The sequence below is a fragment of the Raineyella fluvialis genome (assembly GCF_009646095.1).
GTDB lineage: Bacteria > Actinomycetota > Actinomycetes > Propionibacteriales > Propionibacteriaceae > Raineyella > Raineyella fluvialis.
Map to the genome: position 1 here is coordinate 1,364,773 of NZ_CP045725.1, position 57,671 is coordinate 1,422,443.

Genomic DNA, 57,671 nt, shown 5'->3' on the forward strand with positions numbered 1-57,671 from the left:
CCATGCCGCTCCCCGCACCGCCTCCAGCCCCTGCTGAGCCGGTCCCGTCGCCCCAGCAGGCATCCGCGCCGACGCCGATGGAGCCCGTCGAAGCCCCCGCCCCGCCCCAGCCGGTCCCGCCCCCGCCGGCCCCGACCCCGGCGCCGACGGAGGGCCGGGCCGACCACGACGCCCGAGCCGTCCTCGGTGGTATCGGCGCCCTGCTCGCCACGGGGATCGTCGCGGGCCTTGCCGGACGCCGTCGGCTGCAGCTCGTCCAGCGCCCCGTCGGTCAGATCCCGGAGCCACCGGCAGCCGGGACCGAGCGACTGCGTGCGGCCCTGCTGGTGTCGACGGTGCCCGACCGGGTCGAGGTGGTGGGCTGGGCCATTCACATGGTCGCCCGCCACGCCGAACGGGTCGGCGCTATCGGCGCCCTGGACTGGCTCCGCGTCGAGGAGGAGGTGGTGGAGTTCGCCTGGGCGGTCGAGCCGCCCCCGCCGGACCCGCCGGCTCCGTTCTCGGTCGACGGGCAGTCCTGGTCGCTCTCCTGGGCCGATGTCCTCGCGGACCGTGCCGCTTCCGTCGGAGAGGAGGCGCTGCAGCCGTGGCCGACGCTGGTCACGCTCGGGACCGGCGAGGGCGGGACCTATCTCATCGATCTCGAGCGCTGGGGCCGGCTCAGCGTCCAGGCAGACAGCGGGGAACGGGCGGGGGAGATCCTGACGTCGTACGTCCTCGACCTGGCGACGGGTCCCTGGTCCGGTGGCGCGCGGGTCGTCGTGGTGGGCGACGACGGGGGACTCGTCGACACCAGCGGCGCGGAGCACGTCAGCCGCGTGGACGACCTCGAGGACATCCTGGCCGACTGGGAACGGACGACCGCCACCCAGCAGGTCCTGGCCGGGGTCGCCGACGCACCCGTGCCCGTGCTGCGCCTCGACCCCGACGTCGCCGAAGCGTGGGCCCCGAGGGTGCTCGTCCTCCTCGCGGACATCACCCCGGCGGAACGCCGACGACTCAGCGACCGCTTCTCCCGGGCTCATCGAGGCCCGATCGTGCTCATCTCCGAGCATCCCGATGGCGACGCCACCCTGTTGGTCGACGAGTCACCGCTGCGCGCGAGGCTCGAACCCGCCGGGCTCGACCTCATCCCGCAGCGGGTCTCTCGCCCTGTCAGGGATGAGGTGATCGAGCTGCACCGCGTCACCGCACCGGACGCCTTGGTCCCCGCCGCCTGGGCGGGCGGCCCCACGGACATCACCATCACCCCGCTCATCCCGGCCGTCGACGAGGAGCCCGCGATGTCAGAGGTCGCGATGTCAGAGGACCCGAGGCTCCTGCTGCTGGGGCCGATCGAACTGGAGGGGGCCCGCGGCACCCCGCCGAGCCGCGCTCCTCGCCAATGCCTCGAGTACTGCGCCTGGCTGTTGGAACACCCCAACGCGACCTCGGTGGAGATGGCACGCGCCCTGATGGTCGCCGAGGGGACGCGGCGCTCCAACATGAGCCGCCTGCGGGGCTGGCTCGGCACCTCGCCCGACGGCAAGCCGTACCTGCCTGAGGCCTATTCGGGGCGGATCCGGCTGCACCCGGCGATCCGATCGGACTGGCAGGAGGTCCAGGTGTTCCTGGGGCGTGGACTGGAGCAGACCAGTGATGCCACGCTGGCCGCGATCCTCGACCTGGTCCGGGGTGCGCCGCTCGCCGATGCCCCGCCAGGGGCCTGGGGCTGGGCGGAGGAACTGCGGATCGAGTCCTCCTGCGCCATCCGCGACGTGGCGTACGAGCTCGCGGGCCGCGCCCTCGAGACGCGGGACCACGACCTGGCCAAATGGTCGATCGGCCGAGGGCTGGTGGCGGCGCCCGCCGACGAGCTGCTGCTCCGGCGGCTGCTCGTCACCGAGCACCGCTCCGGGAACACCATGGCGGTCGAGCGATTGGTCTACACGCTGAACAAGCAGGCTCGCACCCTCGGTATCGACCTGCTGCCCGAGACCGTCTCGACGATGCAGGAGGTCCTCGAGGGTGGGATCCGGGTGCGCTGGTCGGGCGGTCCCCGCCGGGCAGCGGTCTGAGGCAGCGGTCGAAGAGTGTTCCATAGGACCGCCCTATGACGCTGCCGCCCTACCGGGCCGGGCGCCCGGCACCGCGTTTGAGTGTGACGGAGGTTACATCGGGTCCCCGACATCAACGCGTACGGCGCGGTTGCGTTATTGAACTGTTATCTGGGGCGGCAAGATTGCCATCGCTACCCCCTTACGGGTACCCCCGTGAATGGTTAGGGTGACGCTGATCTCACGCCCCTGTGAGCCGTTTCACCCCAGGAGCGATAACATGCCCAGCCCCACCCGCTACAGAGAAGTAGAGAAGTCGGCTGAGTTCGTCGAACTACGGAAGAAGTTCCGCAGCTTCGCGTTCCCGATGACCATCGCCTTTCTCGTCTGGTACTTCGCGTACGTCCTGCTCTCGGTGTACGCCGTCGACTGGATGAGCACCCGAGTCTTCGGCAACATCACCACCGGTCTGCTGATCTCCTTCCTGCAGTTCGTCACCACGTTCCTCATCACCTGGCTCTACATCCGCCACGCGAACCGGTCGCTGGACCCGTTGTCCGCGCAGCTCAAGAACGGCCTGGAAGCCGACGTCGAAGGGACCCTCAAGTGATTCCTCCTCTCGCCACGCTGGGCAATCCGGCCGTCAATATCGGGATCTTCGTCGCCTTCGTCGTCGCCACGATGACCGTGGTCATCATGGTGACCCGGGGCGGCCTGAAGAAGTCGAGTGACTTCTACACCGGCGGCGCGGCCTTCTCCGGCCGCCAGAACGGCATCGCCATCGCCGGCGACTACCTGTCCGCCGCGTCCTTCCTGGGCATCGTCGGCTCGGTCGCCTTCTACGGCTACGACGGCCTGCTCTACTCGGTCGGCTTCTTCGTGGCCTGGCTGGTCGCCCTGCTGCTCGTCGCCGAGCCGCTGCGCAACACCGGCCGCTACACGATGGCCGACGTCATCTCGTTCCGCGTCCAGGACCGGCCGGTCCGGATGGCGGCGGCGATCTCGACCCTGCTGGTGTCCTTCTTCTACCTGCTGGCCCAGATGGCGGGTGCCGGTGGCCTGGTGGCCCTGCTGCTCGGCATCAGCAACCCGGTCGGACAGAACCTCGTCATCGTCATCGTGGGCCTGCTGATGGTGGCGTACGTCCTCATCGGCGGCATGAAGGGCACCACCTGGGTGCAGATGATCAAGGCGATCCTGCTGATCATCGGCGTCCTCGTGATGTCGGTGTGGGTGATGTCCCGCGTCGGGTTCAACCTGTCCACACTGATCCAGCAGTCCATCGACCACGTCAACACGGTCAAGCCGGGCACCGGCGACCACCTGCTGCAGCCGATGGGCAAGTACGGCACCAACAAGCTGGGGTTCATCTCGCTCTCGATCGCCCTGGTGCTCGGTGCCTCCGGTCTGCCGCACGTGCTGATGCGCTTCTACACCGTGCCGACGGCCAAGGAGGCCCGCAAGTCGGTGACCTGGGCCATCGTGCTGATCGGCGCCTTCTACCTGCTGACCATGGTCCTCGGCTACGGCGCCGCGTGGCTGGTCGGCGCGGAGAAGATCAAGGCGATGCCGGGTGGCGCCAACGCCGCTGCCCCGGCGCTGGCCTACGAGCTCGGCGGCACGATCCTGATGGCGATCATCTCCGGCGTGGCGTTCGCGACCATCCTCGCGGTCGTCGCCGGCCTCACCATCACCGCCTCGGCGTCGTTCGCCCACGACATCTACAACTCGGTGATCAAGAAGGGCACGGCCGAGCCGCAGCAGGAGCTCCGCGTCGCCCGGATCGCGTCGATCACCATCGGCCTGATCTCGATCGTTGGCGGTGTGATCGCCAACGGCCAGAACATCGCCTTCCTGGTGTCGCTCGCCTTCGCCCTGGCGGCCTCCGCCAACCTGCCGTCGATCCTCTTCACCCTCTACTGGCGTCGCTTCAACACCCGCGGCGCGCTGTGGAGCATCTACGGCGGTCTGATCTCGGCGATGGTGCTGATCATCTTCTCCCCGGCTGTCTCGGGCAACGCGGCGGCGATGTTCCCGCACGCCAACTTCGCCTGGTTCCCGCTGGACAACCCGGCTCTGGTGTCGGTCCCGATCGGCTTCATCCTCGGTTGGATCGGGTCCATCACGTCGGATGAGCACGACGAGGACAAGGCCATCGAGATGGAGGTCCGCTCCCTCACCGGTGCCGGTGCCGGTGGTGCGATCGACCACTGAGTGGTCCGCACCGGTCAACGGAGATCGGTGCCCTCGTGACAGCCCGTCGGGTCCCCCCGGCGGGCTGTCGCAATCTTGGGGACGCCTCGTGGGAGCAACCCGGTGAGACCGGTCACACTCCTGAACACACGCTGTGAGGCTGTGGACGTAGGGTAACCTTTCGATTAACATCGCCTCAGGTGCGCAGAAATGCGTCCCTCCCCGGCCGTCGCACGCTGACATCATCCCCCCCGTACGCCAGCGATGCGACTGACCCAGTGGCCGACCACCTCGGTGGTCGGCCACTGTTGGCTCCGGCCCCGATACCGCCCACCCGTACGCTGGGGGCGTGACTCCCGCTGCCCTTCTCATGGTGGTCGTCGGCCTCGTCGTGACCGCCGTCACCATTCTGGCGATCGTACGATCCCGCCGCTCCGGACTCGACGAGATCTATGAGGGGGTCACCCCCGGACAGCTCCCTGCGCGCGGCCAGCAGGCGCTCACCCGCCGGGTCGCGGACACCGAGTACACCCGTACGGTCGCGGTGCAGTTCACCCCGCCGAAGGGGCTGCGGCCCGGGCTGGTCGGCACCATCTACGACGGAGTGGCCGAGAGCCGCGACGTCACCGCCACCATCGTCGACCTGGCCGTCCGCGGCTACGTGCGGATCAGGGCGGTCGAGCCCGAGGGGGAGCCGGTCGGCCGTGCGGAGAAGGCTCGTCCGGACAAGGCCCGCCGGGACAAGGCTCGCCCGGACTGGGAGGTCGTCGCCCTCGACCCCCCGGCTGACGACGAACTCTCGGTGATGGAGGCCCACCTGCTCAACGGCCTGTTCGCGTACGGGCCGTCGGTGCGGATCTCGCAACTCACCGGGGATTTCGGCCAGGTGATGCGGGAGGCGGTGCAGGCCCTCTACACGGAGGTCGTCCATCGCGGCTGGTACCGGCGCCACCCGCGCGCCAAGAACGGGCTCAGCGGTGCCGGACTGTGGGGCCTGGCCATCGGTGGTGCCGTCGTGATGGTCGTGGTCGGGGTGGGCCCGGCGTCGTCGGTGCTCTGCTCACGCTGCTGTCGGCGGGAGCCTGGGCACGCTGGGGCCGCGTACGCCCCGGACGGACCGCGGAGGGCACGGCCGTCCGGATCCAGGCGCTGGCCTTCGAGGAGTACCTGCGCACCGCCGAGGCGGACCAGATCCGTTTCGAGGAGGCCGGCGACATCTTCTCCCGCTACCTGCCGTACGCCATCGTCTTCGGCGTGGCCGACCACTGGGCCAAGGTGTTCGGCGAGGTCGCCGCGAAGGCACAGCTCGCCGGCTACGACCAGCTGGACTTCGGCCTCGACTGGATCGACATGGTGATCCTCGCCGACCTGCTCGACGTCCCTGAGCTCGCCTTCCTGGTCGGCGAAGGACTGGCCGAACTGGTCGGCGGCCTCGACGTCTCCGGCGTCGCCGACGCCGTCGGTGGTGGCCTGGAGGCGTTCACCGATGGCGTGTCCAGCTTCGTCGACTCCACCGGCGGCCTCGACAGCCTCGGTGACGGCTGCGACGGGTGTGACTTCGACTTCAGCTAGTCGCGTTGGTCGCCGGCGGGCTGGCCGGCTCCTCGATGCCCGCCACGTGCAGGGCCGTACGGATCCGGCTGAGCGCCTCGCGCTGGAAGCCCCACTGCTGGTTGGCGAGGGTGTCCGCGGTCGCCCGCAGCTTCGTCTGCACGGCGTCCATGCTGTCGACGCCCAGCACCACCGGATCGGCGATGAGCACCAGCTGCCACTCCTCCTCGGCCGCCATGTCCTCCAGCACCTGCTTCATGATGTCGATCGCGGCACTCGGGTCGGCGCCCGGCGCGATCGGCACGTCGATGATGGCGGTCGAGGTGCCCTGGGAGGAGTTGCCCAGCTGGTTGATGTCACCGTTGCGGACGTACCAGACGACCCCCGAGAACGCCCGTAGCCGGGTCACCCGCAGGCCGACCTCCTCCACCCGGCCGGAGATCTTGTCGTTGATCAGGACCCAGTCGCCGACACCGAACTGGTCCTCCGACACCATGAAGATGCCCGAGAGGTAGTCCTTGACCAGCGACTGCGCGCCGAAACCGATGGCCACGCCGCCGATGCTCGCGCTGGCCAGCAGCGGCGCCATCGGCACCCCCAGCACGTTCATGATCGTCATCACGACGACGATGACCAGCACGATGTCGAGGACGTTGCGCAGCAGGCTCGCGGTGGTGTTGGCGCGGGCGGCGTAACGCTCGTCGGACATGTCCGCGGCCCGGCGCAGGATCTCGGTGGCGCGCAGCCGCTTGCCGCTGGCGTCCTTGATCATCATCCGGGTGATCCGCCGGATCGTCCGGGCCAGCAGGCCGCGGACCACCAGGGCGACCAGCAGGGTGACGAGGATGACGATCGAGTTGTTGATCCATGCTTCGGTGACTTGCTGGGACACGGGCCAGGTCACTGGGAGGGCTCCGATCTGGTTGGTCGGTCGGTTCACGAAGGGGCGGCGTTGCCGCCTTCGATCCTGCCACGAGTCACTGACCGTCCCCCTCAGGCTCCGATCAGCCCAGAGAACCCCAGGCCTCCCGCAGGGCCGCGGCCGCCTGCCGGGGGACGGGCGGCCACAGATGGCCGAGACCACGCTGATGCCGTCCACGCCGGTCGCGCGGACCCGCGGGACCCGCTCGAGGCTGATCCCGCCGATCGCGACGCTGGGCCACGGGCTGGTCGCGGCGATCGTTGCCGTACGATCCGTGCCGCCCGCCTCGGCGGCATCCGGCTTCGTCGCGGTGTCCCAGACCGGGCCGATCCCCACGTAGTCGAGCAGGTCCTCGCCCAGGGCCCGGGCCACCTCGAGATGGCCGACCGACTGCACCGACAGCCCGAGGAGCCGGTGCGGGCCGAGGACGGCACGCGCCTGGTCGATCGGCAGGTCGCCCTGCCCGACATGTGCGCCCTCGGCACCGATCGCCTCGACCAGGTGCACCCTGTCGTTGACGATCAGCGGCACGCGTCCGGCCAGCGCCTCGTGCAGGGTGCGCCCGATCCGGACGAACTCGTCGTCGTCCGCGTCGGTGTCCCGCAGCTGCACCAGGGTCACGCCGCCGTCGACGGCCTCCCGTACGGTCCGGACGAGGCCGTACGAGGCGGTCATCACCGGGTCGGTGACGAGGTAGAGCCGGTAGTCGGGGCGGGGGCGGGCGGTGCTCATCGCTCCTCCAGCCGCACCCGGGACGCGACCTGCTCGGGAGTGATGGCGCCGAGGGCGTCGAGAAGTCCGACGGCGAAGGAACCGGTGCCTGTCTTCGGGGCCTCCTCGGCGGCGAGGCAGAGCAGGGTCGTCGCCGCGGCGGCCGCCACCAGCTTGTCGGGCGTGACGGCCGCGAAGCCGGCCATCAACGCGCCCAGCGAGCAGCCGACGCCGGTGACCCTCGTCATCAGCTCGTGCCCGTTGCTCAGCGCCACGGTCCGGGTGCCGTCGGTGAGGTAGTCCGTCGGGCCGCTGACCGCGACGACCGCCCCCGTGTCGGCGGCCAGCCGGCGCGCGGACTCCAGAGCGTCGTCAGAGGAGTGCGACGAGTCCACCCCTTGCCGCCGGCGCCGCCGAGCAGCCCGAGGATCTCCGAGGCGTTGCCCCGCACGATGGTCGGGCGGTGCTCCAGCAGCTCGATCGCCACGCCCGTCCGCCACCCGATGCCACCGGCGGCGACCGGGTCGAGCACCCACGGCACGCCGTGCTCGTGGGCGGACGCCGCCGCCAGGCGCATCGCTTCGACGGTGTGCTGCTGCGGGGTGCCGACGTTGACCAGCACACCGCTCGCGATGGCGGCGAACTCCGCCGCCTCCTGCGGGTTGTCGACCATCGCGGGGGCCCCGCCGGAGGCCAGCACGACGTTGGCGGTGAAGTTCGTCACCACGACGTTCGTCAGGCAGTGGACCAGCGGCGCCGCAGCACGGTACTGCTCGAGCGAGGTGGCGAGTGCGGAGGGGAGGGCCGACGAGGTCTGCATGTCCCACAACATATGTCAGCGACATCTGCGTCAATCTGTGGGGATCGGTAGACCCGGCCATAGAGTGACAGCGTGGACCCGATCCAGAACCCGTACGCCCCCGGGGCCGGCCAGCGACCGCCCGCCCTGACCGGCCGGGACGACGAGTTGGCGGCCTTCGACGTCGTCCTCGCCCGGGTGGCGAAGGGGCGGCCCGAGCGCTCGATGGTGCTCACCGGCCTGCGCGGTGTCGGCAAGACCGTGCTGCTCAACACGTTGCGTTCCTCGGCGGTCCGCGCCGGCTGGGGCACGGGCAAGCTCGAGGCACGGCCCGGCCAGTCGCTGCGCCGCCCACTGGGTGCCGCGCTGCACATGGCCGTCCGGGAACTGGGCCACCCGTCCCAGACGGAAACCGTCCTCGGCACCGTACGGTCGTTCGTCGAGGCCGACGCCAAGCCGGGGACGAAGCTGCGGGACCGCTGGAACCCTGGCATCGCGGTCCCCCGACCCGTGGGCGCGCCGACTCCGGCGACATCGAGATCGACCTGGTCGAGATGCTCACCGACCTGGGCGGCCTGGCCCTGGACGTCGGGGCAGGCGTCGCGCTCTACATCGACGAGATGCAGGACCTCGAGCCGGAGGACGTCTCGGCGGTGTGCGCGGCCTGCCACGAACTCAGCCAGCAGGGGCTGCCGGTGATCGTCGTCGGTGCCGGGCTGCCGCACCTGCCGGCGGTGCTGTCGGCCTCGAAGTCGTACTCCGAGCGGCTCTTCCGCTACGTCCGGATCGACCGGCTGTCCCGGGAGGCCGCCGATGCCGCCCTCGCCGAGCCGGCCGGGGACGAGGGCGCCGCCTACGATCCGGAGGCCCTGGCGGCGCTCTACCGCTCCACCGGCGGCTACCCCTACTTCATCCAGGCGTACGGGAAGGCGGTCTGGGATGCGGCGACCGCCTCGCCGATCAGCGCCGAGGACGTCGCCGTCGCCGTCCCCCAGGCCGAATCCGAGCTCGCCGTCGGATTCTTCGGGTCCCGCTACGAACGCGCCACCCCGGCCGAGCGCGAGTACCTCCGGGCGATGGCCGAGGTCGGCGGGGAGGACCCGGTCGGCACCGCCGAGGTCGCCGCCCACCTCGACCGCAAGCCCCAGAGCCTTTCTCCGGCCCGGGACTCGTTGATGAAGAAGGGTCTCGTCTACTCCGGCGAGCGGGGCAAGGTGCAGTTCACCGTGCCGCACTTCGGCCGGTACCTGCGCGGCACACCCGCCGCGGAGTAGGGCATCCGGCCGTACCGGGCGCGCCGCCCGGGAAATGTCAGAGGCCGGTCCTAGCGTTCTGGCATGCGCATCCTGCACACCGCTGACTGGCACCTCGGGCGGACGCTGCACGGCGAGAGCCTGCAGTCCGCCCAGGAGGCGTTCGCCGACCACCTCGTCGAGGTGGTGGAGGCCGAGCGGATCGACGCCGTCCTCGTCGCGGGGGACGTCTACGACCGGGCCATCCCGCCGGTCGAGGCCGTCGAGCTGCTCGGTGACACCCTGGCACGGCTGACCGCGCGGACCCGGGTGGTGCTGACGTCCGGCAACCACGACTCGGCGATCCGGCTCGGCTTCGGGTCGGGGATGTATCGCGACCGGTTGAGCGTCCGCACCCGCGTGGCGGAGGTCGGTGCGCCGGTCACCGTGCCCGACGCGGACGGCCATGACGGCCTGGTGGTCTACCCGGTGCCTTACCTCGACCCGGACGGCACCCGCCAGGAGCTGGGCGCCGTCGACCGTACCCACGCGGCGGTCGTCGGGGCGGCGATGGGACGGATCGCCGAGGACCGCGCCCGGTTCGATCCGGCGGTGCCGGTGGTCGTGCTAGCCCACGAGTTCGTCGGGACGGGGGAGACCTCGGACTCCGAGCGCGACATTCGCGTCGGCGGGATCGACTCGGTGCCGTCGGCGGTGTTCCGCGACGTCGACCCGTCCTACGTCGCGCTCGGCCACCTGCACCGTGCCCAGCGCACCGGCGACCCCGAGCGCGACCCGCTGATCCGCTACGCCGGCTCCCCGCTGGCCTTCTCGTTCTCCGAGGCCGACCACGTGAAGTCCAGCGTGGTCGTCGACTTCGACGGGATGGTGCCGGCGGTGCGGACGATCGCCACGCCGGTGCCGCGCCGCCTGGTGCGGGTCCGCGGCACGCTGGCGGAGTTGGAGTCGTCCGCCTGGGACGGCGACCGCGACGCCTGGGCCGAGGTCGTCGTCACCGACCCGGTGCGTACGCCCGACATGATGGCCCGGGCCCGGGCCTGTTTCCCGCACCTGCTGACCTTCGCCCACCTGCCCGCCGACCGGGTCACGGACGGCCCCTCGCGGGTGACCGCTGCGGTGGATCCCCTCGAGGTGCTCACCGAGTTCGTCGCGGACGCCGGCGGCCGGGACGCCACCGAGGACGAGGAGCAGGTCCTCCGCGAGACGTACGAAGAGGTCCAGAAGGCGATGGCGGTCGCCTGATGCAACTCCACCGGCTGACGTTGCGCGGCATCGGTCCCTTCCCGGACGAGTGTGTGATCGATCTCGACGCCCTGGGGGTCGGGGGGCTGTTCCTGATCGAGGGGCCGACGGGGTCGGGCAAGTCGACGCTGCTCGATGCGATCACCTTCGCCCTCTACGGCAGCCTGGCCAATCCCGAGGCGAGTGACGAGCGGCTGCACTCCGCCCACGCGGGGCCGGAGGTGGAGCCGTACGTCGACCTGGTCTTCTCCACCGCGGCCGGCGACTACCGGATCTGGCGCCAGCCGCGTTACGAACGCCCGAAGCAGCGCGGCACCGGCACCACCACCCAGAACCAGCAGGTCCGGCTGTGGCGGCTGAGCCCGGGCGACCTCGAGGCGGTCCTGGCCGGCGGTCAGGCGGGGCGGCTGCTCTCCACCCGGGCCCAGGAGGTCGGCGCCGAGATCCCCGCGCTGACCGGACTGACCCGCGACCAGTTCACCCAGACCGTCCTGCTGCCCCAGGGCAAGTTCGCGACCTTCCTGCGGGCCCGGCCCGACGATCGGCGAGCGGTGCTGCAGCAGGTGTTCGGCACCGATGTGTACGACCGGGTGCAGAAGCGACTGATCGAGGGTGCCCGCGACCTGCGCAGGTCGCTCGACCGGGTCCGCCAGGACATCGGCAAGGCGGTTGCCGTCTACGGCAGCACGGTCAGCGCCGAGCCGCAGATCGTTGCCGCTCTGGAGGTGGCCGCCGTCGAGGGGCGCCCTGAGCTTGCCGCGACCCTGGACGCCGACGCCGCCCGGTTCTCCGCCGAGGTGGCCCGTACGACCGCCGTGGTGCGGGCCGCCGAGGCGGAGGAGACGAAGGCCCGCAGCGGCCTGGAACGTGCCGAGAAACTCGCTGAGGCCCTGCGACGCCGGGCCGACCTGCTGGCCAGGGACGCCGACCTCACCGCTCGCGCCGACGCCGTCGCCGCCCTCCGTGAACGGCTCGCCCTGTCCCGGGCGGCCGCCGCGGTCGTCCCGCTCGTCGTCCCGGCGGAACGGTCCCGCGCCGCCCTCGCCGACGCCCTGGCCACGGCCGAGCGGGTCGCGGTGAGGGTGGAGGGTGGCGTCGGCACGGACGAGGAACTGCTCCGGGGCGCCGATGAGGACGAGGCCACGTCCGCCGACTGCAGCCGAGCCGTCGGCGAACTGGAGGTCTGGGCCAGGACCGAGGCCGGCCTGCCGGCCCGCCGTGAGGACCTGGCCAACCGACGACGGGCACTCGACGAACAACAGCAGCGGTTGGCCGGTCAGCGGGACGAACTCGACGCCCGTCCTGCCGACGACCGGGAGCTGGAGGAGACCCTCGCCCGGCTACGTCAGGACGCCGGCGACGCCGAGGCGGCGGCCGCCGACACCCGCCGGGCCCGGGTTGCCCGCGAAGCCGCGGCGGAGGCCCAGCTCCTCGAGGGAAAGGTCGAGGAGGCCGCCCGGCAGGCCCGCCTCCTCCTCGACGTCCAGCGTGCGGCGGGGGAGAGGGCCCTCCAGCGCCAGCTCGACCGCTTCGCCGGCATGGCCGGCGAGATGGCCGCCGAGCTGCGTGCCGATGAACCCTGCCTCGTCTGCGGGTCGACCACCCACCCCGCCCCCGCGGCACTGGAGGCCACGCATGTCTCCGCCGAGGACGTCCGGGCCGCCGAGGAGGACCGCGACCGGGCGGTTGCGGCGGTGAACGCCCACCAGCAGGCCGTCACCGGCCTCACCTCAAGGCTCGCGGCGCGTCGGGCGGAGGCCGGGGGGCTCGACCTGACCGCCGCGACCGAGGCGCTGCGCGTTGCGGAGCAGCACGAGCGGCAGGTCAGGGCCCGGCTCGCCGACCTCACGGCCCGGGAAACAGCCCTGCGGAAGTTCCGGGAGCGCACCGAGCAGCTCACCGCGGCCGTGACCCGCGACGAACTCGCCCAGGACCGCGCGGAGCAGTCCTGGGCACGCGAAAGGGACACCGTCGACGCCGACACGGCTCGCTGCGCCGAGCTACGGGGCGACCAGGCGTCCGTCGAGGTGCGGGTCCAGACCCTCCGGACGCTCGCCCGCGCCGCCCAGCAGCGGGCCACCGCCGCCCGTGCTGTCATCCGGGCCCGCGCCGAGGAGCGGGACGCTCGGACCCGCCTGGAGGATGCCCTCGCGGAGTCACCGTTCCGCGACCCGCCAGCGGCGCGAGCCGCCCGCCTCGACCGGGAGGCGGAGGAGCGGGCCGACGCCCAGGTCCGGGCGTACGACAAGGAGCGGGACACCGTCGACGCGGGACTGGCCGAGCTCGCCGGGCTCACCGGCGACGAGGACCCGCGGCTGGACGAGTGCCGCCTGGCCGACCAGGAGGCCCGGCTCGCCGCCCGGGCTGCCACGTCGGCGGCGGACGCCGCCGCGACACTGGCCGCCGATGTGGCCCGCGCCCGGGCCGGCATCGAGGAGGCAAGGGCGGCGTACGCCCGGGAGGCGGCCCAGGGCGCGGCCCTGTTGCGGGTCTCCGACCTTGCCCAGGCCGGGTCGCAGTCACGGATCCGGACCGAACTGGCCACGTGGGTGCTGGTCCGACGCTTCGAGGAGGTCATCGCCGCCGCGAACGACCGGCTGCAGGTGATGTCCGACGGCCGCTACCTGCTCGAACGGGTCGACGACGAGGCCGGACAGCGCTCGACCAAGCTCGGCCTGGGCCTGCAGGTCGTCGACCAGCTCACCGACCGGCCGCGCTCGCCGGGTACCCTCTCCGGTGGCGAGACGTTCTACGTCTCGCTCGCCCTCGCCCTGGGCCTGGCCGACATCGTCCGGGCGGAAGCGGGCGGCGTGGACCTCGACACGCTGTTCATCGACGAGGGCTTCGGCTCCCTCGACCCGTCCGCCTTGGAGAACGTGATGATCGTCCTCGACGGGCTGCGCGCCGGGGGACGTACGGTCGGAGTCATCAGTCACGTCGCGGACATGAAGGACCGCATCCCCGAGCGGATCAGCGTCCGACGGCGTGCCGACGGGTCCTCCACCCTCGCGGTCACGGCCTGAGCCATGCTGCCTAGGATCATCCGGTGAGCACCACGACAGCCCCCGCGCGCCTCGTCGACCCGGTCGACGCCGTCCCCCCGCTCCCCAAACTGACGGTCCTGGGCGTCCAGCATGTGCTGGCCTTCTACGCCGGGGCCGTCATCGTCCCGCTCGTCATCTCGCAGGGCCTCGGGCTCTCCCGGCAGGACACCATCCACCTGATCAACGCCGACCTCCTCACCTGCGGCATCGCGTCGATCATCCAGTCGGCCGGGTTGGGCAAGCGCATCGGCGTCCGCCTCCCGCTGCTCCAGGGCGTGACCTTCACCGCCGTCTCGCCGATCATCGCCATCGGCCTGGCGTCCGGGGGCGGCACCCACGGCCTCGCCGCGGTCTACGGGTCGATCATCATCGCCGGCCTGGTGACGTTCTTCGGCGCGCCGTGGTTCGCCAAGCTGCTGAAGTTCTTCCCGCCGGTCGTCACCGGCACCCTGCTGACCGTAATGGGTACGACGCTGATCGGTGTCGCCGCCGGCGACATCGTCCGCTGGGGACAGACCGACAAGGCGCTGATGGTGCCGGGCCTGGTCTACGCCTTCGGCACCCTCGCGGTGATCGTCCTCGTCCAACGGGTCTTCAAGGGCTTCATGGCCACCATCTCGGTGCTCATCGGCCTGATGCTCGGCACAGCCGTCGCGGCCGCCCTCGGGCACACCGACTTCTCCGGGGTGACCACCGCCGCGCCGATCGGACTCACCGCTCCCTTCTTCTTCGGCTGGCCGGCCTTCTCCCTCACCGGGGTCATCTCGATGATCATCGTGATGGCCATCACCGCGGTCGAGACGACGGGCGACGTGTTCGCCACCGGAGAGGTCGTCGGCAAGCGGATCACCCCGCACCACATCGCCTCGGCGCTGCGCGCGGACGGCCTGTCCACGACGCTGGGCGGCATCCTCAACTCCTTCCCGTACACCTGCTTCGCGCAGAACGTCGGCCTGGTCCGGCTCACCCGGGTGAAGTCGCGGTGGGTCGTCACCGCCGCGGGGGTGATCATGATCGTGCTCGGGCTGTTGCCGAAGGCCGGCGCGATCGTCGCGGCCATCCCGGCCCCGGTGCTCGGCGGCGCCTCGCTGGCGATGTTCGCCAATGTCGCCGTCGTCGGCATCCAGACCCTGGGCAAGGTCGACATGCACGACAACCGCAACGCGGTGATCGTCTCCACCGCCATCGGCCTGGCCATGCTGGTGACCCTGCAACCGACGATCGCCGCCGCGGTGCCGTCCTGGCTGCAGATCATCTTCGGCTCCGGCGTCACCCTCGGCTCGATCGTCGCGATCCTGCTCAACCTGCTGTTCTTCCACGTCGGGCGGCGTAGGGGGCCCGACGTCGCGGTCTCCCACGGCAAGCCGGTGCGCCTCGACGAGGTCAACGCCATGTCGAAGGACGAGTTCGTCGCGGCTTTCGGCGGCCTCTTCCCGGTCACCTGGCCGGTCGCCCGGGCCTGGGAGGACCGTCCGTTCGCCAGCACCGAGGAGCTGCGCGAGGCCTTCCAGCAGGTCGTCCTGTCCTCGTCGGCCGACGAACAGCGCGCCCTGGTCGACAGCTACTACGACATCTCCGAACTCGTCCTCACCGATCCGGCGACCGCGACCGAGGACGTCGCGGCCCTGCAGGAGACCGGCTCGCTGGCCATCGACCGGCTCGACGACCGGGATCGTACGGAGATCGCGGCCCTCAGCCCGGCCTACCGGGACAAGCACGGCATGCCCTGGGTCGTCTCGCTGGCCAACCTGGCCAGCCGTGACCAGCTCGTCGGGGACGGGTGGCACCGGGTGGCCAGTTCTCCCTCGCGGGAGTTGGTCACCGCGATCACCGAAGTCGGCCACATCGCCGACGCCCGGTTCGACGCCCTGGTGGCGGACGCCAACCCGATCCGCTCGGCCTGGGCACGCAAATTCGAGCAGTTGAGCTGACACAGACCAGGAGGACGATGATGCGGTTCGCGGTGATCGGGGCGGGAGGCCTCGGGGGTTTCTTCGGTGGTCTGCTCGCCAACGGCGGGCACGAGGTCCACTTCGTGGTCCGGGGTCGTACGTTGGCGGCCCTCCTCGACACCGGGTTGAGTATCACCGGCGGGTTCCGGGCCCACCTCGACCGGGTCGAGGCGACCGACGATGCGCGCACGATCGGGCACGTCGACGTCGTACTGGTCACGGTGAAGGCCGGCCAATTACCCGACATCGCCACGCAGTTGCCGCCGCTGGTGGGACCGCAGACCATCGTGCTGACCATGCAGAACGGCGTCGAGGCGCCCGACACCGTCGCCGAGGTCGTCGGGCGCGAGCACGTCGTGCCCTGTGTCGTGCGGATCTTCACCCAACTGGAAGAGCCGGGCCGGATCAGCCACCACGGCGGCGCCGGGTCGGTCACCTTCGGAGCCTGGGACAACGTCGAGACCCCACTGATCGAGGCCACCCGGGCCGCCTTCGAGGGCGTCGGGATCTCCGCCCCCGAACCGCCCGACATCTGGGTCGACCTGTGGACCAAGGCGATGTTCATCATCCCGACCGGCGCCCTCGGAACGCTGAGCGGCCAGCCGATGGGTGAGGTGCGCACCGCCCTGCGCGACGAGTTGAGCGCCTGCATCGCCGAGATCGAGGCGATCGCCAGGGCCCGCGGTGTCCGGCTGCCACCCGACGCGGTGGAACGTACGCTCGCCTTCGTCGACGAGCAGCCCGCCGATGCCACCACCTCCCTGCAACGCGACCTGATGCACGGGCGGGCATCCGAACTGGACAGCCAGGCGGGCGCCGTGGTCCGGCTGGGCCGGCAGGTGGGCGTCCCCACCCCACGGCACGACCTGATGTACGCGGTGCTGTCGCTGCGGGAGCGCGCGGCCCGGGGCTGAGCCGGACATCAAACACCGGCTGTACCTGGAGGTATGGACGCTGTACCTAGAGGTATGTACACTCGAAGCCGTGGACTCCAGGGAACGCCTGATCGTCGCGATGAGCGATCTGATGTGGGAGAAGGGCTATGCCGCCACCAGCCCCCGTGAGGTCCGCGACCGCTCCGGCGTCGGCCAGGGCAGCATGTACCACCACTTCCCCAGCAAGCGCGAACTCGCGCTCGCGGCGCTGGAGCGCAACTGCCAGGACCTGCTGCCCGGCTCCATCGACCCACTCAGCGCCCCCGGTGATCCGCTCGAGAAGCTCGCCGGGCACATGTCCACGCCGCGCGATGCGCTCAAGGGCTGCAAGGTCGGCCGGATGACCCAGGACCCCCTGGTCGCCACCGATCCCGGGCTGCTCGCCCCCGTCACCGACGCCTTCGAGAAGGTGCACACCGCCCTGGTCGCCGTCATCCGGGAGGCGATCGACGCGGGCGAGCTCCCGGCAGCCCTGGATCCCGATCGGATCGCCTCGCTGTTGCAGGCCACCATCCAGGGCGGCTACGTCCTCGCCATCGCCCGTCAGGACCGGGCGCCCTACGACGAGGCCGTCGCCGGAGTCGTCGACCTGCTCCGCGCCGCCGCCCCGCCTCCCGCTGCCGCGCCCGCCTCGGCCCCCACTACTTCAACCCCAACCCACAGAAAGGTACGGCCATGACCGTACGCATCGGTATCAACGGATTCGGTCGGATCGGGCGCAGCTACCTGCGTGCCGCCCTCGCCAACAACGCGGACGTCGAGGTGGTCGCCGTGAACGACCTCACCGACGCCCGCACCCTCGCCACCCTGCTCGAGTGGGACTCCGTCAGCGGACACCTGGACGGCGTCGGCGTGGACGGCGGTGACCTCCGGGTCGGCGACGCCACGGTGAAGGTCTTCTCCCAGGCAGATCCCGCCACCATCCCCTGGCGGGAGGTGGGCGCCGACGTGGTGATCGAGTCGACCGGCCGGTTCACCGACGGGGCCAAGGCCGTGGCCCACCTGCAGGGTGGCGCCCGGAAGGTGATCGTGTCGGCCCCGGCCAAGGGTGACGTCCCGACCTTCGTGCTCGGCGTGAACGACGACACCCTCGACGTGGGCGCCAGCGACGTCTTCTCCAACGGCTCGTGCACGACGAACTCCCTCGCGCCGCTCGCCAAGGTCCTCAACGACACCTTCGGCATCGAGAGCGGTCTGATGACCACCGTGCACGCCTACACCGGTGACCAGCGCCTGCACGACGCCCCGCACTCCGACCTGCGCCGGGCCAGGGCCGCCGCCGTGTCGACCATCCCGACCTCGTCCGGGGCCGCGAAGGCGATCGGCAAGGTCATCCCGGAACTGGACGGGCGGCTGACCGGATTCGCCCTGCGGGTGCCGGTGCCGGTCGGCTCGATCACCGACCTCACCGTCGTCCTCCAGCGGGAGGCCTCCGTCGAGGAGGTCAACGCCGCCTTCCGGGAGGCCGCCGGCAGTGATCGACTGCGGCACGTGTTGCAGTACTCCGAGGCTCCGCTGGTGTCGGTCGACATCGTCGGCAACCCGCATTCGTCGATCTTCGACGCGCCACTGACCCAAGCCGTCGGCCGTCAGGTCAAGGTGCTCGGCTGGTACGACAACGAGTGGGGCTTCTCCAACCGGCTGGTCGAGTTCTCCGAACGGATCGGGCAGGCCCTCTGACCCACCCGAACAGTTCTCAGAAGGCCAGGTGCGTCATCCAGGGCAGGATCGGCGTCATCAGCCCGGTCGACATCCAGAACATGCCGAAGTTCATGGCGAAGCCGGCCAGCGCCGCGAGGCGATAGGTCGGCGACGCCACGGCCCGCTGCTCGTGGCACATCATGGCCGCGGTTCCATAGGGCTGCCCGATGGTCAATTCCTGGGTCGATGTCCCCGGAATCGCGGTCATGATGAGGGCGTCGCCGGTCTCCTCTGCAGCGGCGGGCGAGGCCGGCGCGGCTGACACGGCCGGCGAGATCGGCGCGTGCCCGGCCGCGTCCTGGGCAGTCTGGGCGTCATGGGCCTTGACCCAGGCGGGACGGACGACGTCGACCAGGTCGCGTCCGGCGGCGAACAGCAGATAGGCCATGAACGGGATCCCCACCAGGCCCACGGTCCACACCGAGCCGCCCGGCTTCGAGGCCTCCATCAGCCACGGCTTCATGGCCGCGCCCATGTGGGGCATCTTGAGGTTCATCCCGACCAGGTGCCAGGCCATTGCGCCGAACATCGCCGCGTGACCGGCGTAATGCCAGCGGGCCCCCGCCGGGTCACCGCGAGCCCAGCGAACCACGCGGTCGACAACACGAAGACGGCCAGCACCACGGGGGGAGTGAGCAGGTGCACCAGGGGCATCCAGGTGACCGGGGCGACCATCAGCAGCATCACCACCGACATCACCAGGTGCAGCACGTTCGACACGCGCTGGGTGCGGTCCTGGGGACGAGTGAGCTCGTACATCGACCACGCGGTGCACCACGCGAAGAAGACGAGCAGGACGACGAACTTCACCGGTGTGTTGGCGAGCGTGAACACGACGGACCTCCTGGGGAGACGACTGACGAGACGCGGTGGTCATCGGGTCGAGTCGTGTAGGAGGAGACACGGCAACGCTGGGACGACGCTCCGGGAGCCACTGTAGGACGGCGCCGAGCCCGCGATACCCCCGGTGAGTAGCGGAAATGGAACGCTCGCGACGCCGGCCCGTCAGCCGAAGTGGTAGATGATCAGGTCCTCGAACCGGGTCACCTCGATCACCACCGCCGTCCCGGCCGCTCCGGCCCGGACCGCCATCTCACCGACGCGCCAGGTCCGGCTCAATCGTCCCCGCGAGTCGCAGGAGCAGCCCCACGGCTCCCCGTACGCGGCATCGAGCAGGCGGAGCAGTTGCAGCGTGTAGTCGCGGACCGCGGGCTCCGCACGCCAGGCGTCGAGCACGGTGATGTCGATGGTCCCCGAGCGCACCCTGACCCGCCAGCCGGCGCCGGCGCGCAGCTCGGGGACGCCGTACCGGGTGGGCGTGGCCACCAACTCGTGGTGCTCGACGAAGTTGCGGATCCCGGCGTCCAGCACCTCGGCGACGAGGCTGGCCGCCTCCTCCGGCGACACGTACGCCGCGACGTACGTTCCCCCGGGCCGGGCCGGCTGGGGGCGCGCCTCGACCGGCGCGGTCAACGGGAGCAGGTCGATGACCGTGGCGGGTTCGAGGGCCTCGGCCTCCTCGGCCCCGGCCGCCACCTCGCCGCCCGGTGTGGGGAGCAGAGTGAACGGGGTACGGGTCGGCGCGACGCCGATCACGAGCTCGTCGGGGCGACGGTCGGCGTACGTCGTCGCCCAGATCCGCCCGATGACCTTGGCGGCCCGGCGCGACTGGTCGGCGTCGAGGGCGACTTCGACCCCGTCGACGTTGACCGTCAGGCGGTTCGGCTCGGCCCGAGCGGTGAGCCGGCGCCCCTCGAGGGAGCCGGAGAGCACCACCGGTTCGCCGAACCAGGCCGGGGGATCGTGGCCAGGTCGGAGGGCAACAGTGCCAACAGGAACCCCAGCTCGGTTGCCACGTCCGACCAGCGCGGCAACAGGAACGGCCCGGGGGCCCAGGAGCAGGGTGGAGCCTGACCGGTGGAGATCGACCACAGGTGGGGCGGTGACAGGTCGGGGGTGGCCGAGACGAAGGCGACGTGCTCCCGGGCACTGACCTCCGGGTCGTACGGGAACGCCCGGCACCCGACCTCCCACTGGTCGAAGAACCGGTCGACCCCGACCTCGATCATGATGCCGTTGAGCTCCCAGCGGAACCTTGCCTGGGGTCCGTGGATCTCGTACGGCGGGGACCCGAGCGCGTCGGCGATGGCCAGCAACGCGGCGTGGGCATCGCTGGGTCGGGGCAGCAGACGGCCCGTCAGGGCGAGGACAGCGGCCTCGACGCCCTGGAGCAACTCGTCGATCCGCATCCCTCACCCCCTGGGTCTAAGGTCGCTGCATGAAGATCTCCCGACGCTCCGACATCGATGCCTTCGAGGTGATGACCATTCAACAGAAGGTTGCCACGATGCAGGCGGCGGGTCAGGAGGTTCTGCTGCTCAGCGTCGGGGAACCCTGCCAGGGCGCCGCCCGATCGGTCCGGGAGACGCTGGCCCGGGTGGCGACGGATGGAACGGATCTGGGGTACACGCCGGGCTTCGGGATCGCGCCGCTGCGCGCGGCCATCGCGCGTCACTACGCCGATTGGTACGGGCTCGAGGTCGATCCGTCCCGGGTCTGCGTGACGGTCGGATCCTCCGGGGCGTTCCTGCTGTCCTTCCTCGCCTGCTTCGACGTCGGGGACCGGGTCGCCGTGGGCCGGCCGACGTACCCCGCCTACACCAACGACCTGCGGGCCCTCGGCTGCGAGGTGGTCGAACTGGACTGCGGTCCGGCGGAACGCTTCCAGCCCACCCCGGAACTCCTGGCGGCTGCGCACGCCGAGTCGCCGCTGACCGGCGTCGTGCTGGCGTCCCCGGCGAACCCGACCGGGACGATGCTCGACGCGCAGCGGATGGCCGACCTCGCCACGTGGTGCCGCGCCCACGACGTGCGGATGATCAGCGACGAGATCTACCACGGCATCACCTTCACCGGCAGCCGTGGCGAATGCGCCTGGACGTACGACCCGTCGGCGGTGGTGATCTCCTCGTTCTCCAAGTACTGGTCGATGACCGGCTGGCGGCTGGGCTGGATGCTGCTGCCGGAGGACCTCGTCGATCCGGTCGACCGGCTCACCGGCAACCTGTTCCTCTGCGCCCCCGCGCCCGCCCAGTGGGCGGCCATCGAGGCGTTCGGCCCGGAGGCGTACGCCGAGGCGGAGCAGGCGGTCGCCGACTTCGCCGCCGCGCGCGAGGTCGTGCTCGGCACCGAGATGGGCTGGGGCACCGTCGCGCCCCCCGACGGCGCCTTCTATTACTACGCGGACATCAGCCCGGTGCTGGGGCCGTACGCCACCTCACGGGAATGGTGCGCCGCCCTGTTGGAGCAACAGCACGTGGCCGTCACCCCCGGCAAGGACTTCGACTCCGTCCACGGTGACCGGACGATCCGACTGTCGCTGTCCGCCGGGGCACCGGCCGTCCGGGAGGCGCTGCGCCGGATCCAGGTCTTCCAACAGGAGCTTGCGAGCCGGGTCAGCGCTGCTCGGTGACAGCGGGGGGAGCGGTGACCACGGCGACCGGGCAGCGGGCGCCCATCAGCGCGTGCTGAGCCACGGTGCCGAGCTTGAGGCCCTTGAAGCCCTCCTGGCCGCGCCGGCCCACCACCATCAGGTCGGCCGTCTCGCTGGCCGTGACCAGGACGTTGCGGGGGTGGCCGGGGCGGGCGACCAGGTCGATCCCGACGCCCGGCTTCGACCGTCCGGCGAGGGTCTGTTCCAGCATGGCGTACGCCACCGCCGGCACCGGGTCGGTCGAGTCCTGCGGCATCGTCGACCAGCAGAGCAACAGCGTGATCGTGCCGCCGGCCGCGACGAGGCTGAGGGCGAAGTCCAGGGCCGCCGTGCTGGAGGCCGAACCGTCCGCACCCACGACGATGCTGCGGGGGGCCGCATCGGTGGCCGTGTCGCCGTGGATGATGACGACCGGACAGGCCGCATGCTGGGCGGTCGTCATCGAGACGGTGCCGAGGAAGGCGGAGGTGATCCGGCCGCGGCCGCGATTGCCCATCACGAGCATCGTCGCGTCGTCGCCGGCCCGCACCATCACTCCGGCGCCCGTACCGACCGGGTCCTCGCCGCTGGCCGGCAGGTCCGGGTGGGTCCGCCGCACCGCGTCGAGGGCCTCGGCGCTGCGCACCGGTTGCGCGTCGTTCTCGCGGGCGGCGATCACGCGCAGCGGCACCCCCATGCGCTCCGCGGCGCCGGCGGCCCAGGTCACCGCCCGACCGGCCATCTCGGAGGAGTCGTAGCCTACGACGACGGGACGGGAAGGGGTGCCCTCGGACATGACCTCAGTGTAGGGGCCGACCAGGGGTGACACTGGTGCCATGAGTGACAGCGATGAGTACCGCATCGAGCACGACACCATGGGCGAGGTGAAGGTGCCCGCCCGGGCGCTCTACCAGGCCCAGACCCAGCGCGCCGTGGAGAACTTCCCGATCTCCGGGACCACTCTCGAACCCGCCCTGGTGATCGCCCTGGCCCGGGTCAAGAAGGCCGCGGCGGGCGCCAACGAGGCTCTCGGGGTGCTGGACCCCGACATCTCCCTGGCCATCCGCGACGCGGCCGACGAGATCATCGGCGGGGAGCATCTCGGCGAGTTCCCGGTCGACGTCTTCCAGACCGGCTCGGGAACGTCGTCGAACATGAACACCAACGAGGTGCTGGCCACGTTGGCCTCGCGGCGTCTCGGCCGCAGCGTCCACCCGAACGACCACGTCAACGCGTCGCAGTCGTCGAACGACGTCTTCCCCACCGCCGTCCACGTCGCGGTGGCCGGGGCCCTGAAGCACGACCTCTACCCGGCGCTGCAACGGTTGGCGACGCTGCTGTCGGTGAAGGCGGAGGAGTTCTCCACCGTGGTGAAGTCGGGGCGTACGCACCTGATGGACGCCACCCCGGTGACACTCGGCCAGGAGTTCGGCGGGTACGCCGCCCAGGTCAACATGGGGATCGAGCGGATCTGGGGCTGCCTGGACCGGGTGGCGGAGCTGCCGCTGGGGGGCACCGCGGTGGGCACGGGCATCAACACCCGGCCCGGCTTCGCCCAGAAGGTGATCACCCAGCTCGCCCGCGAGGCCGACGTACCGCTGCGGGAGGCCCGCAACCACTTCGAGGCCCAGTCGGCCCGCGACGGACTGGTCGAGGCCTCCGGGGTGCTCCGGACGATCGCGGTCTCCCTGATCAAGATCGCCAACGACATCCGCTGGATGGGCTCCGGCCCCCGGGCGGGCCTGGCCGAGATCCACCTGCCGGACCTCCAGCCGGGGTCGTCGATCATGCCCGGCAAGGTCAACCCGGTGCTCTGCGAGGCGATGATCCAGGTCGGTGGGCAGGTGATCGGCAACGATGCCGCGGTGGCGTTCGCCGGCACGACGGGCGTCTTCGAGCTCAACGTGATGATCCCGATGATGGGCAACAACCTGCTGCAGTCGATCCGGCTGCTGGCCAACGTGTCGCGGCTCTTCGCGGATCGTACGATCGCCGGCATCGTCGCGGATGTCGACCGGTGCCGTACGTACGCCGAGTCCTCCGCCTCGATCGTCACCCCGCTCAACCGCTACATCGGCTACGAGAACGCGGCGAAGGTCGCCAAGCTCTCCCTCAAGGAGAACAAGACGATCAGGCAGGTGGTGATCGAGCAGGGCTTCATCGACGAGGGTCTGCTCACCGAGCAGCAGCTCGACGAGGCGTTGGACGTCCTGGCCATGACCGTGCGGCCCGAGTGATCGTCAGGCCGGAGTGAGCGTGCGGCCCGAGTGAGCGACTGACGATCAGGCCCGAGTGAGCGACTGACGATCAGGCCCGAGTGAGCGACTGACGATCAGGCCGCGTGACATCAGACGGGAGTGACAGTTCCAATTTCACGTCATAGGTTTCTCCTATGTCAAGCGGCGGCCGGCAGACAGGGCTGGGGGGCTGATCGTCGGGCGTTCTTGAGGGTGGTGAAGACCAGGCGGATGAGGTGGCGTTTGAGGCAGCGCAGGGCCTCGCGGTTGGACATGCCTTCGGACTTCTTCTTGTCGTAGTAGGCCCGACCCAGACTGTCCTTGAGCCGGGTCTGGGTGACCGCGATGCGGTGGATGGCGCAGTTGATCTGTCGGTTGCCCGAGCGCGTCATCCGGACCCGGCCCTCGGTCCGGCCCGACCAGACCGGGATCGGCGCGATCCCGGCATGGCGGGCCAGCTGGGCCTCGTTGTCGAACCGGTCAAGGGCCCCGATCTCGCCGACCAGCTTGGCCGCGGTCAGCGCCCCGCAACCGGGCAGCGCCACCAGTTCAGGGGCCCGTTGGGCGACCAGAGCAGCAATCCTCTTCTCCAGCACGTTGATCCGCCCGGTCAGGGCGATCACGTCCTCCAGCTCGTCGGTGGCCAGTTCGGCCACGATGCCCGTCTGCGCGGCCAGCCAAGCGGCGAGCGCCTGCTGGTGCTTGGCCCGGTCCAGGCCGGACGGCTTGATCGGGTACTCGGGGTCGAGTTCATGGACCCGCCAGCGCAGGCTGTTGATCGTGGCGGTGCGCTGGGTGATCAGCGTGTCGCGCCGGTCGACCAGCAGCTTCAGCTCCCGGGCCTGGTCATCGTGGCAAGCCCTGGGCAGGTTCGGCTCGGCCAACGCGGCCCGGGCGACGGCCAACGCGTCGATCGGGTCGGACTTGCCACGGGTGCGGGCGATCGCGCGGGCCTGGCCCGTCATCTTGGGCGGGACCCGGACCACCGTCTGCCCGGCGCCCAACAGGTCACGCTCCAGCCGCGACGACAGGTGGCGACAGTCCTCGATGGCCCATTCCAGCTCGTCACCGAACTCCCGGCGGGCCCAGCCCAGGGCCTTCAGATGCCCTGCGGTGATGGCCTCGACGGTCAGCTGACCCAGTTTGCGGCCGGTCTGGTCGACCGCAACGAACGTGTGGCTGCGCTTGTGAACATCGGCTCCGACGACAACCATGGTGGTTGCCTCCTTTCACCCTGATCAGTGAGGGACGGTCGGGCCGGTCGGCGGACACATCTCAGTGGGGGCGGTGCCACGCTCCTATCAAGTCACGCCGGCCGGTCCTTCACACTGACCGGCGACAAAACCTATGAACGCCATGCAGGCAGCACCCCTACGAGTCAGCCGACCAGTGATCCGGATCCAACCACCGCGTCAACAGCGGCACCACCCAAAATGACACTGAGGCAGCCCTATGACGTGAAATTGGAACTGCACTCTCCGCTCCGCCTCGGCGATCGCGCTCCGGAGCAGGGCATGCGCGGGACCGGAGACAGCTTGGGCGCGCTCGGCGGTGCGGTGGCGCTCGCGGATGTAATCGCCTTCTCGCTGCCGTTATGCGGTCCGCGAGCTACTTGATCATCCGCGAGCTACTTGACCGTCCGCGAACTGTCTGAGGGTCCGCGAGGCTCGCCAGCCGCCGAGTGCCGCCGAAGGCAAACGGCACGTGAATGTCCCGGGGGTGTGGCGGACCCCCGGGACAGGCGCGTGACACAGGCGTGACGGCCGAAACCTCAGACGAAGATGACCTGCGCCCCCTCGCTGATCACGATGAAGTCGGAGGCCGAGATGACGCCCTCGACGGCCGGGTGCAGGTCGGCCTCGAGCAGCTTCATCATGTCGAAGGTCAGGCGGCAGGCGTAGAAGTGCGCGCCCTGGGCCGCCATCAGGTCGAGGAACTCCGGGACGTCCGGGATGTCGAGATCGGCCATCTCCTTCTTGAAGTAGCGGGTGGCGAAGGCCCCCATGCCCGGCAGACCGCCGAGCTGCTGGGGCACGGAGAGGTGCTCGAGGCCCGGGCGCAGATTGCCGAGCGCGGGCATGTGCATGGCGGTGTTGCCGGCGATGGTGAACTTCAGGTTGCTGTTCGTCTTCTGGTTGACCATGTCGAGGCCCCAGAAGGTGAAGAAGATGTGCACCTCGCAGCCCTCGCTGAGGGCGGCGTTGCCCATGATCAGCGCGGGATAGGCCATGTCGAGATTGCCCTTGGAGCAGATGAAGGCGATCTTGCGGGGCCCGGTGTAGGCGGGGGCGCCCCCGGCGTACGCCTCACCCGGCGCGGTGGCGCCGGCGGCTCCGGAGGCGGCGCCCGAGGACGCCCCCTGCTGGCGGGGACCGAAGTCCGGCATGATGAACCCGTCGGGGATCCGGGTGGACCTGACGCGTGCCTCTGTGGTGGCAGTCATGGTGATGTTCTCCTGACGCGTCGACTAGACGCAGCCGACGGGCTTGGGCAGACCGGCGATCCACGCCATCTTCTTGGCGGGCTTGCCGGGGTAGAGGCGGTAGAGCTCCTTGATGTCGAAGCCGCCGACCGTCTGCAGCCGGCGCAGCGTGGGCGTGACGCCGGACTTGGCCGAATCCTCGCGCATGAAGCGGATCGGGCCCCAGTGCTCCTCGTCCATCTCGATGTCGATGAGGGCGGCCAAGTCGGCTCCCAGCTCCTCACTCCACTCGTCGCGGTTGGTGAAGAAGCCCTCGTCGTTCACGTGGAACGTACGCTCGTTGAGGGTGTTGGTGGGCACGTCAGTTCTCCTCGTGCTTGCCGGCCATCGACATCAGCGTCGGGACGGGCAGTTTGTGACCGGGCAGGAGCATGCGCCAGTAGAGCTGTTCGAAGGCGAGCTTGCCCATGTGATTGATGCGGGAACGCCCCAGCAGCTTCATCGGCCCGATGCCGGGCAGCGGGAAGGTACCGGTCAACGGCTGGGTGTCGTAGTTGAAGTCCAGGAGCAGCGCCTGGCCACGGCCGGACTCGACGAAGCAGTTGGCGTGCCCGTCGAACTTGTTCGGCATCGGCTTGCCCTCGACAGCGGCGAGGAAGTTCGGGACGAACGTCTCGACACCGAAGTGGGCCACGGCCCCGGCCTTGGAGGTCGGGATGTTACTGGCGTCGCCCAGGACGAAGATGTTGTCGTACTGCGTCGATCGCAGCGTCTGCTTGTCGACCGGAATGAAACCATTTTCATCGCCCAGACCAGAATCGAACACGTACTGCTGGCCGGTGTTGAGCGGGATGGTGACCAGCAGGTCGAAGGGGAGCTCGCGCCCGTCGTACGACACGATCATCTGGCGTTCGTTGTCGATGTGCTCCAGAGCGAAGTCCGAGGCCAGCCGGATGGACCGGTCGGTCATCAGGTTGCCCAACTCGCGCGAGGCGACCGGCTTGGTGAACGCCCCGTCAAGGGGAGTGACGTAGGTGATGTCGACCTTGTGGCGGATGCGGCGGGTGCGGAAGTAGTCCTCCACCAGGAAGACGAACTCCAGCGGCGCGACCGGACACTTGATCGGCATGTCGGTGAGCTGCACCAGGATCTTGCCGCCCTCGAACGCCTCGAGGGCGTCGTGCAGCTTGCTGGAGCCCTCGAGCGTGTAGAAGTCGAAGACCTTCTTGTACCAGAGGGAGCCGTCGGCCATCCCGGGAGTCAGGTCGGGACGCGGACGGGTGCCGGTGGCGATCAGGAGCCAGTCGTACGGCAGGGTCCGGCCGTCCTCGAGGTCGACTTCGTTGTCGGCCGCTCGGACCTTGCGGATGCCGGTCTGGACGAAATCGACGCCCTTGGGCAGGTAGCGCGTCCGGGGTTTGACGACCCTTTCGGGCGTGTAGGTGCCGAACGGGATGAACAGGTAACCGGGCTGGTACTGATGGTCGTTGTCTTTGTCGACCACAGTGATAGCCCAGTCTGCGGAAAGCTCGCGCCTGAGGATGTTCGCGAGCATGGTGCCGGCGGTACCGGCACCGAGGATGAGGAGCCGTCTCATGACTACGAGGATACCCGTACGGGTATCCGAGTACTACCCTTTACGTAGGACTCGCAGGGTGATCCGCCACACCCCCGGTGCCGCGGAACGACGCCAGGGGAGAGTCGAGGATGTGCTGCGTCATCGCCCTCTCGGCCGCCTCGGGGTCCCGGTCGCGGATGCCTTCGTACACCTCCCGATGGCCCCGGTTGCGTTCGACGAGGCTGCCGGTGAAGCCGCCACCGTGGGTGGCGATGAGGAAGTCGCTCAGGTCCCACAGGTCATGACTGATGTCGGCGGCGAGGGGGGCGTTGGCCATCCGGTGGATCAGTGAGTGGATGTTGCGGTTGTCCTGCACGTACGCCTGGCCGCCCGACCCGTCGTCGCGCGAGGCCAGTGCATCCAGGCGGTCGCACAGCGCGGCAAGCTCGGCCAACTGCGCCTCGCTGCGTCGGGTGGCCGCCCTGAAGGCCATCCCGCCCTCGGTGCGGGCGAACATCCAGAAGAAGGTCCCGACCTCCTCGGGGGTGTACTGACTCACCCGTACGCCCACCTGGGGCTGGATCTGCACGAGGCGGTCCGCGGCCAGCATGTGCAGGGCCTCCATCACCGGCTGCTTGCTGACCCCGTACTCCTCGCGGAGCTTGACCACCGTGATCGCTTCGCCCGCCGGGTACCGCCCGGCCAGGAGGTCCTGCTTCAACCGCTCGTACACCCCGCGGGCCAGTCGACCACCGACCACGGAGGAGCGGCCGGCGGGGGAGGACATGCGGTGAGTCTATCGAGGGAGGTGAGGTGCATGACGGTGAACGACCGGGTGGCCGCGCCCGCCATGCACCTCTCGCCTCAGACGAGGACCTTGGCCCCGGCGTCGACCTGGTCCGCGACCTGGTCCACGACCTGGTCCCCGACCCGGTCCAGCACGCTGTCCAGCGCGGTCTCGAGCAGCGTACGGGCCTCCGCGGGGTCCCAGACCGCTCCCGGGCAGCGCCAGGCGACCACCGCGTCGGGCCGGACCAGCAGTGCCCCGGCCTCGTGGACCTCCCGTTGCCGGTACCAGTCGTGGTACGGGTCGTGGGCATCGACATCCGCGCCGACCAGCACGACATCGAGGAACTCGGCACCGAGCTCGTCGGCCGCCTCACGCCACGCAGTGCCGGCCTGTCCGGTGACGAGGGTGAAGCGTCCCTTGCCGACGATGTCGAGGGTGGAGCGTCGGGTCCCCTCGCCGTCCACCAGCCAGGCGTGCGGCAGCTTGGCGCCCGGCCGGGTGGTCGGCTGGGCGTAGAGCTCGACGTCTCGCTCCCACACCTCCTCGGGCAGGGTCGGATCAGGCAGGACAGCCGAGGAGACGTAGCGGTGGTTCTTCTCCACCCCCTCCGCGTTCCACTCGTGCTCCTTCAGCTGCAGCGCCGCCTCCAGCCGGGCGCGGCGGCGGACCCCGTCCTCGGTCGGGGCGTTGAGCTTCGCCAGCGCGTTCGTCACCGGATCCGCCTCCCCGCTGGTGTCGAAGCAGTCACGGATCGCCGCGTAGTCGAGCCGGGACTGGTTCGCCCGCAGCACGATCTGTCGGCCCACCGGCGCCCGTTCCTCGGAGTAGCTGTCGAGCAGTCCGGCCCCGGCGTAGCCCTTGATCGCGTACGCCAGCTTCCAGGCGAGGTTGTGGGCGTCCTGGACGCAGGTGTTCAGCCCCAGGCCGCTGCTCGGCGGATGCCGGTGGGTGGCGTCGCCGCCGCAGAAGACCCGGCCGCGCGAGTACTCCGTGGCGTACTCCTGGTTGACGTACCAGACGGACCGGTTGAAGATCTCGATCTCCAGGTCGGGCACCCCCACCAACTGGCGGATCCGACCGACCAGCTCCTCGTCGGTCGGCTCAGGCACCCCGTCCTCGGGCAGGAAGCCCCAGCCGGCGATCCATTCGGTCCAGGGCTTCGTGCAGCGCAGCAGGCCGAGACCGATCTCCCCCACGTTCATCTCCGGGTTGAAGAACCAGTGCAGGATGCTCGGGCGGTGCTCGACATAGCGCCGCAGGTCGCAGCGGAACTGCGTGTAGAGCGTCCCGGCGCGGTTCTGGTGACCCTCGAACGGCAGCCCGATGGTCTGGGCGACCAGGGAGCGGGCACCGTCGGCGCCGACCAGGTAGCGGGACCGGATGACCTCCTGCTGTCCGCTGAGGCGGTTCCGCAGTCGTGCGGTCACCCCCTCCTCGTCCTGGGTGAAGTCCACGAGCTCGGTCTGGTAGCTCAGTGCGACGCCGTGGCGTCCGGCGGCGTCGACGAGTACGGGCTCGATCCGGTCCTGCGGGATGTCGAGGTACTCGCACGGGCTGTGGCGTACGTAGTCGCCGTGCCGGGCGAACCCGGACCCCCAGGCCGGCATCCGGGCGATCTCCGGGCCGGTGAGGCTGACGGCGAGCAGGGTGTCGCCCATCTCCGCCCATGGGGTGGCGACGCTGCGGGCGCGCTCCTCCAGGCCGAGGTCCCGGAGGACCTCCATGGTGCGCTGGCTGGTGATGTGGGCGCGGGGGGAGTTGGCGACCCAGGGGCCTTCGTCACCAGTCGTACCGAGACGCCCTGCTGGGCGAGCGCGATCGCGGTCGTCAGACCGAAGGGGCCCGCGCCGACGACGAGGACGTCGGTGTGGGTCATCGGGTGTCCGAGATCCGGCGCCATCTCAGTGCACCTCCTGCTGCTGCAACTCGGCCTCGCGTCGACCCCAGGGGCCGGGCAGCAGTGCCACCGAGAGGATCGAGATGGCACAGACGACCACCATGTAGAGGCCGACGCCGGTCGAGGAGTGGGTGGCTCCGAAGATGGCGGTCGCGATCGTGGGGGCGAAGGCGGGGCCGACGATCTGGGAGATCGTGTACCCGACCGAGGCGCCGGAGTAGCGGACCTCCTTGGGGAAGACCATGGAGAACAGGGGACCGGTGACGCCGGCGGCCGGTGGCATGGCGATGCCGAACATCAGGGTGATGGCCAGCATGAAGAGCAGGGAGTTCCCACTGTTGATGAGGGCGAGGGCGGGGAAGACGGATGCGCCCATCAGGACCGCCCCGAGCAGGTAGACGGTCTTGCGACCCCAGTAGTCCGACAGCCAGCCGAAGACCGGGTACGCCAGGGTCGCGATCACCGCGGCGACCAGCATCCCGGCGAGCGCCTCCACCCGCGGAATGCCCACGACCTTGCTCCCGTAGGTGATGAAGTAGGACATGCACAGGTAGGCCAGCACGCCCTGGCTCACGAAGGTCCCGGCGATCAGCAGGATCGGCTTCCAGTGGTACCGGAAGGCGGTGGCGATCGGGAGGGCCTGGACGGCGTCCTCGTCCCGGGCGGCCTGGAAGGCCGGGCTCTCCTCGACCGTGAGCCGGATGGCCAGGCCGATCACGACCAACAGGGCGCTGATCAGGAAGGGCACCCGCCAGCCCCAGGTGAGGAACTGGTCGTCGGGGAGCAGGGCGGCCACCAGGAACGCGCCGGTGGCGAGCCCGGTCCCGAGCGGAGCGCCCATCTGCGGGAACGAGCCGAAGATGCCCTTGCGGCCCACCGGCGCGTGCTCCACCGCCATCAGGGTCGCGCCGCCCCATTCGCCGCCGACCATGAAGCCCTGGACCAGGCGCAGCACGGTCAACAGGACCGGGGCGGCGACGCCGATGGCTGCGTACGTCGGCAGCAGACCGATCAGTACGGTGGCCAGCCCCATGCCGAGCAGGGTGATGACCAGCATCTTCTTGCGCCCGACCCGGTCACCGAAGTGGCCGAACACCACACCGCCGAGCGGCCTGGCCAGGAAGCCGACGCCGAGCGTGGCGAAGGACAGCAGCGTCCCGGTGAGAGGGGTGGCGGCGGGGAAGAAGAGCTTCGGGAACACGAGCGCGGCGGCCGTCCCGAAGATGAAGAAGTCGTAGTACTCGACAGTGGTGCCGATGAGGCTGGCTACTGCCACGGTCATCGGCTTCGCCGCGGTGGGGGGCCGGACTCCGGCGGAGAGGGCCTGGTCGACAGACGTCATTGTCAGCTCCTTGGGGTGAGGTGCTGAGACGCTAGCATGCTAGTACGCATGAGGTAAAGGTCACAGTCCATCCCGCGCCGTTCCGCGGATATGGCAGGAGCGGGGGACGACTCAGGCTCTCGCGAGAGGCCCCCGTTACGCTGGGGAACATGTTCCGTCCCGGGACCCTCGTGTGGTGGATGCTGGAGCGGTTGTGGCCCACACACCCGCGCCGGTGGCGCGACGTGCCCGCACGCCTGGAACCGACCGGGGTCTGGGTCCTGCGGCTGACCATCGCGACGGTCCTGGCGTACCTGGCCAGCATGCCGATCGTCCAGGGGCCGCCGGACCTGACCGGCGCGCTGACCGCCCTGCTGGTCGTGCAGGGCACGAACGTGGGAACCCTGCGCAGCATGGTGGTGCGGATCGGCGCCGTCGTCACCGGGGTGATGCTCGCTGTCCTCGTGTCACAGTTCGTCGGCCTGTCGTGGTGGAGCCTGGCGCTCGTCGTGGCGCTGTCGCTCGCCTCGGCCAAGGTCTTCCGGCTCGGCGAGCAGTCCTTGGAGACGCCGATCAGCGCGATGCTGATCCTTGCGGTGCAGGGGCAGGCGATGGCGGTGGAGAACCGGATCTTCACCACCCTGATCGGCGCTGCGATCGGTTTCCTGTTCGTGGTCGTGCTGCCCTCCCCGGTGCCCACCCGCCGCGCAGCCGCGATGGTGCGCCGCGCCGCGGTGGGCACGTCGGACCTGCTGATCAGCGCTGCCGAGTCGATGTCCACCCAGCCGATCTTCCGGGCCCGGGCCGAGACCTGGCTCGCTGAGGCCCGGGGGCTGAGCGGGGAGGTCGGACGGGCCCGCGCGCTGGTGGTCGAGTCGCGCGAGGCCCGCCGGATCAATGCCCGCGCGTTCGGCACCACCGATGTCGGGCCGGTCCTGGAACTCGGGGTGGGGACGATCGAGCGGATCGTCTTCGACGCCCGCAACCTGTTCCACATGATCGCGCTGGAGGCACCGGCCCGGGAGACCCGCGACGACGGTTACGGCGAGGACGTACGCCCCGCGCTCGCCTGGGTGCTCGCGACGCTGGCGGACGCCATCGCGGCGTACGGTCGATTCGTCGAGGCCGAGGTGGAGGGGCGCCGGCCGGAACCCGCTGGCGGCGGCCACATCCTCACCCACGCCGGCGCCGCGGCCGAGCACGAGCTGGACGAGGCGCTGGCGCAGGTCGGCGAGGCCCGGGCCATGCTCACCGACCTGATGACCGTCGATCCGGCCCAGGATCGCGGGCTCTGGCTGCTCCGCGGCTCGATCCTGGGCGTCCTCCACCAGATCATCAACGAACTCGAGCACGAGGAGCGCCGCCGGGCCGCCGATCAGCTGGCCTCGGACCGGGCGCTCGGTCTGTGGCCACGGGTGATGCCGATCCTGGTCCGCCCGGTCGAACGCCCCGACGGGGAGGGCTGGGTCGACCCGGACGCCTCGAAGGAGACCTCCGAGATCCCGCGGATCGATGACGCCGGATAGGGGGAGTGCTGCCATGTCCACGACCAGCGCGCAGCAGGCGCGCCGTTCCGCCCTCGACTCGGCCCTCGATGTCGGCCGCGCTCCCTTCCCCGGCGCCGGGTCGAACGGCGCCCTGCAGTGGGTCGACCGGGTGTTGCGCGGCACCGGTCAGGTCGTGTTCCAGGCCAACTGGCTGACCGGCCTGCTCATCCTGGTCGCCATCGGGATCAACTCACCGGTGTATCTCGTCGCGGCCGTGGTGGGGGTGGCCGCCTCGACCGCCACCGCACTGCTGCTCCGGATGGAGCACGGGATGGTGGACGCCGGGCTGACCGGCTTCAACGGCTGTCTGTTCGGCATCGGCCTGGTCGCCTACCTCAGTCGGGACTTCACCGCGGGATCATGGCCCTCGGCCCTCGTCTGGGCGTACGTCGTCGTGGGCGCGGCGATGACCACGGTGATGCTCTCGGCGATCGGCTCACTCCTGGGGTCGCGGACGACGCCCGCACTCACCTCGCCGTTCGTTTTCACCGCCTGGATCTTCCTCTTCGCCACGCTGCGATTCAGCCGGTTGGTGCCCGGCCCCCTGCTCGACCCCAGCCTGCCCACGCCACTCGTCCACGGCGATGTCTATCCGTTGGGGACCTGGTTCCTGGGTACGTTCAAGGGGATCGCGGAGATCTTCTTCCAGGACAACTGGGTCAGCGGGCTGGTGATCCTGCTCGCCATCGCGGTGAACAGCCGGATGAGTGCCCTGATGGGGCTTCTCGGCTCGGTCCTCGGCGTGGGGGTGGCGATGCTGTCCGGGGCGCGCGCCACGACGATCGCGCTGGGGCTGTTCGGCTTCAACGCCGCGCTCACCGCCATGGCGCTCGGCGGGGTGTTCTTCGTCCTCAACCGGGCCGGCTTCTGCTACACGCTGTTCGGCGTGGTCGTCACGGTCTGGGCCTGGGCGACGATGAGCGTTCTGCTCAGCCCCGTGGGGATGCCGACCTTCACCTCGGCCTTCGTCCTCGTCGGGTGGGTCTTCATCATCGGCAAGGCCGGCTTCCGTGCCGTCGTGCCGATCGACCCCGGCCTGTCCACCTACCCCGAGGACAACCTGCGCCGCTGGCGGGCCGATCAGCTCAGCTGACCGGAAGGAAGGACCAGCGGATCAGCGGATCAGCGGCCCCACTGCGTGTTGCTCTTCTCGATCGCCTCACGCAGGCGCTCGGCCAGCTTGTTCAGTTCCGGGACCACCACCGTGGTGACGACCTCGTCGGTCATCCGCGAGGGGAGCCCGGAGGCCGAGACGGCCAGGTGGAGCGGCACGTCGAGGGAGACCGCCACGCACCGTACGCCCAGGTCGTGCTCGGCCTCGTCGATGGCGTAGCCGCGCTCGCGGATCTCGTGCAGTTGGGCGATGAGTTCGTTCGGGTCGGTGATCGTCGTGGGGGTGAAGGCCCGCATCCCGGCGCGGTCGAGGATCGTCCGGACCTCGGCGTCCGAGAACTGGCTCAGGATCGCCTTGCCCACGCCGCTGGCGTGGATCGAGACCTGGTTGCCCACCTCGGTGAACAGGCGCATCGGGTGCTCGGAGGGCACGTGGGCGATGTAGCGCGCGAAGTCCTGGTCGAGCATGGCCACGGACACGGATTCGTCGACCTTCGCCGCGAACTCGGCCAGCATTGGCCGGAAGGCGATGCCCAGCGAACCACCGGCGTAACGGGACAACGGGATCAGCCGCGCCCCCAGCGCATAGGTGCGCCGTGGTGTCTGGAAGGCGTAACCGCCGGCGATCAGGGTGCGCAGGATGCGATGGGCGGTGGGCATGGGCAGGTTGCAGTTCTCGGCGATCTCGGAGATGCCCATCGGACGCTCGGACAGCGCGATCTCTTCCAGGATCCGGAAGGCTCGCACGATCGACTGCACCGAATTGGTGCTGGTCGGTGCGGTAGTTTCGGTCATGGCGTCTCCTCTGCTGCATCGTTGCAGACATCGTCCGGTGTGGCTCGGCGCCACGCCCCGCAAGGTGTTTCTGGTGGGTCCTCTACTGGCCCCGCACCTGCCTCATAGTACCACCATCCGAAAGTTAAGTTCCGGTGGGCGGATGTAACGATGGCGGTAATGATTCTTCCGCATCGTGGAACGCTTTGTTGAAGCTTGATTATCTTGATCGTAGAGTTGAGGCATCAAGGGGGAAGGATCCGGCAGAGCCGGGCCGACCCCCTTACTCATGCCCTCTGGGCCCTACGAACACAAGGAGAATCGTGCAGGATCGCACCGAGAACACTGAGAACACCACCAAGTCCTTCAACGACATCCGCAACATCGCCGTGCCGGCCGTGCTGACCGCCGCCAGCGCAGTGCTCGGCATCGTCGTCGTCCTGGGCTGACGCCACCCGCGACACTGATCCAGCACACCTCGTGCTGAGCTGTCGTCCGCTGGACCGGTCCCCCTCGGCTACCGAGGGGGCGGACCGGCCACCTGATTCACAGCTTTCCGGCGCCGCCCCTCCCGAGATCGCCATGTGCCGTCCGATGATCGGCGAGGCATAACCTACGAGCACCCGGGGCCAGCCAGGCTGCGGCAGAAAGGCCCACCGTGCTGCACGTCCTGTCGGCGACCGCTCCGATCTTCCTCGTCGTGGGACTCGGCTATCTGCTGACCCGGCGTGGGATGTTCAAGCGCGCCGACATGACCGTCCTGTCCACGTACGTGGTCAAGGTGGCCCTGCCCCTGCTGGTCTTCGTCAACGTAGCCGGCCGCAGTGCCGCCGAGATCTTCCAGCCGACCTACCTGCTCACCTACGCCCTGGCGTCGATGGTGATGTTCGCCCTGTCCTTCGGCTACGCCAGGGTGCGTGGCCGCAGTGCCTTCCGGGCGACGTTCATGGCGATGGGGATGGGCGGCACCAACAACGGCTTCATCGGCTTCCCGGTGTTCCTGATCCTCTTCGCCGAGTCGGCCGGGGCGGCGACCGGGATGGGCATGCTGGTCGACAACATCCTGATCATCCCGTTCACCCTGTTCCTGGCCGACCAGGCCGACGGGGAGGGCGGGCTCGTGCAGCGGCTCGTGTCGACCGTACGCAACGTGCTGCTCCACCCGATGGTCCTCGCGATCATCGCGGCACTGGTGCTCCAGGTCGTTGACCTCACCCTGCCCCCGGTGCTCGACCGGAGCGTCCGACTGCTGGCGCAGACCTCCTCCGGTGTCGCGCTGTTCACCGTCGGCGGCATGCTCGTGGGTCTGAAGATCCGCGGCGAGCTCGGCGACATCGTCACGACGGTGGCCGGCAAACTGCTGGTCATGCCGGCGCTGGCCATCGTGCTGGTGACCCTGCTCGTGGCCCTCGGGCTGCCCGGCCTGGCGCCCCAATTCCGCGCCGCCGTGGTGCTCACCAGTGCCCTGCCGACGTACGCCGTCCTCCCCGCCCTGGCGGAGCCGTACGGCGAGAAGGACGTCGCCACCGCCTCGATGATGCTGTCGACGTTGGTCTCCTTCCTCACCCTGTCCGGCTGGATGGTGGCGCTGCGCGCGATGGGCTGGATGTAGCCCGACCCTGCCACGAGCCCGGCGTGCCCGAGCTCGAAAGGTGACTTCGGACACGCTGCGCCGGGCCCCACTCGGCCACTCTTCCCCTGCGGCGACCCCCTCGCGGCACGCGCCGCCGGGCACCCCTCCGATGACGTCTTGACCCCGCTGATGGCCGGACCTTACCCTCATTCGTGGAACCATTCTCCCGCATCGCGGAATTCGTGAACTGGTGAACAACGGAGTATCCCCATCGCACCTGGCTCAATGACGAGCCAGCTCGAAGAAGGAAGTGGGTCATGCAGAACCACAACAGCCACAAGGACGAGGCCTTGGCCTGTCACCTCCGGGCGGTCGCGACGAGCCGCGAGGAGCTGGCGGCGTCGGACCCGACCGGGCGTCTCTACAACGAGGACCTCGCGCCCTCCACGCAGTCCGATCGCAAGTGGAACGGCTACCAGCTCTTCTCCATGTGGATGAACGACGCGCACAACGCCGGCAACTACACGTGGGCCGCGGGTCTGTTCGTCGGCCTCGGGATGTCGGCCTTCAACATCACCCTCGGCATCTTCATCGGTGCGCTGATCATCATGCTCGGCTGCATCCTCTCCGGCTTCATGGGGCACGCGACCGGCACGCCCTACCCCGTCATCTCCCGGATCACCTGGGGTGTGTGGGGAGCCAACGTCCCCGCCGTCATCCGTGGCATCGTGGCTATCGCGTGGTACGGCGTGCAGACCTACCTGGCCTCGATCGCCCTGAACACCCTGCTGTCCCGCGCCATCCCGGCGTTCCGCGCACTCAACGGGCCGACCGCGACACAGTTCCTCAACCTCTCCGTCGGCGGCTGGATCTGCTTCCTGCTCCTGTCGGCTGTGCAGCTCGCCATCGTGTACCGCGGCATGGAGGCCGTCCGTCACTTCCAGGGCATGGCCGGCCCCATCATCTGGGTCGTCATGCTCAGCCTGATGTTCTACTTCCTGGCTCGCTCCGGGTGGAACATCAACCTCTTCCAGGGCCCGCACGGTGAGGCGATCAGCGGCGCCCAGCAGACCCGCAACATCCTCATCACGATGGCTCAGACGGTCGGCACGCTCGCGACGCTGATGCTCAACTTCTCCGACTTCGCCCGGTACGCACCGACCCGCAAGTCGATCGTCCTCGGCAACGCCTGGGGCCTGCCGATCAACTGGACCGCCTTCGCCGTGACCTCCGTCATCACGACGGCCGCCGCCGCCAAGGTCCTCAACGCCGACATGAGCGAGATCAAGGACCCGGGCGTCCTGGTCGGGCACATCGGCAACCCGATCCTCTTCTACGTCTTCACCACGGCCTTCGTGTTCGCGACCATCGGCGTCAACATCGTCGCCAACTTCGTGTCGGCCTCGTTCGACATCTCGAACATCGCCCCGCGCCAGATCTCGTTCCAGCTCGGCGGCATCATCACCGCCATCGCCTCGGTCGTCATCACCCCCTGGAACTACTTCAACAACCCGGTCGTCGTCGGGACCTTCCTCGGCTCTCTCGGTGCCCTGCTCGGCCCGTTCTTCGGCATCCTCGTCGTGGACTACTTCCTGGTGCGTCACGAGAAGTTCTCGATCCGCCACATGTACATGCCGAACGAGAAGTCGATCTACTACTTCAACAGCGGGGTGAGCCTGCGGACGTTGGCGGCCTTCGCCCTCGGGGCGGTCGTCTCGCTCCCCATCGCGTGGGACGTGTTCGGGAACGGGATGATCAGCAACTTCGGCTGGTTCATCGGTGCCGGTATCGCGGGCGTCGCCCACTACCTCATCTCCAACAACCGCGTCGTGGTGCTCCCGCAGGAGGACCTGGACGCGACCCCGGGCGAGCGGGTCTCCGCCTGACCCCGTCTCGGACATCGAGAGCAACCCGAAGATCTGTGCCGGAGACCCGTCTCCGCACCGTTCGGACAAGAAGGGTTCCGCAGCTCGCGGGACCGCAGCGCAGGATCGGTCAATGAAGGAGGAATTTCAGTGCTCACCGATCAAGAAGTGAAGGACCTGGAAGTTCAGGTCAAGCAGAACCGGCGCGACATCGTGCGCATGGTTCACCACGCTGGAAGTGGGCACCCCGGTGGGTCACTGTCCGCGATCGAGGCACTGACCCTGCTGTACGTGAAGCGGATGCGGGTGCGCGTGGAGGAGCCGTCGTGGCCGGACAGGGACATGTTCTTCCTGTCCAAGGGCCACTGCACCCCGGCGTACTACACGGCGATGGCCTCCCGCGGCTACTTCCCCCGCGAGGAGCTGATGACCTTCCGGGACATGCACACCCGCCTGCAGGGGCACCCCTCCAACGCCCACCTGCCCGGTGTGGACATCTCGTCCGGCTCCCTGGGCCAAGGTCTCTCCGTCTGCAACGGTGCCGCCCTGGCCGCCAGGATCGACGGTCGCGACGCCCGTTTCTACTGCATGATCGGCGATGGGGAGGCCCAGGAGGGCCAGATCTGGGAAGCGTCGATGACGGCCGGCTCCCGTGGCCTGGACAACGTCTGCGCGATTCTGGACAAGAACGACATCCAGCTCGACGACTACGTCGACAACGTGAAATCCCTCGGTGACGTCTGCGCCAAGTGGCGGGCGTTCGGATGGCATGTGGTCGAGGTCGACGGTCATTCCCTCCGTGACCTCGATGCCGCCTTCGACGAGGCCGAGGCGACCAAGGGCCGCCCGACCATGATCATCAGCCACACCACCAAGGGCAAGGGTGTCTCGTACATGGAGAACACCGCGAAGTTCCATGGCATGGCCCCCACCGACGACGAGCTCGAGACTGCGCTGGAAGAACTGCGATGACAGAGAAGATGGAACCCCGAGAAGGTTACGCCCAGGCTCTCCTGGAGTTGGGCGCCGAGCACGAGGACGTCGTCGTCCTGGACGGTGACTGCGCGAAGGCGAACTACACCAACCGATTCGGCGCGCAATACCCTGACCGCTTCTTCAACATGGGCATCGCCGAATGCGACATCGTCGGCACAGCCGCGGGCCTCTCCCTGGGCGGGAAGATCCCGTTCGCCAACGCGTACGCCAACTTCCTCACCGGGCGCGGCTTCGACCAGGTCCGCGTGTCGGTGGCCTACTCCGAGCGGCCGGTGAAGATCGTCGGCCACAATGCCGGCACCTCGGCGGCGCAGGAGGGGGCGACCCACCTGCCGCTGGAGGACTTCGGCATCATGCGGTCGATCCCCGGGATGACGGTGATCGTCCCGGCGGACGGCGTCGAGATGAAGAAGGCCGTACGGGCCGCGTACGAGCTCGACGGGCCGGTCTACCTGCGCGTGGGCAAGGTCGCCGTGCCGATCAGCACCGAGGAGGACACCCCCTTCGAGATCGGCAAGGCCGTCCTGATGCGCGAGGGGACCGACGTCACCCTGGTCAACACCGGCCACCTCCTGGCCGAGACGATGCAGGCCGCCGACCTGCTGGCGGAGAGGGGGGTCTCCGCCGAGGTCCTCCACATGCACACCGTGAAGCCGATCGATCGCGAGGCGCTCGTCGCGTCCGTACGCAAGACCGGCGCCGTCGTCACGATCGAGGAGCACTCCATCGTCAACGGACTCGGGTCGGCCGTGGCCGACGTGCTGTCGGCCGAGTTGCCCGCTCCCCAGGAGCGCGTCGGGACGAAGGACGTCTTCGGTCTGTCCGGGACCATGGACGAATTGCTCGATTACTTCGGCCTGCGGGCACCCAACATCGCGGACGCCGCTGACGCGGCAATCCTTCGCAAGTAGACAAGCAGACTGGAGACTCTGATGAAGGCGTCACTGCACGACTACATGAAGGTGGGCCTGATCCACTTCATGGCATATCCCCAGACCATCGGGGGTGACGGCCCCGTGTTCGACACCATGGCGGAGGTCGTACGCGACGAGTATTTCGAGTGCATCGAGATCACCCGGGTCAACGATCCGGACGAAGCGGCCCGGGTCCGTGACCTGCTGGCCTCCTCGGGCATGGCGGTGGGTTTCGGGGCGCAGCCCATCGAGCTGCGCGGCGGGCTGAACCTCAACTCCTTTGACGACGAGGAGCGGTGCCGGGCGATCGAGGCGCTGAAGGGCGCCGTCGACTCGGCCTACTACTTCGGTGCCAAGAAGCTGGGATTCCTCTCCGGCAAGAAGCCGGCGGAACGCCAGGACGACGCCCTCCAGCTGCTGGCCGACGCCATCATCGAGGTCGGTCAGTACGCCCGGTCCAAGGGTGACCTGGTGCTCTCCCTGGAGACCTTCGACGACAGCACCGACAAGAAGGCCCTGATCGGCACCAACCGGCTCGCGGCCGAGCTGTCCAAGGAGGTGCGCAAGCAGCTTCCCGACTTCGGTCTGATGATCGACCTGTCGCACCTGCCGATGCAGGGAGAGACGGTGCGCGAGGCGCTGACGGTCGCCGCGGACCAGATCAACCACGCCCACATCGGCACCTGTGTGATCTCGGATCCGAACGATCCGCTCTACGGTGACAAGCACCCGCGCTTCCTGCACCCGAAGAGCGAGAACGGCGTTCCCGAGGTCCGCGAATACCTGGCCGGGCTGTTCGACATCGGCTACCTGACCGAGGACGCCCCCGAACGCAACATCGTCTCCTTCGAGGTCATGCCCGCCCCGGGCACGTTCGAGACGTCACAAAGCGTTGTCGCCGAAGCCAAGCGCGTCCTGCGCGAGGCGTGGCGGACGCTCTGACCTTCACCCCGGCTTGACCCAGGATCCCCGATCCTGGGTCAAGCGCGGTTCTGTCTGCGCTTTTCAGGAGGATCATCATGACGTCGTTGGAGGAACTCGTCGCCGGCTTCAGGCCGCCCCGACCCGTGTCGGCCGAGGAGGTGCGCGAGGCGATCATCGACGCGGGGCTCGAGCAGGTGCTCGTGGTCCTCGACGATGATCCGACCGGGACGCAGTCCGTGGCGGGGCTACCCGTCCTGACCGGTTGGGAGGCGGACGACTTCCGCTGGGCGTTCTCCCAGTCGGCCGCCGCGATCTATGTGATGACCAACTCCCGCTCCCTCGCCCCGGACACCGCGGAAGCCGTGACCCGCGAGGTCGTCACCACCGCCGTCGACGTCGCGCGGCAGATGGGCATCAACCCCGTGTTCGTGTCGCGGTCCGACTCGACCCTGCGCGGTCACTTCCCGCTGGAGACGCGGGTGATCACGGCGGCCAGCGGGCAGCAGGTGGACGGGATCATCCTGATCCCCGCGTTCGACGAGGCCGGCCGGGTGACCGTCGGGGGAGTCCACTACTGCCGGGTGGGCCAGGACTACCTGCCCGTCGGCGAGACGGAGTTCGCGAAGGACGCCACCTTCGGCTACCGCGCCTCACGGCTCGCGGAATGGGTCGAGGAGAAGACCGAGGGTGCCGTCCGCGCCGACGACGTCGTCCTGATCGGGCTGGACACCCTGCGTGGCGAACCCGACGCCGTACGCGACGCCGTGATGGCCCTGAAGGACGGCGCCGTCCTGACGGCTGACATCGTCACCGAGGAGGACCTGCGGGCCCTGTCGCTGGCGCTGATCAGTGCCGAAGGCGCGGGCAAGCGCTTCGTCTATCGGGTCGGTCCGCCCTTCGTCCGGGCCCGGATCGGTCAGGAGAAGCACGCCCCGGTGAGTCCGGCCGAGATCGAGGAGGCCCGCCGCTGGGCGGGCGCCCCGCACCAGGAGCCGCTGCCCCACGGCCTGGTGGTGGTGGGCTCGCACGTGGGAGTCACCCAGCGCCAGCTCACGCACCTGAAGGAGAACGTCGCCGCCACCGTGCTGGAGGTCGAGGTCGCCAAGGTCGTCGACACGGCCCAGCGGGACGCCCATCTCCAGGACCTGATCGACCAGGCGGTGGCTGCCCTCGACAGCGGCTCGGTGATCGTGCAGACGTCGCGCACGCTGGTGACCGGCGCCGACGGGCATTCCTCCCTGGACATCTCCCGGCAGGTGTCGGCGGCGGTGGTCGCCGTGGTCCACGGCATCCTGTCGCGGCGGGCTCCCGCGTTCGTGCTGGCCAAGGGCGGGATCACCTCCTCCGACGTCGCCTCCAAGGGTCTGGAGATCCGGCACGGTCTGGCCGTCGGTCCGATGCTGCCTGGCATCGTGTCGCTGTGGGTCGCGCAGGACGGCCCGGCGCGAGGCATCCCCTACATCGTGTTCCCGGGCAACGTCGGCGATGACGCCTCGCTGACCGCCGTCGTGAAGAGGCTGCAGGGCGCGGCCGACGCGGTGGCCCCTGCCCGCTGATCCACCCGCGCGGACGCCACCCCGCGAGTCCACCCCCCGCGGAACGCACTGATGGCCCGGTCTCCAGGAGACCGGGCCATCAGTCTTTGCCGTCAGCGGTTGCTCAGTCGGCGGAGTAGGGCGCGGGCCGCGGAACGGGCTTCGCGCTCACCCACTTCGAGATCGAGTAGCGCGATCGTACGGCGGCCAGGTCGATACCGAAGATGGTGCAGAAGATCGCCATCCGGACCATCAGGCCGTTGTCGGTCTGGTGGAAGATCGCCAGCCCGGGCAGGTCGTCGACATCGGCCGACAGGTCGTACGAGCCGGGCCGCGAGTCGCGGGGGAGCGGGTGCATGATGACCAGGTCGGGGCGGCCGTGGTCGGTCACCATCTGACGGTTCAGCAGCACCGTGTTGGCGATCGCCTGCGACGTCGCCTCGTCCGTGATCCGCTCCCGCTGGACGCGGGTGTTGTAGACGACGTCCGCGTCGGCGAGGGCCTCCGCCACGCTCGAGCAGACGGTCAGCCGATGCGCGTCTGCACGGTCGAAGTACTCCGCGGGCAGCTCGAGGCTGGGCGGGGAGTACAGCCGGAAGCGGACCCCGGGGTAGAGGCGCAGCAGGTCGATCAGGGAATGCACCGTGCGGCCGTACCTCAGGTCACCCATGATCGCGATGGTCGCGCCCTCGACCTGCTTGTCCCGGACGCCGAGCTCGCGCCGCAGCGTGTAGACGTCGAGGAGGGCCTGCGTCGGGTGCTCGCCGTCGCCGTCGCCGGCGTTGACCACGGGGACCAGGGAGGCGTCGGCGAACCGCGCGACGGAGCCCTTGTCGGGGTGGCGGATGACCATCACGTCGCTGTAGCCGGAGATGACCCGCGAGGTGTCGTGGATGGACTCGCCCTTCGCCATGGAGGAGAAGGTGAAGCCGGTGGTGGTGAGGACGTGGCCGCCCAGGTGGGCGAACGCCGACTCGAACGACAGCCGGGTGCGGGTCGACGGTTCGAAGAACAGGCTGGAGAGGACCGCGCCGGAGAGGACGTCGCAGGCGAACTCTCCGCGTCCCAGGGGCCGCAGTCCGTCCGCGAGGTCGAACAGCCGCTCGACCGATTCGCGGCTGAACTGGGAGGTCGACAGGAGGTCAGAACCTTGCTGGAAAGGGGAGTCGCCGGCCGGTGTTGCACTCATGGAGTAGTCCCTTCTGGAGCTCTTCGTCGTCGCGGCCGGATCACTCGTGGTCCTGGTCGGCCCGCACGGCGCCGCCCCGGTCGGGGCCGAGAAAGCAGGCTCTCTGCCGGGTGGGGAGACAGGGGTGCGGTGCCCTCAGCCTACCGGGAGCCGCCTGTCCGGGCGGCGGAGGGTCGCCGCTCGGGTCAGGGTCGTCCCCGCAGCGCGAACTGCTCCCGCCAGGTCTCGATCGGAGCGTCGCAGCTGACGAGCACCCAGGCCAGCAGCCGCGCCTGGGCGGCGTTGAGGCGTCCGGCCATCACCACGCCGCGCTCGATCAGGTCCATCTCGGCGCCGGGGTAGGCGTACGTCCTGGTCCCGGTACGGCCACCGCGGGTCCGGCTCGCCATCACCACCGGCACCCGGGCCACCAACTCCGACACCACGTCGGCCGCGACCCCGGACACGTGACCGGCGCCGACCCCGTCGATGACCAGGGCCGCGGCGCCGGCGTCGACCACCGCGCGCAGACCGAAGCCCGAGTCGCCGATCCCGGCGCCGACGATGACCACCTCGCCACGGACAGTCCCCGGCGTGAGGGGCGCCACCCGCGGCTGTACCGGCAGCCAGTCGATCTCCGGCTCACCCTCGGTGATCCGGCCGATCGGGCGGTAGTGCTGGGTGTCGAAGGCGTCGACCGCGAAGGTGTGGCCCTTGCGGACCCGGTCGCCGCGGAACACCTGGTCGTTCATCACGACCAACGAGCCCAGCCCCCGGGTGCGGGGGCCAGCGCCACGGAGATGGCCGCGCGCAGGTTGGCGGGCCCCTCGGCGCCCGGCTCCTCGGGGCTGCGCATCGCCCCGGTGAAGACCAGGGGCGCCTCCCGGTCCCAGAGCAGGTCGGCGAGATAGGCGGACTCCTCGATGGTGTCCGTGCCGTGCGTCATGACCACGCCGCGCGCGCCGGCGTCCACCTGCTGGCGGGCCCATGCGAGGCCGTTCAGCACGTCGTCGATGTGGACGGAGGGTGACCCGACGTTCGCGACCTCCTCGGTGACGAAGCGTACGGACGCCGTCAGGTCCGCGACCGAGGCGATCAGGTCATTGGCACCGAACTCCGGCAGCACCCCCACGTCGTCCCCGGTCGCCGCCATCGCGATCGTGCCGCCGAAGGACGCCACCGCCACCAGGGGACGCTCAGTCATAACCACTCCTCCACAACATCGGTGAGGCGCTGCCGCAACAGATCGGCGGCATCGCGGATAGAGATGGCCGGATCGGGCTCCAGGTCGGTGAGGGGATAGACCCCACCCAGCCCGATGCCCTCGGCCTGGGCCGGCGTCAGCAACGACCGCCCGCACACGGCGACGACCGGTACGCCGGCCCGGCCGGCTTCGGCCGCGACGCCGGCGACGGCCTTGCCGCTGAGGGTCTGCTCGTCCAGTGAGCCCTCACCGGTGATCACCAGCGCCGCGTCGGCCAAGGCGTCGGCGAAGCCGGCCACCTCGAGCACCAGTTCGATCCCGGGGCGCATGGCGGCGCCGAGGAAGGCCAGGGCGGCGATGCCCACGCCGCCGGCGGCGCCGGCGCCGGGACTGGAGCGCAGGTCCTGGCCCGTTGTACGGGCGACGACGTCGGCCCAGTGCTCCAGGCCGGCTTCGACACGCGGGGCGAGCTCGGCATCGACACCTTTCTGGGGGCCGAAGACGGCGACGGTCCCCCGCGGGCCGAGCAACGGATTGTCGACATCGCAGGCCAGGGTCACCCGGGTCGTGGCCAGAGCGGCCGGGAGGCCGGACAGGTCGATGCTGTCGATCTCGGCCAGGAGCTCGGCGCCGGGCGCCACCGGGTTCCCCTGGCTGTCCCGCAGGACGGCCCCGAGCCCGACCATCAGGCCGGTTCCCCCGTCGGTCGACGCCGATCCGCCGATGCCGATGATCACCTCGGCGGGTTCGAGTTCCAGTGCGGCGCGCAGCACCTGGCCCAGCCCCTTGCTGGAGGCGGTCAGCGGGGCGAGGTCGGGTGTGGGCAGCCGCAGCAGCCCGCAGGCATCGGCCATCTCCACCACCGCGACGCCGTCGCGCAGCAGGAACGACGTCCGGACCGGCTCGCCCGTCGGCCCGTCGACGGTGACCGGATGGGAGTCGAAGCCGGCGAGCCGCAGGGCGGTCAACGTGCCGTCCCCACCATCGGCGACCAGGTAGGCGCTGACGGGGCGGCCCGTCGCCCCCTTGACGGTGGTGGTGATGATCTCGGTCACCTGCCGGGCGTCCAACGAACCCTTGAACTTGTCACACGCCACGATCACCCGTGAACGAGACATTGCCACCTCTTCAGATCAGATCCGGTAACGCGCCGAACGACTCGGCGGTCGGCACGGTGGGCTTGTATTCCAGCCCGACCCAGCCGTCGTAGCCCGCGGCGCGCAGGTCGGCCAGCCACGCGGCCAAGGGTAGTGTTCCGCTGCCCGGCTCGCCCCGACCGGGGAAGTCAGCGATCTGGCAGTGACCGGCGGTGGCGCCTTCCTCCCGTACGGCCCGCGGGACATCCTGCCCGTTGGCGGCCAGGTGATACAGGTCGAGCAGCAGCCGTACGTTACTCGCCCCCGCGCCTGCACCGCGCCGATCACGCTGTCGGCGTCCGTCGCCGACTTGAGCGGGTACGCCTCGGCGCCCGAGACGGGCTCGACCAGCACGATGCCGTCGACCTCCGCCGCGGCGCGGGCGGCGAACAGCAGGTTCTCCACCGCCAGGGCGTCGGCCTGGGCGGGGTCCTGCCCGGGCTGGCGGTTGCCGTACAGGGCGTTGAACGCGCGGCAGCCGGTCGCGCGGGCGATCTCAAGGGCCACCGGCACGTTCGCCCGGAACTCGTCCTCCCGGCCGATCCAGGACACCACGCCGCGGTCCCCTCCGGGCATGTCGCCGGCGAAGAAATTGAGGCCGATGAGCGCGACGTCCGCATCCTTGATCGCTGCCACGAAGGCAGCGACCTCGGATGCGGACGGCACCGCCGTGCTCCATGGCCACCAGAACTCCACCGCGTCGAAGCCGGCTGCCTTGGCAGCGGCCGGCCTCTCCAGCAACGGCAGCTCGGTGAACATGATCGAGCAGTTGACGGCGTACTTCATCATTTGCCGATCATGTCAGTCCTGCGTCTGCGGGTCCATCATGATGATCGCGGTCGGAGCGTCCTCGGGGCTGGCGGCCAGCACCTCGAACTCGGTCATGTTGGCCAGGCTGGAGCCCATCGAGACGTTGGTGACGCGCTCCAGGACGCACTCCACCACGACCGGCACCCGCAGCTCCATCGACAGGCGCCGGGCCTCGCACATGGCGGGGACCAGGTCCTCCGGCTGGCGGACGCGGATCGCCTTGCAGCCGAGCGCCTCGGCGACACCGACGAAGTCGACGCCGTAGCCCTCCGTCTCGGGGACGTTGATGTTGTCGAAGGACAGCTGGACCTGGTAGTCCATGTCGAAGGCGCGCTGGGACTGGCGGATCAGGCCCAGGTAGGCGTTGTTCACCAGCACGTGCACGTACGGCAGGTTGAACTGCGCGGCGGTGGCGAGCTCCTCGATCAGGAACTGGAAGTCGTAGTCACCGGACAGGGCGACCACCGGGGTCTCCGGGTCGGCCACCACGGCACCCAGGGCGGCGGGCATCGTCCAGCCCAGCGGACCGGCTTGGCCGGCGTTGATCCAGTTACGCGGCTTGTAGACGTGCAGCATCTGGGACGCCTGGATCTGCGACAGGCCGATCGTGGTGACGTAGCGGGTGTCCTTGCCGAAGGCCTGGTTCATCGCCTCGTACACGCGCTGCGGCTTGAGCGGGACGTTGTCGAAGTGGGTCCGGCGCTGCATCGAGCCCTTGCGCTGGTCGCAGTCCTTGACCCAGACCTCGAAGTCGGGGATCTCGCCCTTCGCCTGGAAGCGCTTCGCCGAGGCCAGCAGGGCGTCCAGCGCGAGGCCGGCATCGGACGTGACGCCGAAGTCCGGCGGGAACACCCGGCCGAGCTGGGTCGGCTCGATGTCGATGTGGACGAACTTGCGACCCTCGCGGAAGACGGTGAGGTCACCGGTCATCCGGTTGGCCCAGCGGTTGCCGATGCCGATCACCAAGTCGGATTCCAGCATCGTGGCGTTGGAGTAGCGCAGGGAGGTCTGGATGCCGGCCATGCCGTGGGCGAGGCGGTGGTCGTCGGGGATGACGCCCCAGCCCATCAGGGTGGAGATCACCGGGACGTTGAGCAGCTCCGCGAGCTCCACCAGCTTGTCGGCGGCGTCGGCGTTGATGATGCCGCCACCGGCCAGCAGGATGGGGTGCTGCGAGGCGGCGATCATGCCCATCACCGTGTCGGCCTGGTACTCGTTCATCGCCGGCTTGGCGATCGGCAGCGGCTCGTACGCGTCGATGTCGAACTCGATCTCCTGCAGCTGCACGTCGATCGGGAGGTCGATCAGCACCGGGCCCGGACGTCCGGAACGCATCAGCTCGAACGCGCGCTGGAAGACGCCGGGGACCTGGGCCCCCTCCAGCACGGTCTTGGCCATCTTCGTCACCGGCTTGGCGATCGCCGGGATGTCGAAGCCCTGGAAGTCCTCCTTGTCGAGCTTGGCGACGGGGGCCTGGCCGGTGATGCAGAGGATCGGGATGGAGTCGGCGGTGGCCGAGTACAGGCCGGTGATCATGTCGGTGCCGGCCGGTCCCGACGTGCCGAGGCAGACACCGATGTTGCCGGCCTTCGCCCGGGTGTATCCCTCGGCCATGTGGGAGGCGGCCTCGACGTGACGGGCCAGGATGTGGTCGATCTTGCCGAAGTCCTTCAGTGCCGAGTACAGGGGATTGATCGCCGCGCCGGGCACTCCGAACGCCTTGGTCACCCCCTCCTTGGCGAGGATGAGGACGGCGGCGTCCACCGCACGCATGCGAGTCATGGCATTGCCTTTCGGAGTTCGAAGTGAAGTCAGTTGTTGTCGTCGAGGCGGCCGGAGAGTCGCTCGATGGTGCGCAGGAGGGCGGAGTGGTCGAGACCGCCGTCGCCGTTGGCGCGGGCGGAGGCGATGAGTTGGGCGACGACGGAGCCGAGCGGGATGACGACGCCGGCCTCGCGGGCGGCGGAGGTCACGATGCCCATGTCCTTGTGGTGCAGGTCGATGCGGAAGCCGGGCTTGAAGTCGCGGGCCAGCATGCTCTCACCCTTGATGTCGAGGATGCGGCTGCCGGCCAGGCCACCCGCGAGCACCTTGATCGCCGCCTGGGTGTCGACGCCGAAGGCCTCGAGGAACACGATGGCCTCGGCCACCAGTCCGTACGTGCCGCCGACGATCAACTGGTTCGCGGCCTTCACCGTCTGCCCGGAGCCCGACGGGCCGAGGTGGACCACCGTCTTGCCCATCACCTCCAGCAGCGGTCGGGCCTGCTCGAAGTCGGCCGGCTCGCCGCCGACCATGATGGAGAGGGTCCCGTCGATGGCGCCCTTCTCGCCACCGGACACCGGGGCGTCCAGGGGCCGGACCCCGACCTCTCGGCACGCCGCGGCGACCTGCTGCGACACGTCGGGACGGATGGAGCTCATGTCGATGTAGAGGAGGCCGTCAGCGGCGTTCTCCAGCAGGCCGCCCTCGCCGAGCACGACATCCTGCACGTGCGGCGAGTCGGGGACCATGGTGATGAAGACATCCACACCGTCGCAGGCCTCGGCGATGCTGCCGGCGCCGCGGCCGCCCATCTCCTCGAGCTTCGCTACGGCGGCCTGGTGATGGTCGTAGCCGACCACCTCGTGACCGGCGGCGAGCACGTTCTTCATCATGGGCAGGCCCATGATGCCCAGCCCGACAATTCCAACCTTCACGTCAGTGCCCCTTCAGGGTCTAGTCGGTGTGGCCGAGGGCCGTGGCGAGTCCTCGGCCACACCGGGTTCGTGTCAGAGAGCGCGGAACTCGAGGTCCTGCGCGCCCTCCCAGAGCATCTTCCGCCCGAGCTCCTTGAGGTTCTCCTTGCCCTCGACGATCGTGGCGAAGTGGTTACCAGCGAGCTGGCCGGTCACCGCGTGGAATGCCGTGTGACCGTAGGGGAAGAGCACCTCCGCCTCGGACTCGCCACCACCGTAGATGAGCAGCTCGCCCGCGGCCGGGTAGGAGGTGTTGACGGCCCACTCGACCTCGACGCCCAGGTCCTTGTCGCCGAAGGGGATCCAGCCGGACTGGCCGGACCAGCGAGCCTGGATGACCTGGGTCTTCATGCCCAGCAGGTGCTCCTTGAAGGCCGCAACGGTCTTCGGGGCATCCGGGTTGTACACGCACTTGAAGGTGAATCCACCGGCGATGATTTCGAAGTCAGCCATGCTGATGTCCTCTCGGGTTGCTGTTGTTCGGGTTGCTGTTGTTCGGGTTGGTGGTGATCAGCCGAGGATGGAGGCGAGCAGAGCCATCCGGATCGACACGGAGTGCAGGATCGCCTCGAAGGCGAGCTGGTTCGGGGTGTCGTCGATGGCCAGGTCCATCTCGCCGGCACGGCGGGGGAGGGTGTGGGTCACGTAGATCATGTGGCCCTTCTCGCGAGCAGCGTCCAGGGTCGCGTGGTCGACGAAGTAGTCGTCCATGCTCTTCTTGAACTGCTCGGCGTTCTCGCCGGCGACCGCGGAGCAACCCGGCAGGTAGACCTCGTCCTTGTCCGAGATGAACTCGTTGAAGGACTTGCGGTTGAAGTCGAACACCTCTTCGATCTTGGCGTTCGGGTAGCTGGAACGGATGTTCTCGATGACCTCGGAGGGCACGCGGCGAGCCTTCGGGGAGGCGATGGTGACCTCGGCGCCCAGACGGGCGAGGCCCTGGGCCATGGAGTGACCGGTGCGGGCCTCGATCATGTCGGTGGAGGCGACGGTCACCTTGAGGCCGTCGATGTGGCCGAACTTGCGGTACAGGGTGTACAGGTCGAGCAGGGCCTGGGTCGGGTGCTCCCAGTGGCCCCAGCCACCGTTGATCAGCGGGGTGTCGCCGACGTACTTCGCGGCCTCGCGGGCCTCGACGTCGTTCGGGTGACGGAGCACCAGGACGTTCGAGTACTGCGCCACGCAGCGGATCATGTCGTTGAGGGACTCCTCCTTGGCGATCGAGGAGGTCGTCTTCGGGCTGTTCTCGACGATCACGTTGCCACCGAGGCGGAGCATGGCCGTCTGGAAGCTCATCCGGGTGCGGGTCGAGGGCTGGAAGAACAGCAGCGTCTCGACGGCGCCCGGGAACAGGTCGAAGCGGTCGCGGTTCATCAGCTCGAGCTTCTTGGCGAGCTCGAACAGCGCGAGGAGCTGGTCGTTCGTCATCGAGTTGATCGAGATGAAGCTCTGGCCGGCGAAGTCGACCTCGTTGATCGCGGCCTTGATGGACTGCATGGGCCGGGCGGCGACGGGGGTCTGGGTGGTCAGTACGGACATCGGAGTGGTCTCCTTCGAGTGGTGGTGGGTAGGTGTTGCGGGTCTGAGTGGTGCAGTGGTGTGGAGCTGTGGTGGTGTGGGGGAGCGGGCGGTCAGGCCTGGACGAGATCGCGGCCACGCACGAGCTCGCGGCCCCGGCGGCGGCCCTCCAGGTCGATCGGCTCGCCGGCCAGCCAGGTGGCGCGGACGACACCGGTGAGGGTGCGGCCGTCGTACGGGGACACCTTGTTCTTGTGGAACAGGGCCTCCTTGTCGACGATGAACTCGTCGTCGGGGGCAACGATCGCCAGGTCCGCGCGGGCGCCGATGGCGAGTCGGCCCTTGCCGGCGATCCCTACGACGTCCGCCGGGTTCGAACCCATCCAGCGGACCACGTCCGACAGCGAGTGGCCCAGCTGGCGGGCCTGGGTCCAGACGGCCGGGAGGCCGAGCTGTACGGAGGAGATGCCGCCCCAGGCGGTGCCGAAGTCACCGGTGTCCAGGCTCTTGAGGTCAGCGGTGGACGGGGAGTGGTCGGAGGCGATGAAGTCGATCGTGCCGTCGGCCAGTCCACGCCACAGCTCCATCCGGTTCGCGTGGTCGCGCAGCGGCGGGCAGCACTTGAACTGGGTCGCGCCGTCGGGGACCTCCTCGGCGTCGAAGGTCAGGTAGTGCGGGCAGGTCTCGACCGTGATCGGGAGGCCCTCGGCCTTGGCGGCCTTGATCAGCGGCAGTGCGCTGGCCGAGGCCAGGTGCAGGATGTGCGTCCGGCAGCCGGTCTCCCGTACGGCCTCGATGACCGTCGCGATGGCGGCGTCCTCAGCACTGGCCGGGTGGGAGCGCATGAAGGCCATGAAGTCGCGGCCGTTGGTGTGGGGAGCCTGGTCGAGGGTGCCGGCGTCCTCCGCGTGGGCGATGAGCAGACCGCCGAACGTGGCGATCTCGACCATGGCGGCCCGGAGCTCCTCCTGGTTGAGGTAGGGGTACTCCTCCAGTCCGGAGTCACCCAGGAAGCACTTGAAGCCGAAGACTCCTTCGTTCCACAGGGGCTCGAGGTCGTCCACGTTGCCGGGGATCGCCCCGCCCCAGAAGCCGACGTCCATCATCAGCTGGTCCTTGGCGACCTCGCGCTTGAGCTCGAGGTTGGCGACGGAAGTCGTCGCGGGCTTGGAGTTCAGGGGCATGTCGACCAGCGTCGTGATGCCGCCCGCTGCGGCCGCCTTGGTGACCGAGGCGAAACCTTCCCATTCGGTGCGGCCGGGCTCGTTCACGTGCACATGCGCGTCGATCAGTCCGGGCAGCAGGACCTCGTCGTCGGCCAGGACGGTCACGTCGGTGCAGTCGTACGGCTCGTCATAGGCGCCGATCGCGGCGATCGTCTCGCCGGCGATGGCGATGGAGACCGCCGCCTCGCCCTCGGGCAGTACCGCCCGGCGAGCCCGGACGACCTTGGTAATGCTTGTCATTTCCTTGTTTCCTCTCACCCACTGCGTTGTGGATCGAGCTTCAGGACATCTCCCGCGTCGACATCCCTACGCTAACACAATTTTCGTATTACGAACAACAACTTCCGACAGGCGGATACTCACCAGTGCTGAGCATCACCCCATAGGCGGGTGTGCATCACCCGCTAGGCTCGGATCGACACCCCTGCTGCTGGACGCCTCGCGCCTCGCGGCGGACGGGACACGGCAGCACCCTGGAAAGGGGACGAGGTATGGCGGAAGCCAAGAGCGACGGCTCGGTCCAGGCGGTCACCCGTGCCTTCCGGATCCTTGAGGCCATCGCCGCGGTGGAGCACCCGATGGGGATCACCGAGATCGCGGAGGCCTGCGACCTGCCGTTGCCGACCACGCACCGGATCCTGAACACGTTGCTGGCCACCGGTTACGTGTTCAAGACACCCCGGCGTACGTACGGGCTCGGCGCCCGGCTGATCCCGCTGTCCCGCTATGCCGGTGGCGCGCTCGGGGTGGCCCTGCGGCCCCTGCTGGCCGAGTTCACCGCGAAGGTCCAGGAATCTGCCTCGGTCGCGATCCTCGACCAGGACTTCGCCCGCTACATCGCCCATGTCCCGTCGGAACAACCGATGCGCCTGTTCACCGAGGTCGGCAACCGGGTCGAGCTCTATGCCTCCGGTGTGGGCAAGGCCATCCTGAGCCAGGGCTCGGACGCCGAAGCCCGCGCCAGCCTTGAGCGCACCGGGATGCGGCGCTTCACCTCGACCACGGTGACGGATCCCGATGAGTTGGTCGAGCAGTTGCAGTTGATCCGCGAGCTCGGCTACGCCCTCGATGAGGGTGAGCACGACCTCGGCGTCCGCTGCGTGGCCGTGCCGCTCGGCCAGGACCTGCGCATCGCCGTGTCGGCCTCCGGTCCCCCGAGCCGGGTGACCGACGAGATGGTGGTCAACGTGCTGGTCCCCGAGCTGACCGAGCTGGCGAAGCGGCTGGGAGAGGCGATCGTGAAGGGTGCCGCCGGTAACGGTCGCTGAGTCCTTCACGATCCCTCCTCCCCCAGCCTGTGCAGTGGGCCTGCTCCGTCAGCGGTACTGGCCCGCGTTGGCGCTGGCCTGGGTGAGGTTCTCGTGGTCGTCCAGCGAGTACCCCTCCTCGACCTGGATGGCCATCCGCACCGAGTCGGCGATCGACGTGTCGTGGCGCGAGATCAGGTAGTGCGCCGCGAACGCCAGGGCCGCGCCGATGAACCAGGAGAACGGGGCCAGGACCGCGAAGGCGGGCACCAGGGCCACGATGATCGTGGGGATCGAGGTGATCAGGAAGGAGACGATCGCCTTGCGGTTCCAGCCCTTGGTGTAGGTGTAGTAGCCCTGGTCGCGGAACAGGTCGCCGAGGACCACCCGCTGCTTACGCAGGACGTAGTAGTCGGCCATGATGATGCCGAACAGCGGGCCGAGCATGGCGCCGACGGCACCGAGGAAGATGTTGACCACGATGGGGTTGTTGAACAGGTTCCAGGGGGTCATCACCAGGGCGATGACGGCGGAGATCAGGCCGCCGCGCTTGAAGTCGATCTTGCTCGGCCACATGTTGGCCAGGTCGTACGCCGGGGAGACGAAGTTGGCCACGACGTTGATGCCCAGGGTGGCGATGGCGAAGGTCAGGGCGCCGAGGATCAGGACGAAGACGTTGTCGATGCGGCCGACCAGTTCGACCGGGTCGTAGATGTGCTCACCGTAGACGGCGAACGAACCGGCGGTCACGATCACGGACAGGATCGAGAAGGCGATGAAGTTGACCGGCAGGCCCCAGAAGTTGGCCTTGAAGACCGACTTCTTCGTGGGAGCGAACCGGGAGAAGTCGCAGAAGTTGAGCATCAGGGTGGAGAAGTAGGCCACCGTCAGCGCGATCGCCGCGAAGAAGGCGTGCGTCATGCCCCACTTCGGGGTGGCGCCCGGGAGGGTCAGCGAGATGTGGCCGCCGGCCTGCACGATGATGTAGATCGCCAGCATGATCATCACGACCCAGACGGCCGGACCGGCCCAGTCCTGGAACTTGCGGATCGTCTCCATGCCGTTGCGCAGGAGCAGCAGCTGCAGGGCCCACATCGTGACGAACGCGATCCAGCCGAGCGTCGACTCACCCAGGATGTTGTTGTGGGTCAGGGCGCCGAGGCCGGGGAAGACCTTGACGCTGAGGATGATGACCGCACGCGAGGCCAGCCAGGTCTGGATGCCGTACCAGGCGATGGCGACCAGCGCCCGGATCAGGGCCGGAACGTTGGAGCCCAGCGTTCCGAAGGAGATCCGCGCCAGGACCGGGTAAGGGATGCCGTACTTCTGACCGGCCCAGCCGGACAGGTTCATCAGCAGGAAGACGAGGGCGATGCCGATCACCAGGCTGCCGAACACCCAGGTGGCTCCCAGGCCGAGAGCGAAGAGGCCGGCGGCGAAGGTATAGCCACCGATGGAGTGGATGTCCGACATCCACATCGCGAACAGCGAGTACGTACCCCACTTGCGTGCGTGGGCGGGACGGAGGTCCTCGTTGATCAGGCGCGGCGAGACCCCGGGGATCTCGATCTGGTCAGTGATGCCGACGTTGGCATCGATGCTGGTCATGGTCGTGCTTTCTCTCGTGGGGGTGATGCGGTGGGGGTGATGCGGTGGGGTGGTGATGCGGTGGGGTGATCCGGCTCAGGCCGTGATCGTGGTGCCGGCTTCGCCCTTCAGCGCCGCTGCCATCAGCGGAGGCGAGGTGATGATGACGCGGCGGCCGCCACGCTCGAGGAACGCGATCGCCGCCTCGATCTTGGGGGCCATGGAGCCCGCGCCGAACTGGCCCGCGGCCAGGTACTCCTTGACCTCGTCGACGCAGACGTTGCCGAGCCACTTCTCGTCGGGGGTGTTGAAGTTGATCGCCACGGCGTCGACCGCCGTCGAGATCAGCAGGGTGCCCGCATCCAGCTGGTTGGCCAGCATCGAGGCGCCGAAGTCCTTGTCGATGACGGCTTCGATGCCGGTGAAGCCCTCGCCGTCCTCGACCACCGGGATGCCGCCGCCGCCGGCGGCGATGACGGTGAAGCCGTTCTCCACCAGCGTACGGATCGCCTCGACCTCGGCGATACGGACCGGCTTGGGGGAAGCCACCACGCGGCGCCAGCCACGGCCGGCATCCTCGACGACGTCCCAGCCGAGCTCGGCCTCGCGGCGCTTGGCCTCGTCCTCGTCCATGAACGAACCGATCGGCTTGGTCGGCTTCTGGAACGCGGGGTCCTTGGCGTCGACCACGGTCCGGGTGACGAGGGCGACGATCTGCTTGTCGACGCCGATCTTGGCGAACTCGTGGCCCAGCGCGTTGCCGAACATGTAGCCGGTGGCTCCCTGGGTGTCGGCGCCAAGGCCGTCGAGCGGGATGGGCGGCAGTTCCGCGGAGGCCAGTTCGACCCGGCGGAGCAGGAACCCGACCTGGGGGCCGTTGCCGTGGGTGACGATGACCGACCAACCGTCGGCGACCATCTGTGCCACGTGCTTCATGGCCTCCGAGGCGGCCGCGTACTGGTCCTGCAGGGAGATGTGGGTCTTGTCGGTGATCAGGGCGTTGCCGCCGACGGCGACGACGACTGTGCGGTTGATGTCTTCCATGGGTGTTCCTTCTCAGTTCAGGGGCGGAGGTGAGGGGTCAGCGCTGCAGCAGTCGGTGCAGCGGCCAGTTCACGACGGTCTTGGGGCGCGGAGGCGCGTAGGTGCGGACCTTGCTGGTCTTCAGTCCGAGGTTGACCAGGGACTCGGCCAACTTCACGGCGGCCGCCACGCCGTCGACGGTGGGGGCGCCGGTGGCCTCGCGGACGGCGGCGTCCAGGCCGGCCATCCCGCCGCAGCCGAGGACGAGGACTTCGGCACCGTCCTCCTTGATGGCCCGGACGGCTTGGTCGGTGATGGCGGCGAGGACAACGTCCTGGTCGCCCTCGAGTTCGAGGACGCCCAGCCCGCTGGCTCGTACGGAGGCGCAGTGGTCGGCGACGCCACCGAGCATCAGCCGCTCCTCGATCAGAGGTACGGCGCGATCGAGCGTGGTCACCACGGAGTAGCGGTAACCGAGCAGGCAGGCCAGGTGGGCGGCGGCATCGGTGATGTCGACGACGGGGACCTCGAGGACCTCCTTGAGTCCTTCCTGGCCGTGTTCGCCGAAACCGGCCTGGACCACGGCGTCGTACGGCTCGTCGTAGGCCAGGACCCGATCGAGGACGCCGATGGCGGCCAGGTAGCTCTCGAAGTTGCCTTCGACGGAGTCGGCACCGATGAACGGGGTCAGGCCGACGATCTCGGTCCCGGGGGCGGCGACCGCCCTCGCTTGTGCC

Annotated in this window: 49 protein-coding genes and 6 pseudogenes (2 of these 55 only partly in view); 24 read left to right on the plus strand and 31 right to left on the minus strand. The window is 69.4% G+C overall.

The genetic code is table 11. From position 1 onward, the window contains the following. From Rai3103_RS18440 to Rai3103_RS18195, 5 genes and pseudogenes are all read left to right on the plus strand, one after another. On the plus strand, positions 1-2,057 hold the 3' portion of the coding sequence (locus tag Rai3103_RS18440) for an AfsR/SARP family transcriptional regulator (protein WP_153571864.1). Its footprint begins 634 nt before the window's first position; the window shows 2,057 of its 2,691 coding nt (coding positions 635-2,691); its start codon lies off the left edge, out of view; its stop codon occupies positions 2,055-2,057. Between the two features lie 259 nt (positions 2,058-2,316). Then, the gene (locus Rai3103_RS06275; protein ID WP_153571865.1) at positions 2,317-2,646 is read left to right on the plus strand and encodes a DUF485 domain-containing protein; all 330 of its coding nucleotides are present in this window, start codon (positions 2,317-2,319) and stop codon (positions 2,644-2,646) included. Further along, the gene (locus Rai3103_RS06280; protein WP_228489224.1) at positions 2,643-4,250 is read left to right on the plus strand and encodes a solute symporter family protein; all 1,608 of its coding nucleotides are present in this window, start codon (positions 2,643-2,645) and stop codon (positions 4,248-4,250) included. The genes Rai3103_RS06275 and Rai3103_RS06280 overlap by 4 nt, the downstream gene beginning before the upstream one ends. A 349-nt stretch (positions 4,251-4,599) precedes the next feature. Continuing rightward, positions 4,600-5,450 (plus strand): annotated as a pseudogene (locus Rai3103_RS17640) (DUF2207 family protein); the annotation flags it as partial. A 33-nt stretch (positions 5,451-5,483) separates the two neighbouring features. After that, positions 5,484-5,801, plus strand: a complete 318-nt coding sequence (locus Rai3103_RS18195) for a hypothetical protein (RefSeq protein WP_239022399.1) — start codon at positions 5,484-5,486, stop codon at positions 5,799-5,801. On the opposite strand, the gene thiE is transcribed toward Rai3103_RS18195, so the two are convergent. Both thiE and thiM read right to left on the minus strand, forming a co-directional pair. Continuing rightward, entirely contained in the window at positions 5,794-7,434 is a 1,641-nt protein-coding gene (gene thiE / locus Rai3103_RS17645) for a thiamine phosphate synthase (RefSeq protein ID WP_228489225.1), read from the minus strand. The two genes, Rai3103_RS18195 and thiE, sit on opposite strands and share 8 nt — an antisense overlap. Next, positions 7,431-8,245 (minus strand): annotated as a pseudogene (gene thiM / locus Rai3103_RS18715) (hydroxyethylthiazole kinase). The gene thiE and the pseudogene thiM overlap by 4 nt, the downstream one beginning before the upstream one ends. A gap of 60 nt (positions 8,246-8,305) precedes the next feature. Here thiM and Rai3103_RS19175 point away from each other — a divergent pair. From Rai3103_RS19175 to gap, 7 genes are all read left to right on the plus strand, one after another. Then, on the plus strand, positions 8,306-8,911 hold the full coding sequence (locus tag Rai3103_RS19175; protein WP_228489226.1) for an ATP-binding protein: 606 nt from the start codon (positions 8,306-8,308) through the stop codon (positions 8,909-8,911). A gap of 638 nt (positions 8,912-9,549) precedes the next feature. Beyond that, positions 9,550-10,707: an exonuclease SbcCD subunit D gene (locus Rai3103_RS06315; RefSeq protein WP_153571869.1), complete on the plus strand. Its 1,158-nt coding sequence runs from the start codon at positions 9,550-9,552 to the stop codon at positions 10,705-10,707. Beyond that, a complete protein-coding gene (locus Rai3103_RS06320) occupies positions 10,707-13,730 on the plus strand; it encodes an AAA family ATPase (protein ID WP_153571870.1) in 3,024 nt (1,007 codons plus the stop codon). The genes Rai3103_RS06315 and Rai3103_RS06320 overlap by 1 nt, the downstream gene beginning before the upstream one ends. A gap of 23 nt (positions 13,731-13,753) precedes the next feature. After that, entirely contained in the window at positions 13,754-15,682 is a 1,929-nt protein-coding gene (locus Rai3103_RS06325; protein WP_153571871.1) for a solute carrier family 23 protein, read from the plus strand. A gap of 17 nt (positions 15,683-15,699) precedes the next feature. Next, positions 15,700-16,617, plus strand: coding sequence for a 2-dehydropantoate 2-reductase (locus tag Rai3103_RS06330; protein WP_153571872.1), 918 nt, complete (start codon positions 15,700-15,702; stop codon positions 16,615-16,617). A 70-nt stretch (positions 16,618-16,687) separates the two neighbouring features. Beyond that, a complete protein-coding gene (locus tag Rai3103_RS06335; protein ID WP_194793299.1) occupies positions 16,688-17,317 on the plus strand; it encodes a TetR/AcrR family transcriptional regulator in 630 nt (209 codons plus the stop codon). Then, positions 17,314-18,318: a type I glyceraldehyde-3-phosphate dehydrogenase gene (gene gap / locus Rai3103_RS06340; RefSeq protein ID WP_153571873.1), complete on the plus strand. Its 1,005-nt coding sequence runs from the start codon at positions 17,314-17,316 to the stop codon at positions 18,316-18,318. The genes Rai3103_RS06335 and gap overlap by 4 nt, the downstream gene beginning before the upstream one ends. A 16-nt stretch (positions 18,319-18,334) precedes the next feature. Here the strand turns inward: gap and Rai3103_RS06345 are convergent, their stop codons facing one another. The 4 genes from Rai3103_RS06345 to Rai3103_RS06360 form a co-directional block, all read right to left on the minus strand. Next, positions 18,335-18,856 (minus strand): hypothetical protein, encoded by a 522-nt coding sequence (locus Rai3103_RS06345; RefSeq protein ID WP_153571874.1) that lies wholly within the window; start codon positions 18,854-18,856, stop codon positions 18,335-18,337. Beyond that, entirely contained in the window at positions 18,832-19,173 is a 342-nt protein-coding gene (locus Rai3103_RS06350) for a DUF5134 domain-containing protein (RefSeq protein ID WP_153571875.1), read from the minus strand. The genes Rai3103_RS06345 and Rai3103_RS06350 overlap by 25 nt, the downstream gene beginning before the upstream one ends. Positions 19,174-19,344: 171 nt before the next feature. Then, positions 19,345-20,115: a hypothetical protein gene (locus Rai3103_RS06355; RefSeq protein ID WP_194793300.1), complete on the minus strand. Its 771-nt coding sequence runs from the start codon at positions 20,113-20,115 to the stop codon at positions 19,345-19,347. Further along, positions 20,052-20,588: a hypothetical protein gene (locus tag Rai3103_RS06360; RefSeq protein ID WP_153571877.1), complete on the minus strand. Its 537-nt coding sequence runs from the start codon at positions 20,586-20,588 to the stop codon at positions 20,052-20,054. The genes Rai3103_RS06355 and Rai3103_RS06360 overlap by 64 nt, the downstream gene beginning before the upstream one ends. 29 nt (positions 20,589-20,617) lie before the next feature. On the opposite strand from Rai3103_RS06360, the gene Rai3103_RS06365 reads away from it, so the two are divergent. Then, entirely contained in the window at positions 20,618-21,811 is a 1,194-nt protein-coding gene (locus Rai3103_RS06365; protein ID WP_153571878.1) for a pyridoxal phosphate-dependent aminotransferase, read from the plus strand. On the opposite strand, the gene Rai3103_RS06370 is transcribed toward Rai3103_RS06365, so the two are convergent. Continuing rightward, positions 21,795-22,607: a universal stress protein gene (locus Rai3103_RS06370; RefSeq protein ID WP_194793301.1), complete on the minus strand. Its 813-nt coding sequence runs from the start codon at positions 22,605-22,607 to the stop codon at positions 21,795-21,797. The genes Rai3103_RS06365 and Rai3103_RS06370 overlap by 17 nt on opposite strands. 40 nt (positions 22,608-22,647) lie before the next feature. Here Rai3103_RS06370 and Rai3103_RS06375 point away from each other — a divergent pair, with 40 nt between their 5' ends. After that, the gene (locus Rai3103_RS06375; protein ID WP_153571880.1) at positions 22,648-24,048 is read left to right on the plus strand and encodes a class II fumarate hydratase; all 1,401 of its coding nucleotides are present in this window, start codon (positions 22,648-22,650) and stop codon (positions 24,046-24,048) included. Positions 24,049-24,206: 158 nt separating this feature from the next. On the opposite strand, the gene Rai3103_RS06380 is transcribed toward Rai3103_RS06375, so the two are convergent. From Rai3103_RS06380 to Rai3103_RS06410, 9 genes and pseudogenes are all read right to left on the minus strand, one after another. Next, complete coding sequence (locus tag Rai3103_RS06380) at positions 24,207-25,262, minus strand: IS110 family RNA-guided transposase (RefSeq protein WP_153571881.1); 1,056 nt, start codon at positions 25,260-25,262, stop codon at positions 24,207-24,209. Between the two features lie 557 nt (positions 25,263-25,819). Continuing rightward, positions 25,820-26,491: a DsrE/DsrF/DrsH-like family protein gene (locus tag Rai3103_RS06385; protein WP_277873006.1), complete on the minus strand. Its 672-nt coding sequence runs from the start codon at positions 26,489-26,491 to the stop codon at positions 25,820-25,822. Positions 26,492-26,515: 24 nt separating this feature from the next. Then, on the minus strand, positions 26,516-26,830 hold the full coding sequence (locus Rai3103_RS06390) for a TusE/DsrC/DsvC family sulfur relay protein (protein WP_153571882.1): 315 nt from the start codon (positions 26,828-26,830) through the stop codon (positions 26,516-26,518). Position 26,831: 1 nt separating this feature from the next. Then, positions 26,832-28,067, minus strand: coding sequence for a type III sulfide quinone reductase, selenoprotein subtype (gene sqr, locus Rai3103_RS06395; protein ID WP_153571883.1), 1,236 nt, complete (start codon positions 28,065-28,067; stop codon positions 26,832-26,834). A gap of 40 nt (positions 28,068-28,107) precedes the next feature. Then, a complete protein-coding gene (locus Rai3103_RS06400; RefSeq protein ID WP_153571884.1) occupies positions 28,108-28,815 on the minus strand; it encodes a GntR family transcriptional regulator in 708 nt (235 codons plus the stop codon). Between the two features lie 77 nt (positions 28,816-28,892). Beyond that, the gene (locus tag Rai3103_RS19180; protein ID WP_479685348.1) at positions 28,893-29,624 is read right to left on the minus strand and encodes an aromatic-ring hydroxylase C-terminal domain-containing protein; all 732 of its coding nucleotides are present in this window, start codon (positions 29,622-29,624) and stop codon (positions 28,893-28,895) included. Next, positions 29,613-30,569: pseudogene (locus tag Rai3103_RS19185) on the minus strand (FAD-dependent monooxygenase); the annotation flags it as partial. The pseudogene Rai3103_RS19185 and the gene Rai3103_RS19180, both read right to left, overlap by 12 nt. 26 nt (positions 30,570-30,595) lie before the next feature. Then, a pseudogene (locus Rai3103_RS18725) lies at positions 30,596-30,718 on the minus strand (FAD-dependent monooxygenase); the annotation flags it as partial. A 1-nt stretch (position 30,719) separates the two neighbouring features. Then, complete coding sequence (locus Rai3103_RS06410) at positions 30,720-32,057, minus strand: MFS transporter (protein WP_228489227.1); 1,338 nt, start codon at positions 32,055-32,057, stop codon at positions 30,720-30,722. Positions 32,058-32,206: 149 nt separating this feature from the next. Between Rai3103_RS06410 and Rai3103_RS06415 the strand changes: the two genes are divergently transcribed. Beyond that, positions 32,207-33,562, plus strand: a complete 1,356-nt coding sequence (locus Rai3103_RS06415) for an FUSC family protein (RefSeq protein ID WP_153571885.1) — start codon at positions 32,207-32,209, stop codon at positions 33,560-33,562. A 13-nt stretch (positions 33,563-33,575) separates the two neighbouring features. Next, positions 33,576-34,676, plus strand: coding sequence for an urea transporter (locus Rai3103_RS06420; protein ID WP_153571886.1), 1,101 nt, complete (start codon positions 33,576-33,578; stop codon positions 34,674-34,676). A 29-nt stretch (positions 34,677-34,705) separates the two neighbouring features. Here Rai3103_RS06420 and Rai3103_RS06425 read toward each other — a convergent pair whose 3' ends face one another. Further along, a complete protein-coding gene (locus Rai3103_RS06425; RefSeq protein ID WP_153571887.1) occupies positions 34,706-35,491 on the minus strand; it encodes an IclR family transcriptional regulator in 786 nt (261 codons plus the stop codon). Between the two features lie 302 nt (positions 35,492-35,793). On the opposite strand from Rai3103_RS06425, the gene Rai3103_RS18455 reads away from it, so the two are divergent. From Rai3103_RS18455 to Rai3103_RS06455, 7 genes are all read left to right on the plus strand, one after another. Then, complete coding sequence (locus tag Rai3103_RS18455; protein ID WP_277873007.1) at positions 35,794-35,919, plus strand: hypothetical protein; 126 nt, start codon at positions 35,794-35,796, stop codon at positions 35,917-35,919. Between the two features lie 209 nt (positions 35,920-36,128). Next, positions 36,129-37,082, plus strand: a complete 954-nt coding sequence (locus Rai3103_RS06430) for an AEC family transporter (RefSeq protein ID WP_153571888.1) — start codon at positions 36,129-36,131, stop codon at positions 37,080-37,082. Positions 37,083-37,360: 278 nt separating this feature from the next. Then, positions 37,361-38,929: an NCS1 family nucleobase:cation symporter-1 gene (locus Rai3103_RS06435; RefSeq protein WP_153571889.1), complete on the plus strand. Its 1,569-nt coding sequence runs from the start codon at positions 37,361-37,363 to the stop codon at positions 38,927-38,929. Positions 38,930-39,058: 129 nt separating this feature from the next. Continuing rightward, positions 39,059-39,880 (plus strand): transketolase, encoded by an 822-nt coding sequence (locus Rai3103_RS06440; protein ID WP_153571890.1) that lies wholly within the window; start codon positions 39,059-39,061, stop codon positions 39,878-39,880. Between the two features lie 8 nt (positions 39,881-39,888). Then, a complete protein-coding gene (locus Rai3103_RS06445) occupies positions 39,889-40,815 on the plus strand; it encodes a transketolase family protein (protein ID WP_228489228.1) in 927 nt (308 codons plus the stop codon). Positions 40,816-40,836: 21 nt separating this feature from the next. After that, a complete protein-coding gene (locus Rai3103_RS06450) occupies positions 40,837-41,760 on the plus strand; it encodes a sugar phosphate isomerase/epimerase family protein (protein ID WP_153571892.1) in 924 nt (307 codons plus the stop codon). A gap of 77 nt (positions 41,761-41,837) precedes the next feature. Beyond that, a complete protein-coding gene (locus tag Rai3103_RS06455) occupies positions 41,838-43,298 on the plus strand; it encodes a four-carbon acid sugar kinase family protein (RefSeq protein WP_228489229.1) in 1,461 nt (486 codons plus the stop codon). A gap of 103 nt (positions 43,299-43,401) precedes the next feature. On the opposite strand, the gene pyrB is transcribed toward Rai3103_RS06455, so the two are convergent. The 11 genes and pseudogenes from pyrB to allB all read right to left on the minus strand — a co-directional run bounded on the left by pyrB (position 43,402) and on the right by allB (position 53,317). Beyond that, positions 43,402-44,466, minus strand: a complete 1,065-nt coding sequence (gene pyrB / locus Rai3103_RS06460; RefSeq protein ID WP_153571894.1) for an aspartate carbamoyltransferase — start codon at positions 44,464-44,466, stop codon at positions 43,402-43,404. Between the two features lie 185 nt (positions 44,467-44,651). Then, positions 44,652-45,053, minus strand: a complete 402-nt coding sequence (locus Rai3103_RS06465) for an L-asparaginase family protein (RefSeq protein WP_228489307.1) — start codon at positions 45,051-45,053, stop codon at positions 44,652-44,654. 75 nt (positions 45,054-45,128) lie between these two features. After that, positions 45,129-45,649 (minus strand): annotated as a pseudogene (locus Rai3103_RS06470) (asparaginase domain-containing protein); the annotation flags it as partial. Then, positions 45,646-46,767 carry a glycerate kinase gene (locus Rai3103_RS06475; RefSeq protein WP_153571897.1) on the minus strand — a complete coding sequence of 374 codons (1,122 nt, stop codon included), beginning with the start codon at positions 46,765-46,767 and terminating at the stop codon, positions 45,646-45,648. The gene Rai3103_RS06475 and the pseudogene Rai3103_RS06470, both read right to left, overlap by 4 nt. A 10-nt stretch (positions 46,768-46,777) precedes the next feature. After that, complete coding sequence (locus Rai3103_RS18200) at positions 46,778-47,032, minus strand: TIM barrel protein (RefSeq protein ID WP_338420095.1); 255 nt, start codon at positions 47,030-47,032, stop codon at positions 46,778-46,780. Between the two features lie 77 nt (positions 47,033-47,109). Continuing rightward, positions 47,110-47,574: pseudogene (locus tag Rai3103_RS18205) on the minus strand (TIM barrel protein); the annotation flags it as partial. Positions 47,575-47,586: 12 nt separating this feature from the next. Next, complete coding sequence (gcl, locus tag Rai3103_RS06485; RefSeq protein ID WP_153571898.1) at positions 47,587-49,377, minus strand: glyoxylate carboligase; 1,791 nt, start codon at positions 49,375-49,377, stop codon at positions 47,587-47,589. 29 nt (positions 49,378-49,406) lie between these two features. Continuing rightward, positions 49,407-50,294: a 2-hydroxy-3-oxopropionate reductase gene (locus tag Rai3103_RS06490; protein ID WP_228489230.1), complete on the minus strand. Its 888-nt coding sequence runs from the start codon at positions 50,292-50,294 to the stop codon at positions 49,407-49,409. A 72-nt stretch (positions 50,295-50,366) separates the two neighbouring features. After that, a complete protein-coding gene (locus Rai3103_RS06495) occupies positions 50,367-50,786 on the minus strand; it encodes a DUF3830 family protein (RefSeq protein ID WP_153571899.1) in 420 nt (139 codons plus the stop codon). Between the two features lie 57 nt (positions 50,787-50,843). Beyond that, complete coding sequence (locus Rai3103_RS06500) at positions 50,844-51,872, minus strand: aspartate/ornithine carbamoyltransferase family protein (RefSeq protein WP_228489231.1); 1,029 nt, start codon at positions 51,870-51,872, stop codon at positions 50,844-50,846. 92 nt (positions 51,873-51,964) lie between these two features. Next, entirely contained in the window at positions 51,965-53,317 is a 1,353-nt protein-coding gene (allB, locus tag Rai3103_RS06505) for an allantoinase AllB (RefSeq protein WP_194793302.1), read from the minus strand. A 251-nt stretch (positions 53,318-53,568) separates the two neighbouring features. On the opposite strand from allB, the gene Rai3103_RS06510 reads away from it, so the two are divergent. Continuing rightward, positions 53,569-54,345, plus strand: a complete 777-nt coding sequence (locus tag Rai3103_RS06510; protein ID WP_153571900.1) for an IclR family transcriptional regulator — start codon at positions 53,569-53,571, stop codon at positions 54,343-54,345. A 48-nt stretch (positions 54,346-54,393) separates the two neighbouring features. Here Rai3103_RS06510 and Rai3103_RS06515 read toward each other — a convergent pair whose 3' ends face one another. The 3 genes from Rai3103_RS06515 to Rai3103_RS06525 all read right to left on the minus strand — a co-directional run. Then, entirely contained in the window at positions 54,394-55,932 is a 1,539-nt protein-coding gene (locus Rai3103_RS06515) for an NCS1 family nucleobase:cation symporter-1 (protein WP_153571901.1), read from the minus strand. 75 nt (positions 55,933-56,007) lie between these two features. Beyond that, positions 56,008-56,955, minus strand: a complete 948-nt coding sequence (gene arcC, locus Rai3103_RS06520; protein WP_153571902.1) for a carbamate kinase — start codon at positions 56,953-56,955, stop codon at positions 56,008-56,010. A 37-nt stretch (positions 56,956-56,992) separates the two neighbouring features. Then, a protein-coding gene (locus Rai3103_RS06525; RefSeq protein WP_153571903.1) for an aspartate/glutamate racemase family protein crosses the window boundary here: on the minus strand, positions 56,993-57,671 show its 3' portion. Its footprint extends 56 nt past the window's final position; only the last 679 of its 735 coding nucleotides appear in the window; its start codon lies off the right edge, out of view; the stop codon is at positions 56,993-56,995.

Coding starts and splice junctions, on each gene's coding strand:
- Rai3103_RS06275 (WP_153571865.1), top strand. CDS start 2,317: ATGCCCAGCCCCACCCGCTACAGAGAAGTAGAGAAGTCGGCTGAGTTC.
- thiE (WP_228489225.1), bottom strand. CDS start 7,434: ATGAGCACCGCCCGCCCCCGCCCCGACTACCGGCTCTACCTCGTCACC.
- Rai3103_RS06315 (WP_153571869.1), top strand. CDS start 9,550: ATGCGCATCCTGCACACCGCTGACTGGCACCTCGGGCGGACGCTGCAC.
- Rai3103_RS06320 (WP_153571870.1), top strand. CDS start 10,707: ATGCAACTCCACCGGCTGACGTTGCGCGGCATCGGTCCCTTCCCGGAC.
- Rai3103_RS06330 (WP_153571872.1), top strand. CDS start 15,700: ATGATGCGGTTCGCGGTGATCGGGGCGGGAGGCCTCGGGGGTTTCTTC.
- gap (WP_153571873.1), top strand. CDS start 17,314: ATGACCGTACGCATCGGTATCAACGGATTCGGTCGGATCGGGCGCAGC.
- Rai3103_RS06345 (WP_153571874.1), bottom strand. CDS start 18,856: ATGGCCTGGCACCTGGTCGGGATGAACCTCAAGATGCCCCACATGGGC.
- Rai3103_RS06360 (WP_153571877.1), bottom strand. CDS start 20,588: ATGCGGATCGACGAGTTGCTCCAGGGCGTCGAGGCCGCTGTCCTCGCC.
- Rai3103_RS06365 (WP_153571878.1), top strand. CDS start 20,618: ATGAAGATCTCCCGACGCTCCGACATCGATGCCTTCGAGGTGATGACC.
- Rai3103_RS06370 (WP_194793301.1), bottom strand. CDS start 22,607: ATGTCCGAGGGCACCCCTTCCCGTCCCGTCGTCGTAGGCTACGACTCC.
- Rai3103_RS06375 (WP_153571880.1), top strand. CDS start 22,648: ATGAGTGACAGCGATGAGTACCGCATCGAGCACGACACCATGGGCGAG.
- Rai3103_RS06380 (WP_153571881.1), bottom strand. CDS start 25,262: ATGGTTGTCGTCGGAGCCGATGTTCACAAGCGCAGCCACACGTTCGTT.
- Rai3103_RS06385 (WP_277873006.1), bottom strand. CDS start 26,491: ATGACTGCCACCACAGAGGCACGCGTCAGGTCCACCCGGATCCCCGAC.
- sqr (WP_153571883.1), bottom strand. CDS start 28,067: ATGAGACGGCTCCTCATCCTCGGTGCCGGTACCGCCGGCACCATGCTC.
- Rai3103_RS06400 (WP_153571884.1), bottom strand. CDS start 28,815: ATGTCCTCCCCCGCCGGCCGCTCCTCCGTGGTCGGTGGTCGACTGGCC.
- Rai3103_RS06410 (WP_228489227.1), bottom strand. CDS start 32,057: ATGACGTCTGTCGACCAGGCCCTCTCCGCCGGAGTCCGGCCCCCCACC.
- Rai3103_RS06415 (WP_153571885.1), top strand. CDS start 32,207: ATGTTCCGTCCCGGGACCCTCGTGTGGTGGATGCTGGAGCGGTTGTGG.
- Rai3103_RS06420 (WP_153571886.1), top strand. CDS start 33,576: ATGTCCACGACCAGCGCGCAGCAGGCGCGCCGTTCCGCCCTCGACTCG.
- Rai3103_RS06425 (WP_153571887.1), bottom strand. CDS start 35,491: ATGACCGAAACTACCGCACCGACCAGCACCAATTCGGTGCAGTCGATC.
- Rai3103_RS06435 (WP_153571889.1), top strand. CDS start 37,361: ATGCAGAACCACAACAGCCACAAGGACGAGGCCTTGGCCTGTCACCTC.
- Rai3103_RS06445 (WP_228489228.1), top strand. CDS start 39,889: ATGGAACCCCGAGAAGGTTACGCCCAGGCTCTCCTGGAGTTGGGCGCC.
- Rai3103_RS06450 (WP_153571892.1), top strand. CDS start 40,837: ATGAAGGCGTCACTGCACGACTACATGAAGGTGGGCCTGATCCACTTC.
- Rai3103_RS06455 (WP_228489229.1), top strand. CDS start 41,838: ATGACGTCGTTGGAGGAACTCGTCGCCGGCTTCAGGCCGCCCCGACCC.
- pyrB (WP_153571894.1), bottom strand. CDS start 44,466: ATGAGTGCAACACCGGCCGGCGACTCCCCTTTCCAGCAAGGTTCTGAC.
- Rai3103_RS06475 (WP_153571897.1), bottom strand. CDS start 46,767: ATGTCTCGTTCACGGGTGATCGTGGCGTGTGACAAGTTCAAGGGTTCG.
- gcl (WP_153571898.1), bottom strand. CDS start 49,377: ATGACTCGCATGCGTGCGGTGGACGCCGCCGTCCTCATCCTCGCCAAG.
- Rai3103_RS06495 (WP_153571899.1), bottom strand. CDS start 50,786: ATGGCTGACTTCGAAATCATCGCCGGTGGATTCACCTTCAAGTGCGTG.
- Rai3103_RS06500 (WP_228489231.1), bottom strand. CDS start 51,872: ATGTCCGTACTGACCACCCAGACCCCCGTCGCCGCCCGGCCCATGCAG.
- allB (WP_194793302.1), bottom strand. CDS start 53,317: ATGACAAGCATTACCAAGGTCGTCCGGGCTCGCCGGGCGGTACTGCCC.
- Rai3103_RS06510 (WP_153571900.1), top strand. CDS start 53,569: ATGGCGGAAGCCAAGAGCGACGGCTCGGTCCAGGCGGTCACCCGTGCC.
- Rai3103_RS06515 (WP_153571901.1), bottom strand. CDS start 55,932: ATGACCAGCATCGATGCCAACGTCGGCATCACTGACCAGATCGAGATC.
- arcC (WP_153571902.1), bottom strand. CDS start 56,955: ATGGAAGACATCAACCGCACAGTCGTCGTCGCCGTCGGCGGCAACGCC.